This is a genomic window from Methanosarcina sp. 2.H.A.1B.4 (assembly GCF_000979385.1).
Classification (GTDB): domain Archaea; phylum Halobacteriota; class Methanosarcinia; order Methanosarcinales; family Methanosarcinaceae; genus Methanosarcina.
On the sequence record NZ_JJOV01000053.1, the window covers coordinates 1 to 57,671 of the forward strand.

Genomic DNA, 57,671 nt, shown 5'->3' on the forward strand with positions numbered 1-57,671 from the left:
AATGAATAGAATGCAAATTTAATAAAGTTGAAAAGTTCCAGTTTAACAACAGACGATTATTATATTATTACTACCAGTAATTGTAGGACAGCCTGTAAAGTAACGGGAATCCTGCTTAAGGCTCTTGAATACTCCACTACGATTAGCCCACTACTTGCTCAAAAAAATTATATACAATTGACACCGTATATCGTATACATTACACAAAAACAATAGAGGTATAACTTTGTTGCTTATACATTTATTGTTGACAGTAGATAATTGGGGCAAACTTATGAATATAAGTAATTCAGAGACATTAACGGTAAGGACAGTTACCCGGAATGAAAGCAAGAAAACGGCTGGAGTCGATGGTGAAATATGGTCTACAGCACAAACCAAAATAAGAAGCTCACATGATGCTTGTGAACAGATGTTTACCTGTCTCTGCAATAAACACTCTGCACAATGGATCCTGAAAGGGAACATCAAAGGTTGTTTCGACAAAATCAACCATCAATGGCTAATAAACAATATTTTGAGAGAAGGATCTGTTAGGAATCAATTTCTTAAGGCAGTTTTTGTTTCTAAAGATCATCTGAACCCAAAAAAAATTGGAACTCTGCGAGAAGGAATCATATCGCCCATTATGAGGAATATAGCTTTAGACAGCATCGAACACTTGTTGTTTACTAAATACAATACAGGTAAAAGTGAGAAAGACAACTCTATAGTGAGATGTCAAAACGAGGTAAACTTTGTCAGATACGCTGATGATTTTGTGGTCACTGCCAGCTCTGAAGAGTTAGTCCGAGAAATTAAGGAACTGATCAGCGCCTTTCTTAAAAAAAGAAGTCTGGAATTATCGGAAGAAAAGACTCTTATTACTCATATTGATTATGGTTTTGACTTCCTTGGATGGAATTTCAGAAAACATGAAGGGAAACTTCAAATCAAAATTGCACGGGAACATCCTGCAGAAAGCTGTAGGGTATTAGACTGAAATAAATGACCAGTTTCCTGCAAAGAGAGTTGAACCCACCAATAAACGATTATATCTTCATCGTTAAATAAATAAAACGGTGGAAAGGATGAAGAGTTTACTTTTTATCGATGCGGGAATTTTTATTATTGCAGCTGTCACAGCATTCCTGAAGGGAGACTTTGCCTTATTATAGACATCATAGGCTTTGCCGGTTTGATTTTCGTTGCTACAGCGGGAGTTTTGACAGGATCTGTTGTGAACGGGGACCGGGTAAGAGCAAATTATGATACTGAAGATGAAGAGCGCAAGGAGAAAAATAGATTGTCAAAAAATTTATTTTTGTTGGCTCTTTCAATATCGCCATATCAATACTTACTTATGAATTCACACTACAGTGATTTACCATCATGAATTGAAGATCTCAAAATCTAAAAAAAACAGAAAAGAAGCTATATGAATATTCGAGCCTCTATCTACTGAATTCCCTTTTAAATTAAACTTTACTGCTCAGCCTGTCCTCCATTTGTAAAGAACATTTTGTCCCCTTCGTTTCCAGGATACAGGACAAGCTGTCCATTCTCCAGAGCTACTGACCCCACACTGGGTAAAAGCGACAGATATTCGCCGTCCATCGACTCGGGTCCGCATGCCATAAGCGTAATGGCAGCCGGACCAAGGGTTAAGTTGTTTCCTTCCAGAGTATAGGTTCCACTTCCGCTGTTGCAGTCGGCTTTGATATGATATGTGCCGTCAGGGGAGAAGGCAAGCGTATAGTTCTCAGAGTCAGGAACCATTATCTGGTTTTCAGGGCTATCAGAGTCCTGGAAACTGGCCCACTGCCATTTGATACCGGTAATAGCATCGGCAGAAATTGGTTCGAGTTCCGGGATAGTGGTTTCTGCAGGTTCAACAGAAGTGTTCTCTGCAGGTTTAGCAGGAGCTTCTTCCTGCTCAGTACAGCCAAGCGAGAAGGAGACCACGGTTATAACCCCTATGGTAAGGAGTAAAACCATGCCTATAGATGCAATTTTCATTTTCATTATATGCCTCGTAAACTGATTACATGGGAAGATGCGTCATTTAAATATATCTTTTGTTTAAGCTGCAGTTTGACTCGCAGTCATCTGAATATTTTTTTAATAATTTTGCAGAATATGATATGCCGATATGTTCTATTTTGTATATTTCCATTTTTCAGCAGAGGGAATTTTTCGGGGATATGCATTCTTTGCACGGGTGAAAAGACCAAATCCGTAACTATAGAAATGAAGTCTTAGGATTCAGTAACTAAGTTCAGGAAACCAGATTCCTATGCTTCTTTAATTCACAAGACTAACCATATTGATTAATAAATAAAAACCTGAATCGGAGGATAGGAATGAAAATAAGCGCACGCAATGTCCTTAAAGGTAAAGTCAAAAGCATAACACACGGATCAGTTAACTCGGAAATCGTAGTCGAACTTCCGGGTGGCACCGAGATCACTTCCATTATCACAAAAAGTTCCGCTGAAAAGCTGGGTTTGAAAGAAGGGCATGAGGTCTACGCAGTAATTAAAGCCACAAGCGTCATGTTAGCCTCTGATTAAACTATGAGTCCGGGACTGCATGGTTCCTGCATACGGCATGGTTCTGGTATTGTATGGTTCTTACTTCATAATAGAAAGAACTTAGCAAAACAGTTATTACCAATTTTAAATAGGTTCTTAAGAGCTTATTCTTAACAAGAAAAATTAAGCAATGTGAATTCATAAAGACGCAAATATAACAAAGCAAACCACCAGGAAAATAAATTGTTCAGAAAGTAGTGTTATTGATAGAGGGGGAGTTATTTTTGGGAAAAGAAGATAAAAAACCATCTTTACAGCCGGAGCCGATACCTTATCCGGAACCGCAGCCGGTTCCTTCACCCGAACCGATACCTGAACCTGAACCGGAGACCGAACATAAACCCGGAAAAACCAGATAATAACAGGTCAAGTACAGCAGGCATGATCACAAAGGTTTACATTTCTCATTGCGAACAGGACGAACCGCTTGCCCAGGAACTGGCACGGACTCTCTGGACAGTGGAACTGGAGAGCTTTTCGTCCCTGTACAGGAAAGCTCGAATTCTTTCCCTGGCTGAAAGAATACGTTTTGGCATCCGGCAGTCAGACTGCGTTATCCCGATCATCACACAGGAAGGAATGTTATCTCCGGAGGTGAATCAGGAGATCGGGCTGGCTGTAGGAGCCGACCAGTTAATAATTCCGCTGGCAGAGGCAGGAGTTGAACTGCCTATCCTTATACACCATCTCCAGCCGATTAATTTTTACCCTGAAAACTATGAGGATGCTCTGGGAAAGCTCATACAGAATATAAGGCAGCTTACGAAACTGGACTGGCTGAAGATAAAATGCCCTTACTGCGGAGAGGAAATGACCCAGTATATCACCCCGGAAGAAGAGGTGGAGAGAGCTCTTCTTGCAGGAAAACACCTTGAGACTATCTGCAGCTACTGCCAGAGAAATATTTACCTTGACCCAAGGACCTTCAGGCCCACGCCCTGAGCATTTTAACACAGGCAGGGAGGTGAATTCATGGAAAAAAGAATCAAAGACGAATCTGGAGAAAACATGGCAGTTCAATCCAAAATGGGGAAGACTACAGTGAAAGAGTCTGAAATAAGGGGTATTGAAGATCTTACTCCTGCAGAAAAGAAACACTTGCTGTTACAGCTTTCCCGAGACAGAGTAAAAGACAGTTCTGCCGGCCCCTGGGAAATTGTTGAAATCCGCAGGGAAGAATGGGAAACAATTAAAGCTACACTGACTCAATCCGTAGAAATTGACATAAGGGACACAGAAAAAGACGAACTTTTCAGAGTATGGTTCGATATAACAAAGTTAGAAAGAGAACTTGAGTAAATAACTTGAGTAAATAACTTGAGTAAATAACTTGAGTAAATAACTTGAATAAATAACTTGAGTAAATAACTTGAGTAAATAACTTGAGTAAATAACTTGAGTAAATAACTTGAGAAAAATATTAGAGTTAGAATAAAGGAGGACCGGAAGTAGGGTCAAAAAATGATAGAATAGAGTCTAAGAATGATAAGGAACATGGTTGAGGAGTACCGTAGATAAGGAAAAGATGGTAAAAATTAAAAATACAGATGAAGATCTCAGAAGTAAGTTAGAAGTCATCTGTAAGAAGCGTATCTGTTAAAAGTATACTATCAGATAACCCATGTTTAGAATTATCTGCTCTTTCTTTTTGCATAGCACTCCCTGCAGTAGACTGGTCTGTCAGGGTCCGGTTCAAAGGGCACCTCTGTTTCTTGATCACAATCAGAACATTTTGCTCTGTACATCTTCTGCGGCCCTCTACCGGAATCCCGATCCCTGCTCTGGTAATCTTTTCGCTCCATAGATTTCCCCCTTATACGTTATATTATGGCTTTAGATCAAATAATTCAAAAGAGCCGCACTTATGAATGTGCCATTCTTTGGTGTGTCTCAATGAACTAATTGAATGATTAATATCTTGCACGGTGAGATTTATTGTTGTTGCATCAGGTTTGAGCTGTTTTAAGTCTCTAGAAGTGTATTTTAAGTTCTTAAACCAGATGTTTTTACAACCTTTCCTGTCAGTTAATGACCCCATTTCGACTGAATCTAACTTTCCGGAAAAGTAGTTCCTGTCGTGTTCCAGATCCGTTAGGCTTCACCGAAGAATCGCTGGCAAAAGGCTAACCTTTTTATCCCTGCTTTATCCTGAATCCAGGGGTTTCAGCGTTAAAAGGTAGTGAGAAGAGGAAACCGTAGATATAACACCTGATTCATAGCTTCCTGAATCTCAACCGAATTCATGTTTTATAGTCAGCCCAGGAAATATTAATACATATAAACAAGAACCCAGACAGTGAGTAATATAGTAAAAAGTGCAGTTAATTGTTGAGTTGAATATAAGTTGCCTCCCACTTGAGTGCGGGTTCACTCTGAGCAAAGTTACTTTCCTGAAAACGCCTTGCTGACGTCGGCAGCGTTGGTATACTCCTTCTCTGGAAGTTCTTCGAGGACCTCCATTACCTTACTGCTGGCTTTGTGCTTTTTAGCGTGTTCAATAAGTTTCTTCTTCTCTGCAGGATAACCCATATCTTTTAAAGCTTTCTGGACTTCTATAGGACTTGTTTGCACAAAATTCCCCCATGTGGTTTATTTTTTATCGAACGCATTAATGCCTTCGAACATCTTCTGAACCTTTACTGGATTTGTTCTCGTAAATTATCTTGTTAACTACCCATTAAATCTAAAGATTTAACGAGCGTCCGGGTTCATGTCCCTGGTTCATGTCCCTGGTTCATTCCCCCAACCAATTACCAGTAAGTCCCCAAGCTCGTCCCCGCATCCCGTATGTATTGATTTAGAGCTGCCTTTCAGCATCCGGTTTACCAGTGCAACCCCTAACCCTTCGGGTACCGGTTTAACTGGTTGCTTTCCGTTGGCCTGGTTATCACAGTAGGAAAGCAATATACAATTGGTTGGAAATTATATTAATGCAGCGAATAGAAAAACGAAAGTGGGAGAAGTTGACGCTTATAATCCCTGGGCTAAACCCAGGGATTTTACGCTTCTACCTATAAAGATGGACAACAAAAAAGAGAACTGAAAAATATGGCTGAACAAGGAAGGAAAAGCCCTCGTATAATTGATATACCATCGTGACAATCCTTACAGCTATGAATAGCAGCAAATCCGAAGATTCCGTTTTACCTTCACACCTTTCTGACCGTGCAGCTCGTGAAAACCATGAAAGGTCGCCTGCCGTGCATTCCACTTCTACTGATGGATCTTCTACTTTTTCAAGCCCTGCCCTTGACCAGCTCAATGGCCTTTTACCTGACTTTAACAACCGGCTCTCTCCGACGCGAGATCTCGGGCTTTCTCCCCTCGGGCAGCTCCGCCTGAGTTCCGAAGCCCACCCGAGGCTGGTTTCCGACTCTGACCTTGGACTTGTATCCGGTGCTCTTTCCAGCCCTCTTTCCGGGCTCAAAACCGAATACCCTGAAACGCCTGTCGGAAAAGAGCTTGAGGTCATGCCTGACCTGCCCGGGAGGACTCTTGCAGGAAATAAAGTCGGCTCGCTCACCCTTGGCGCAGACCTTCCGATTGGGCTTGTTGAAAGCAAATTGATTACTCTCAGCAGCACCGAAGAGAAGCTGAAGAATGCTGAAAAAGACAGGAAGTAAAAAAAGGTCTGTAAAAGAATTTACTACTTTTTTATACTACTTTTTGATGTGGGGCAGTTAAACTGCTCTTTTCTTTTAAAAAGTTATGTAACTGCGGAAAAAACACGGAAATAGAAGACCTTAGATAGTTTTCCGTGTATCCCGTAGTTCATCTCTTCTTATGAGACTGACTAAGAGATTTTCTTACGGATTTCTAATTTACTGACGTAATGAAAAAAATAGCCGTTTTTTAGATATAACTGCAGAAAATGGGTTACTTCAGTTACGGGTCATAAGGGAGAAAGCTCCGATGCTTTAGCCAGGAGTAGTTCACCTTATAGACACCATTAGGAGTAGTTCACCTTATAGACACCATTATTCCTAGAAGGCTGACTGCAATTGCAATTATAGTTATAAAAACAATCAAAGCTGAACTATCGTTCTCAACCCGTTCATTGCTCTCATAATCCATAATACTAAATATGCGGTCATCAATTAAAAAACTTTTGCCAGTTTTAGAGAGGCGATTATTTGAAAATCGCATTCATGAGCCGTTACTTTATCATAATATACAATAAAAGTCATTTATACAGTTATTTTTTTTTAAATTAGTCGCGGCCTTTTTTAACTTCTCTTTTTTTCAGCGGAGCCCATGCCACACACTGTAATAAAAAAACAGAAATTCGAGGATTAAAAAGATATCTGAAAACTTAAAAAGGATGTTTTCGGCTGTCTTATGACGAATACAATCGTCAGGCTTTGATATTTTTTCATGGTTACTACATTGAGCAGGTTGGATTTGTGAGAAAAACAGACGTGTTTCCTGCTGAACTCAGGCCTTTTATTCTCATCTTTTACTACTTCTTTTCGGAAAAGCCCGTGCTATGCACGGTGACGGAAAGACCGGAGACAGCTATTAAGTTTGCTCCGGCCTATTCTTATCAGAACTTCTTCCAACGATGCGGATTAAATGAAAGTCATATGTTGCACTTTTATTCTGCCTTTACCTCGCCGCTTTTCTCAGAGATTTTTCGAATTTATCGAGCCCGAGGTCAGCCTCTTCGTCGGTCATGACGAGAGGTGGAGAGAAGCGGATTACGGAGTCTCCGCAGGGGAGGAGAATAACTCCTTCTTTAAACGCTTCTCTGATAATCCTGTCCCTTCTGATAGGGTCTATGGATTTGTCGGATTTTACGATTTCTGCACCTATCATAAGGCCAAGGCCGCGAACATCTCCTATGCAGGGGAAATTCTCCTGAAGCTCCCTGAGACGCTGCCGGATATGCGCTCCCATTTCTCTGACATGGTTTTCTATATTTTCCTTTTCCAGAAATTCAAGGGAAGCGAGAGATGCAGCTGAAGAAAGGAGATTTCCGCCGAAGGTGTTAGAGTGGACACCAGGAGGCCAGTCCATAAGGTTGCGATCTGCAAGCATTGCGCCCATAGGGAGGCCTCCGCCAAGGGCTTTTGCAAGGCAGGTAATATCAGCCCTTACCTCAAAGTTTTCCATGGCAAGGAAGGGACCTGTCCTGAAACAGCCTGTCTGGACTTCATCAGCTACAAGGAGAACGTCATTATCCGTGCAGATTTTTCTTACTTCCTTGTGGAACTCCGGAGGAGGGACTATATAGCCTCCCTCTCCCTGGATGGGCTCAGTGAAAACGGCAGCAGTGTCTTCGGGGCTCAGTTCTTTTCGGAAAATAAGGTTTTCAATCTGCTTTGCGCATTCGATTCCGCAGGAGGGGTATTCGAGTTTCATGGGGCAGCGGTAACAGTAGGCATAGTGGGTGTGCACTGTCCGAAGGGTAGGGAAATACTCCTTTTGCCGGACTTTAGAGCAGGTCAGGGAAAGAGCGCCCAGGGTTCGGCCGTGGAAAGCATTATAAAAAGAGATAAAGTTCTGGCGCTTTGTCTTCCATAGAGCAAGTTTCATTGCAGCTTCTACAGCTTCGGTCCCGCTGTTGCAGTAAAAGACCTTTGAGTAGCCTGCAAGCTCTCTTAGTTTTTTTGCAAGCTTTAATGGAGGCTCGGCAAAAAAGTCCCCGTATCCGCAGTGAAACATTTTATCCAGCTGGGCTGAGATGGCGGCTTTAACCTCCGGGTTTGAGTAGCCTGCATTCATGACAGCAATCCCTGCAACGAAATCGATGTACTCTTTTCCGTCTATGTCTTTGACTATGGAACCATTTGCCCTGTCAACAACCAGAGGATAGGGACGGGCTACACATGCAGATATTACATTGCAGTCCTGCCCTATGATCTCCCTGGCTTTTGGGCCAACCATATCAAGCAACCCTATGTCCTGTTCGAAAAAACCAGGATCAGTTTCCAGCGTCCTCATTGCGTCCTCTGATTGTTCTGTTTTTTCAAAGTTTTTCCTTTTTTCAAGCCTTTCCGGCTTCGTGTAATCCAGAATGATTCACCCTCTTCCCATATTTCATTCCGTATCTATCTGGGCTTTCTGCAGCCTGCCGCTGTAGTCTATGTACACGGCTTTTACCTCTGTGAATTCTTTGATTGCTTCTGTCCCGGCTTCCCTGAACCCATTTCCGGTTCCTTTTACGCCCCCGAAGGGAAGATGGACTTCAGCACCTATTGTAGGGGCATTAACATATGTGATCCCGGCTTCTATCTTTTTAATCGCCCTGAAGGCGTTTCCAACATTTTCAGTGTAAATTGCCGAGGAAAGCCCGTATCTGGTGTTATTGGCAACTTCAATTGCTTCATCAAGCCCTGAAACCGTAATGATGCTGAGCACAGGCCCGAAAATCTCTTCCTGTGCAATCCTCATATCCGGCCTGACATCCGTAAAGATAGTCGGTTCAAAAAAATAGCCCGGAAGCCCGGGATCTATGGTATTTCCCCCGAGCAGAAGAGTTGCACCTTCTTCTTTTCCTATCCTGACGTACCTCTCTATTTTTTCAAGCTGGGCTTTATTGATTACAGGCCCGATGTCCGTTTCAGGCAGAAGTCCGTTTCCTATCCTGAGAGATTTTGTTTTTGCAAGCAGCCTTGTTATAAACTCGTCCTTTATTTTTTCGTGCAGGATCAGCCTGCTCGTAGCCGTGCAGCGCTGGCCTGTTGTCCCGAAAGCCCCCCAGAGCACGCCTTCAAGAGCAAGTTCAAGGTCGGCATCATCCATGACAATTACCGGATTTTTGCCCCCCAGTTCCAGAGAGACCCGCTTTATCGTTTTTGCACATTCTCCCATGATCCATTTCCCGGTTTCAAGGCTTCCTGTAAATGAAATGGCTTTTATTCGGGGATGCTGGACTATGGCTTTCCCAACGCTTCCTCCGGGTCCGGGCACAATGTTTACCACTCCGGGAGGCAGGCCTGCTTCCATCAGGATTTCGACGAGTTTAATTGCAAGCAGGGGTGTGTCACTTGAAGGTTTGAACACGATTGCGTTTCCTGCTATAAGGGCTGGCATGATCTTCCAGCTGGGAATTGCAATAGGAAAGTTCCAGGGTGTTATCATGCCCACAACTCCTATCGGCCTGAGCACGGTCATGCAGAACTTGTCCTTGAGTTCGGAAGTTGTTGTCTCCCCCAACATCCGCCTGCCTTCCCCTGCGGCATAATTGGTAATGTCTATTGCTTCCTGTACATCTCCCCTTGTTTCGGGCAGCACCTTCCCCATCTCTTCTGTCATGAGTATGGCAAGATCTTCCTTTCTCTCCTGCAAGATGCGAGCAGCCCTGAAGAGCACTTCAGCCCTTCTGGGAGCCGGAACTTCGCTCCATACCCTGAATCCCTCCTCGGCAGCCTCAACTGCCCTGTCCACATCCTCGTTCCCGGCTACCTGTATCGTAGCAAGGTTTTCAAGAGTAGCCGGATTGATATCATCAAAAGTTTCTCCTGTTGACGAGTCTCTCGACTCTCCACCTATAAGCAATTTGTACTCCAGAACCACAAAATCCCTCTAAAAGCAATGAATATAATACCACATAAATATATCCAGAAAAAGGATTCGGCTGAACCGAAATAATTTCAGAGTCTTCGACTGTTATTTATGGAAACCTTTTCGCAGTAATAGCAGAGATGAATAAAAAGACAGCCTGACAGTCTTACCTTTACATGGTTGTTTTTTCGAGCATCGCCAGAAAACTCAGTGGATAGATAAAAAAAGTGATTCAGATAAACATAGAAAAGAAAGGAAAGCGTTACATAAATAATATTTATGAATAGTTAATTAAAAAAGGTTAACTAAAAAAAGGTTAACTAAAAAAAGGTTAACTAAAAAAATGGTTGATTAAATGTGGTTACTATCCTATACCTGACAGAAACTAAAGCTGCTTCTTTCAGAGATTCAAATTATTTTTTACAATAATCAGTAACCTGACTTACTGCTAACAATCTGCCAGATCCGCTTTGAAAGTTCGGAGTACTGAGCTTTAGGATCTCCTCTTTTCTGAATAAAGGAATCTGCACCGTTTTCGATAGCTCGGCTCATAACTTCTTCTTTGCCCACTCCTGTAAAAAGAATGAAAGGTATATTAATTCTCTTATCACGGATAGTTCTCAAAAATGAAATGCCATCCATATAAGGCATATCATAATCCGAAACTACTACATCATACGAGAGTTCATTTAACTTCTCGAGAGCCTGTCCTGCAGATTCCACTGTATCGGAGTTTATGTCGTGGAACACTTCTAAGAACGTTTTTGATAGCTCCAGGAATACTGGGTCGTCGTCTACAAGCAGTACTTTCATGGGGTTTTCTCCTTAGCGTTATGATTTTGCAGTGTTAAATAAGGAACTTTCGCGCCCCTCATTTACTGGTAAGAGATTTTATATTAAGGTGGCATTTTTGGTGGTTTCTATATGAAGCTGAGATATGCTGAGCTAAGGTATAATTTCATACTTCTATCCCCCTTTTGCAAGCTCAACCCCGACAGAAAGGAATTAAGTCTTATGATATCGTATGGTTTTGAAATACCATTAGAGCATACTTACCAACTAAATTTTTATGCTGTAAGTAAGAAGATCTTTTAGTTAATATAAAAAGTTAACTTACGTAAATATCCTCTTCTATAAGCTGCCAGGATTTTATGACTATTTTATTTGTTTTCTACAAAGAATATTTTTTGCTTTTGAAAATAATTCGTGAAGATGCAAAACAAATAAGATAGATTAAGTAGGAACGAAATGGCAAGTAAAAACAACTGAAAAAACAGATCCAAAAGATATAAGGAAAAAGTAGTGGAAAAGTAGAACCAGAAGATAAGGGGAAATGGAAATAATAAAAGCGAAAAAGTAGAGATAAAAGAATAACGGGAAAAGAAATAAAAGGAAAAGCAGATGCAGAAAAAAAACCAGGGATTTTATCCCTGATTAATAAAGTTATCTATCTCTTTTTTCAGCATATGGCTCAGGACTTTTCCGTCAACCGTGCCTCTGTACTCCTTCATGACAATGCCCATGAGAGGGCCGAGGGCAGCAGGGCCTTTGTCTTTGATGAAATCTCCTCTTTCCCGGACCATCTTTTTAATGAAGTTTTCGATTTCCTCGGGATCAAAGGCGCTCAGGCCGAGCTTTGAAATTGCTTGCTGAGCTGTCAGTTCAGGCTCTTTTGCAAGGGCGGCAAGAAGGTCCTGAATGGCTTCTTTTGCAATTTCCTGGTTAGAAATGGCTGCAAAAAGCTCAATGAAATGTTCATCTGTGAGGTTGTCCGTCTCAACACCATTTCTCCTGATCTCAGGGACGATTCCTAAAATGGTTCTGGCAATCAGGGTTGAGTTAACATTTGCGTCCTTCCTGTAGGTTTTCAGGAGGGTCTCAAAGAGAGGCAGATGCTTTGAGTAAGCCATTTTTTCGGCAAGCTCTTTATTCAGGCCACTTTCGGAGACAAAACGTTTTGCCCTTTCTGTCAGGAGTTCCGGAGGCTCTATGGAATCAAAATATTCCTGTGAGATTTCGATCTGGGGAACATCGGTTTCAGGGTACATCCTTGCCGCGCCGGGAAGAGGGCGCATATAAGCAGAATTTCCTTCCGGAAGAGCCTTTCTGGTCTCTTCAGGGATTCCCTCAAAGGCTTCTTTTGCCCTTTTAATTACTGCCTCAATTGCAAGCCTGGATTTTTCAGGTTCGTCTGCAACCATGATGACAGCATCTTCAGGGTTTGCGCCGATAGCGTCCCTGACAGCCTGGACTTCCTTTTCAGTTATCCCGTAGTTAGGAAGTTCATCCGTGTGGAAAATTCCTCCCACACCTGCGGTCTTTGCCCTGTCAGAAAACTCAGTCCCGAGCCTTCTCCCTGGCTGGACTTCCTTGCCTACAAGCCCATTGAATTTCCTGAGGAGGGCGGCAAGGATTGCGCCTTTTTTTACGCCTTTTTGCAGGACCTTGGACTTCGTGTCCATGAAAAGCCCTGTTATATCATAGATCTCCTCGCAAACAAAGGCTTTTCTTTCAAGGAGTTCCTGCCTGATAAAAAGCAGGTTCAATTGCCTTTCGACTTCCCTGCGGACGATGTCTTCTATGAGGTCAAGGGCCTGTACTCCTTTGATTTCGACTCTCGCGCCTCTGGCAATTGAGATGTTGACGTCCTGCCTGATCGTGCCAAGCCCTCTCTTCACCTTCCCTGTCGACCTGAGAACCATCCCGATATACTCTGCAACCTCACGGGCTTGCCTCGGGGATTTGATATCAGGCGCAGTTGCAATTTCGACAAGTGGAATCCCGAGCCTGTCCAGGGAATAGACTATTGAGTCTCCTATTTCCTCTATTTTCTGGGCAGCTTCCTCTTCCACACAAAGGCTGTCAATCCCACAGTGGCCTTCCGAGGTTTCAATGTACCCATCGCTTGCAAGAAAAGCAGTCCTCTGAAAGCCGCTGGTATTTGACCCGTCCACAACGATCTTTCTCATTACATGCATCTGGTCGACAGGTTTCATGTTGAAGAGCTTTGCAACCCCGAGGGAAATGTTCAGGGCTTCCTTATTGAGTTCCCTTGGTGGCTCTTCATCATTTTCGATAAGGCAGGTCGTATCATATGCCTTATAGATATACTTCCTCCTGATCTTTGTCTGCTCCACCGCAGCCCTGTCCTTTTCTCCCATCTCACTTTCCGTAGCCCTGAGATACCTGAAAAATTCGAAGTCCGAATCCCCGATGTCCCGGATCAGGGTAGGACACCTGCAGAAAAGCTTCTCCTTAGAATCCAGCTGCTGGTGAATTTCAAGCCCGGCTTTCAGCCCAAGTTCACTGTAATCGTATTTATCCATATTTTCACCCAAATATAAGCAGGAAGCGCCTTAATCCTTTTTAATTCACTATAAATAATTCACTATAAATTTTCCTTCAGTTTTCCTTTAGCTGTCCTTTAATTATTCCTTCAAATCTAACTCTTTTTGCTCTTCCTTCACTTTTAAGCCCATCGGCTCGCTATTTTTTCCTCTTATATTTAAACCCTCTTTCTGCGCTTGTTTCCTCTCTTAGCTCTTTTAGGTGCTGCGCTGGTAGTTATCGGCTATTGTCAGTAAGAAACTTAATGTAAAAGGTGTGGTAGAATGTATAAAGGTATCTCTGTATATAAGATTGAAGTAATTATTGACTCTTTTTACATTATAAAATGAGTTAGTAGAGCTTGATTGCTCTTAGTAGAGAGAATCGTAAAACACAGCCATCTCTATTCCTTCTTTTGCATACGAAAAAGATCCGGCTCTTAAAAACCCGCTCATAAAACAATGCTATAAATCGACGAAGGACAATCTTTAAATTCTTTTACTGTTATTCTGCCTTAGCTAATTATTTTGAGGAAAAAATACATGAAAGCAGATAGTGTGACCGAAAAAGCAGTTAAGGATGTTCTGGATAAATTTACAGAGAGTTACGCCAGACGCGACCTGAAAAGCGCAATGTCCCTTATTGCTCCGGATGCCGATGTTGTAATGTACGGCACCGGCGCAGACGAGAAACGTGTCGGGTTTGAGGAAATAAGAGCTCAGTTTGAGCGCGATTGGTCTCAAATCGAGGAACCGGCTCTCGAATACAACTGGACTTCAATTTCAGCAGCCGGCAACGTAGCCTGGGTGGCGATTGATGCTGTTTTAAAGGCAAAAGTAGATGGGCAAAAACTTAGATTTTCGTCCCGGGTCACAGAGGTACTTGAGAAACGCGGGGACAGATGGCTCATTGTGCAGGGGCATTTTTCTTTCCCTGATCAAAGTCAATTTTTTGATTAAATGATCCTTTAAGGGAATAAAAATAATAATTAATTCTTATTTTTTATTTTTTACCTGTTTCAGATTCCATTCTCAAGCTCTCAATATATCTCTTTTCATACTTACTCTAATAATCAGATCCAGTAATTATGGACGTAAGATTTTGTCTGCTGGATATATGGAGTGATGTACTTGAGGCAAAATGGTACAATAACCAGTGTAGTAATAACATTGCCAACGAACCATCCTTCGAATGTCACAAAAAATTCAGTCCATGGGACCATACCTTCCCTGACGATCATTAAGGCACCCCACATCGCACCGATAAAGTTGTTAAGCAGACACCCGAACAAAAGGAAAATCCCCATGTCACGTTTTGTTCTTAGCCTTATGTTAACCCTGAAGTACGCAAAAGCCATCAGGGGTATAAGGACCTGCCAGAGATCGGCAAGTGACCATACAACATTTAATGAAAGGGGCATATCCGCAAGGATTCCTGCTCCTATCATACAGCCAAGATAAGCAGAAATCCCTCCCCATATTCCATACCAGAGAGTGAAAACGATCATAAAAGCGACTGCAAAATACATACTGGATACGCCGGGTGCAGGTGAGATAGGAGAGGTTACAACTGCAAATCTTGACAAAAGTGAATTTACCAGTATCAAGAAAAGAAAAATATTCAGATGAGTTGATACTGACTCTATATCGGGAATTATAGACTCTCCTTTAATTTTACGACATAATTGATATATAGCTAGTCCTCTGAAAAGGGCACCGATAATGGCATAAACATATATAACATTTTTAGTATATAACACAACTGCAGCAAAATATAATAAATTTGTATCAGCACGGCGGAGATTCATTATTTTTCGTAAATTGCATTACCGGGAGTTATGGCAATGAAAAGCGATCAAGAGGACATGGACCCACTCCGGCTAAAGGAATGGTTCGCAAAACCATATTCTGTAGCTGTGACAACAATTTTGCTTTTTTTTCTAGTCCTTTATCGTACCTGGTTGTATATTGCAAATTGGCTTGAAAGTGTCCTTGTAAATGGACTCACTCCCGGTGATGTAACTTTTATTAAGGCACTCACATTTATTCTGGTTCTTCTGATTGCCAATATCGTATATATGGTTCTCAACAGGCAGGTAGGCCTATTGAGAACTGTTAAATCTCAGGAGAAAAAACTTTACCTATGTGAACTAAAATTTCAGAATTTTATTGACAATGTACCGGAGGTTGCAGTCCAGGGCTTTGATCCGGATTGTACCGTAATTTACTGGAATATTGCAAGCGAAAAAATGTATGGGTATCCCAAAAATGAAGCCATGGGGAAGAAACTGACTGAACTTATAGTCCCCTGTGAAAATAAAAATGATTTTTTAAAGATCATCGGTTCCATGCAAAAAGATAGGACTTATGTCAGTGCATCGGAAAATACTTTTTTAACGAAGAAGGAGGAAAAAATCCCTGTATTTTCCAGCTATTCGGCTGTCCAGGTACCTGAAGACCAGTTTGAGATATTCTCCATGGAAATAGACCTTACCGAGAGGAAAAGAATGGAGCATACTCTTCTGGAAGCAAAGGAACTTGCTGAGGCTTCAAACACTGCTAAAAGCAAATTCCTGGCAGGTATGAGCCATGAAATCCGAACACCTCTTAATGCTATCATTGGATTTTCCGATCTGCTTATTGAGAATTTCGCAGGACCCTTAAATGAAAAACAGATGAAGTATGCAAAAAACATATCCGTAAGCGGCAAGCATCTGCTCGGCCTCATCAATGACATACTTGACTTATCAAAAGCAGAAGCAGGAAAAATGGAACTCCAGTATGAGAAGGTCTCGGTCCCCCTGATAGTTAAGGAGATCGCAGAAGTTATGAGGCCGGCTGCAAGCGGCAGGGGAATAACTATCAGCACCGACATAGAACATGATGTTGGAATTGTGGAAGCGGACAGTGGTAAGTTAAAGCAGATACTGTACAACCTTATAGGGAATGCAAACAAATTCTCCATTGAGGGGGGAAACATTACCATAAGAGTCAGAGTAGCTGAAGAGTTTATGCAATTCGAGGTTGAAGATGAAGGCATAGGAATAAAGGAAGAAGACCTGCCAAAACTTTTCAAACCATTTTCCCAGGTTTTGGGGTCCACTGAAAGGTACACTGAAAAGAAGCCTGAAGGCACAGGACTGGGCCTATCCCTTGTCAAGAAACTGGTTGAACTCCATGGAGGAGATGTTTGGGTCAAAAGTGAATACGGAAAATACAGTATCTTCGGTTTCCGCCTCCCACTTCAAAGCCCTACCGAGCTGTAACTCGGCTGACACCACCGGTGAGAACCCTGGTGCCTGAAAGCCAATAGAAACCCCGGCACCCCTTATCTACCGAAGCAAAAATGGAAACGCCGGATTCGGGATTTTCCCTTTAAGTCCAGCAAAATCAACGCCTAAGGCACCGGAGCCGCAAAATCCATCAGAAACTTTTAAAGTTGCGCCCCCAATTTTTCAAGCGCCTTGTCCATCATCAACCCGGACGCCATGAGACACGGCCTGCGGAAGGAGACTGGAGGCAGACCTTTTCTGAATCTCGCCGGTACAGTTTCATAAACCCTCAGCAGGAAAACCCTGAGTCTTTAGCTCAGGGAAAATTTACTTAGTGAATTAACAGGAACTGTTTTGCTAACAGGTATAGTAAAATTATCAGGCAAAGAATAAGGAATAAATGCATCAATACTCCAATCAATATATCAGGATTTACTTCACGATCTTTCAAAAATAGAACATTTTGTTTCCAGGTGGAGGGGGAATTCTTGGGTGAGTCTTCCATAAATTATACAATAATTTCCTCCCATATATAGAAGTATAGTTTTGTCGTTAATCAAAACTTCCTGTAATAATTAATTTCGTTCCCTCTTCCCAGTCTTCTGTTCCTCCACACTTTTCTTTTTTTATTTCATTCTTTCGTTCTTTATTTCTTTCTTTCTTTTATTTTTTCATCCTTTATTTCGTTAGTTATTTCTTTATTTCATTATTTATTTCATTATTTCAGTATTTATTTCTTTATTTCATTATTTCGTTCTTTTTTCGTTAATCAAACGCCCTCTCCTGCAAAAAAGGCGGAATGAGAGTTATGGTATTGGGCCGAAACCCCGGAAAAAGAGGCAGAATACCTTGAAAGACCTGATTTCCCCTTTCAATCCAGCAAAACCAGCGTATAAGGCGCCGGGCTCGTATCATCCATCGGAAACTTATGAAGGGGCGTTCCCAGTTTTTCAAGCGCCTTGTCCATCTTCACTCCAAGCCTCCTGAAACCACCTGCGGAGAGTATTATCTCTGGAAAACAGAAAAAAAAACCAGATTTTTGAATTCCTTTCATCCTCTAAACCCCGATGCAATTATATTTCTTACAGGCACATAGTGTAATTGGGTGTTGTTTGATGGGAGTCGCTAGTTTCAAGAAAATAATGATTGCAACCGACGGTTCGGTCTGTTCCAGGATGGCTGCTAACAATGCGATAGAGCTTGCCCGTTTGAACAGGGGGACTGTTTATGCTGTATATGTGGTGTCCACGGATTATTTCTCTTCGATGGCTGTGGATTTTGACTGGGAAAGGATGAATGAAGCCCTGAAAAAAGAAGGACATGCGGCCGTTAGTTATGTAAAAAGAGCAGGAGAGATGGAAGGGGTCGATGTGAAGCCCATCCTGCTTGAAGGGCATCCGGCTACCGAATTGATCCGTTATGCCGAAGAGAATGAGATGGATATTGTTGTTATGGGAACTCTCGGCAAGACAGGGCTGGACAGGCTACTGCTCGGCAGTGTGGCAGAAAATGTTGTCCGGCACTGCAAGGTACCGGTAATGATTATAAGTGAAAAGTGCAGGGCCTGAGGCTGAGATCCCGAAAAATACCATTCAGCCTCAGGTTTTTGTCTTCTGCATCTGCATCAATCGGTTTTTCTTCAGCCGCCCTTCTTTTGTATTCCTTCTGTTAGCCTGGCAGGCGATTGCCTTTTAACTTCATTCTGCTTTCAATTCAGCTTTCAATTCAGCTTTCAATTCAGCTTTCCATTTTCTTTTTCACGGCTGCAGAGGCGTTTTCCGGAGAGTCGGTTTCCCAGAGTTTCCTGACCTTTGCACTCTTAAGGGCAGGCATGAGTGAATCGATTTTTGCCTGAACGGCTGCAAGTGTTTCCTCATCGGTGCATGGGAACTCTATGCCCATAAACTTCTGGGCTTTGAGGGTTTCAGTCTCTCTGAAGACGGCCCGGTCAACTCCTTTCCTGATTCCTGTCTTCAGGGACTCGATTGCATCCCTCCACTGGGCAGCCCAGGGTGTATCCGGGATCTCTGTGTGGTGGACATCAGATCTTTCTACTTTTATGGCTGCAAGGTGGCAGGCTTTCACGCAGGCCCCGCAATACATGCAGAAATCTTCGGCAAAAGCAATCTTTCGCGGGTCTTCAGGGTCTGTCGGCACGTACCAGAGTTCCGAGGGGCAGACGTTAAAACAGCCGCGACAGCCCTGGGGATCGCACTCTTTCAGGTTAAGCTCAATAAGGCTCAATTTCCCTTCCATGGGCTTTTGCAGGTCAACAGCTTCGTAGGGGCAGACAGCCTGGCAGCGGGCACACTGCGTGCATTTCAGCTCGTCAACCTTAACTTTGCCTTCCACCTTCGGGGCTTCGCAGGGGCGCTCCCCTTTAACCTTTATTGCCTCTTCCGGGCAGATGTCCTGGCAGAGCACACAGTAGTCACATTTGTCCGTATCAACTAGGAGCTGCTCAAAAGGTACAGGGTTCTCAGGGGTAGGTTCGCGCTCAAGCAGGAGAAAGGCGTCACAGAACCGGGCACAGATTCCGCAGAAGTTGCATTTTTCAGTATCGATTTCAATTTCACCCTCTACCCCTTCCTTAAAGGGAGCGATCTCTTCTTTTGTCGGGAAGGTGAACTCGACCTCTATTGCATCCTGCGGGCAGGCTCCCTCACAGAGGAGGCAGGGGAGACATTTCTCATTGATATTTACATACGTATCATATTTTGGATACTGCTTTTCATCAGGGACCTCTCCCACGGCTTCGAAGGAAATGGCGTGCACGGGACAGAGATTTGCACACATCCTGCAGAAGGTGCATTTATCAAGGTCCATCATCACAGGAGGGGCATCAAGCCCGGTTGCAATCTCATGCATGGGTCCCAGTTCAAGGGCTTTTGTGGGGCAGATCTCCACACAGATCCCACAGCCGTTGCAGCGCTTGTAGTCGTAATCGAGGGTCTTGAGGGACTTCTCAGTCGCCTGCGTATAGAGGAAATGGGTCCCCTGCAGGTCCATGCTGGTTGTAACCGTGATCTTTTCCTGGTTTTCACCTTCACCTTCTCCGGACACTGCTACTTCCTTTTCCTCTAATTCGAATTCCTCTGATCCGGATTCTTCAGACTCAAATTTCCCTGATTCATTTTCACCGGTGTCGGGCTTTTCGTTTTCTCCGGCTCCGCAGCAGCACCCACCGCATACGTGAGTTTCCTGTTCTGGGCACTCTTCGGGGCACTCTTCGGGATGTTTCTCGCTCACTGTACCACCTCCTCCTGTCCGGTTCCCGTACATTCCCGCTTGAGTTCGGTCCCTATGGGCCCTATTTCTTTGAGTTCCTTTACAAACTCGGTGATCGTGTTCGAGAAACGTTCTCCTTCGGCAGCCGAGATCCAGAGGGTCCTGAGCCTTTTCGGGTCAAGCCCTATTTCCTTTATGATTTCTTTTAAGACATCCATGCGTTTTTTCGCATCAAAGTTTCCGTGAATGTAGTGGCATTCATCCATCCTGCACCCCGCAACAAGCACCCCATCAGCTCCGCCTTTTAAGGCTTCAAGCACGAATTCCGGGTTTACCCTTGCAGAACACATGGTACGGATGACCCTGATGTTTGTCGGGTAATGGATCCTCGACATCCCTGTCAGGTCTGCACAGGCATAACTGCACCAGTTACAGAGGAAAGCCACAACAAAGGGGCTCTGGGACTTATGGGCGGTTGCAGCCCGGACCTGCGCAAGGATCTGCTCGTTTTCAAAGTTCCTCATCTGAATTGCCCCTACAGGGCATGCTGCACTGCAGTCCCCGCAACCGTAACAGGATACCTCGTCCACAACAGCTTTTTTGTCGACAATGCTGATCTTTCCGAACTTGCAGACTTCCACACAGGTCTTGCAACCTATGCACTTTTCCGTGTCAACATGAGCGCCCATGGGGTCGGCTTCAAGTTCGCCCGTGCCAAGGAGCTGCATAACTTTGGAAGCACAGGCACTGCCCTGGGCTATGGAGACCTGGATTTCTTTGGGACCCGAGGCGCAGCCTGCAAGGAAAACCCCGCTTACCGGTGCATCTACAGGGCGCATTTTCGGGTGGGCACTTGCAAAGAAGCGGTCAGGCCGCCTCGAAAGATTAAGCATTCTGCCAATTCCCTCTGCGGCCTTGCTGGGCTCGTAGCCCGTGGAAAGCACAACAAGGTCATGGGCTTCTTCTTCAACCCTGGACTCAAGGGTATTTTCGTAACGTACAACCGGTCTTCCGTCTTCGCCGGCATAGACCTCGGCAACCTTTCCGCGGATGAAGTCAACGCCCATTCCCTGGGTTCTGTTGTAATATTCTTCGTACATCTCCCCTGCAGCCCGGATATCTATGTAGTGGATCGTAATATCGGTATCAGGGTAACGCTCCTTGATCATCTGGGAATTCTTGAGAGCTGCCATGCAGCAGACCCTTGAACAGTGTTCGTTGCCTACGGTTTTGTCCCTTGACCCCACACACTGGATAAATGCAACACTCTTTGGGGGCTTGCCGGTAGAAGGTACAGGGACTCTTCCGCCTGTGGGTCCTGCTGAGTTCAGCATCCTTTCAAGCTGCATATTCGTTATGACATCGGGGTATTTCCCAAACCCGTACTCCTTTTTCCTGGAGGCGTCAAAGAGCTGGTAGCCTGTAGAAACGATTACGGCTCCTGCTTCGAATTCAATTTCCTCGGGCTTCTGTTCATAATCCACAGCTTCTGCAGGACATGCCTGCTGGCAGAGCCCGCAGCCCACACAGTGGTCAGGGTCAATGAGTACTACCTGCGGGACGGACTGGGGGATTGGCATATAGATAGCCCGGGTCTTTCCAATCCCGTAATTCATGGGGTTTTCGATTTCTACGGGACAAACCCCGGCACAGAGGTCAACGCAGCCCTTGCATTTGTCTTCAATCACGAATCTTGGTTTGCGTTTGACTTTAACGTGGAATTTTCCGACCGAACCTGAAATATCGGTAATCTCGGAATATGTGTAAAGAGTAATATTCGGGTGGTTCTGGACTTCCGTCATTTTGGGAGCAAGCACACAGATAGAGCAGTCGTTTGTCGGGAATACTTCATTCATCAGGGCCATTTTGCCCCCGATTGTAGACTCCCTCTCTACCATGGTTACGGGAAAACCGGCTTCTGCAAGGTTTAAGGCTGCTTCGATTCCTGCAACCCCTCCACCTATGACAAGGACATTTCTGCTGGCTTTTGAGCTTGTTGCACTCAGTTCCCTGAGGAACCGGGCTTTTGCAACCCCCATCCTTATCAGGTCAAAAGCTTTCTGGGTCGCCATCTGCGGGTCGTCTGCATGCACCCAGGAGCACTGCTCCCTTATGTTTACCATTTCCATAAGGTAAGGGTTAAGGTCGGCCTTTTCCATGACATGCCTGAAGGTTTTTTCGTGCAGCCTGGGGGAACAGGCAGCTACCACAACCCTGTCGATCTTGTAATCTTTTATATCCTTAATGATGCCTTCCTGTCCGGAATCGGAACATAAAAACTGTACATCCCGGGAAAGCACCACATCTTCCAGTTTATTCGCCATTTCCTCAAGGGCTGAAACATCAATTACTCCCGCAATATTCAGTCCGCAATGGCAAATGTAGACTCCGATTCGCATGCTTTTTAACTCCTTATATCTATGAATATTCTTAGGGATCGAGTTCTGATATATTTTTTGATGTGTATTAGTATATAAGTTATAAGTTAAAATATAAGAATTATAATTCCGGAAAGCTTTCCTGCACATGATTTCCTTCCATGCAGAAAAAGTAAGGTCCTGTGTAGCCCTGGTTCAGCGAATTTTTTGCAAGAACCTGGAAAGGCTTTTCTTTAAGCTTTACGGGCATTTGTGGACTTTGTGTTTTATAAATCTCAATATAAATTTTCCCTCAAACAGGATAAAAATGTAGTCGTTTTGTACAAAATCAAAACCTTTATTTTGTAAAAGTTTTCTGAGCCTCTGACCAGCAACCCTATGAGAAAGAATTCAGACTCAATAGCCTTTTTAGTGTTATTTTGCCAGTGGCTTTCCGGGTTTGCCTTCCTTCAGCCTCATTGCAGGCAAGAGCAGAAATATTTCAAGGCAACTGTAATCTCATTATAAGGTAACCCCAGTCCTGCGCCCGGATAAGCAGAATAGTTTTACACCACATCATTTTTTACACTACATCATTTAATACTGTATGCTGAGCTATTTAACCTGAGTACAATCTGTTTAATCCGTGTTATTTTGAAGGCATATTTACGACCTTAAAAATATACTGCACTTAATATTTATATCCTGATATAATAGTTATATCTATATTAACTTATAGATTCCTGTTAAAGCCTGTGTTTAAGTTCCCGGGAAAGAATCCGGTTAATTTAATCGGGTAACCTAAGACTGGCTTAGCGAAGATTATGATGCTCACCAATTGATTTTATAGTTTGAGAACTTAATCCGTAATCTATCAGTCAGTGCCGAATTGTTACTTAATAATTTATTATATATGCGGGAATTTCCTGTGAGCAGGTGTTTAAAATAATTCTTAAGAAACCTGTATGTGAGACATATCTACGGTAATTGTGCAAGAACAGGAATGCACCTGACTCTCTAATAATATTTCCGTGTATGACCTTCTCACAAATAACCAGTATCACTCTTACAAAAACAGGAGGGAACTCTACATGAGTGAACATGATGAAGTAAAAGATAAGATGTATGAATGGACAGAAAAATACGCAAGCAAAGCAGGCTACAGGCTTAACCCGGATAAAGAAGCTCTTGATTACGTTCTTGACGGACTTGCTTCAAGGGTTGAAAAGTTCGGGAGGCGCTATTGTCCTTGCAGGATAGTAACCGGGGACGAGACCGAGGATAAAAAGATAGTTTGTCCCTGTATCTATCATAAAGATGAAATTGAAAGAGACGGGAACTGCCACTGTGAACTTTTCTTTAAGCCTTCCTGATCTGACTTTGTTCTGCCAGACCTGCTCCTAAAACGAGCTTTAAATACTATTAGCGAAGGCGGGAGGGGACAATTTATATAAATACTTTTTGTCCTCTTCCAGCCCCACTCTAATCTTTTCACTTAAGTTGAAATGCCTGTCTTTCAGCCTGCAAAATGCAAGAACCTTATTTGAGGGCCTGGAGTCTCTGAAGGCTGTTAACACTGAAAATTAAAATTAATATTGAGAATTTAAAAATTAACATTGAGAATTAAAAAGCAATAGTTTAAGGTGGATTACATTCATCTCTTTAACTGAATCTATTGACATTGTACTTCAATGCTCTTAGACACTCAAGATTCCTGGACAGCGTTTCTTTCAAACCGGATATTCTTCAAGAAGAAATTTCCGGTTCACACTATTGGCCTGTACATAACACTATTGACCTGGTGTGGTATTGACCTGCTATCTCTTTAATAAATTAACAATAGGATAAATTTGACTCAAGGGTGACCTGGAATGACAAATGCAATGGAACTCTATCAGATGCTTCCAAAGACTAACTGCAAAAAATGTGGAAAAACCTCCTGTATGGCGTTTGCAGTTGCCCTTATGGCCCGCGAGCTGACCCCTGAGGACTGCCCGCCCCTGAAAGAGGAACCTAAATACAAAGAAAGCTACGAAAAGATCAGCGGCCTCTTCAAGCCGTCGGAAGGAGCAACCGAAACCGGACTTATAGTGCATGAAGACCTCTGTTTTGGTTGCGGAAACTGTGTGGTTGCCTGCCCTGTCAATGTTGCAAATGACCCTTACGGAGTCGGTTCGGGCAATGCTCCAAAGAGCGCCAGTAAACTGATCCTGACCATCGAAGACGGAATTGTCAAAGCCCAGAATGTGGGGGAGTGCCGCAGATTCGGAAAGAACAAGATCCTCTGTAACGGCTGTATAGTAACCTGCCCTGTAGAGGCAATCGAGTTTGTGTGAGGTGAGAGGATGGAGAAAAATTATTACGTATGCACAGGCTGCGGAATGCTCTGCGACGATATCGAGGTCGAGTCTGAAAAGAACATAGTAAACAAGGTCTATACCGCCTGCAGGGTAGGCGTAGCCCACATGAAAGAAGGCCGGGAAAGTGCAGTTTTTCGGGTCGACGATAAGCCTGTAGATGAAGCAACTGCAATCAGTGAGGCTGCAGCTATCCTGAAGAATGCAAAAAACCCCCTGATTTTCGGGCTTGGGACTTCTACCAATGAGACCCAGAAACTTGCAATAGAGCTTGCAAGAAAAACCAGTGCAACCCTTGACGATACTTCCTCATTTTGCCAGGGACGTGTGGTTGAAGCTCTCCTTCAAAACAAGTTCAAGGTATGTACTCTTGATGATGTAAGGAATAAAGCCGATGTTACTATTTTCTGGGGGGCAGACCCGTCGGACTCTCATCCCCGTCACCTTTCGAAACATTCCTATTTCCCAAGAGGAACTGAAAAGCAGCGGGGCTGGGAAGAGGAGAGGACCGCAATTGCAATAGATGTCCGGAAGTCCCATACCGCAAAGATCTGCGGGAACTATTTCTTCCAGATCCCTCCGGGAGGAGATGCCGAGTTCATCGACGCTCTGATTGCAGGGCTTTCCGGAAAGCTTCCGAAAACATCCTACAACTTCCCCCCTAAAAGAATTCTTGAACTGGCGAATATCCTGAAAGGGGCAAAATTCGGCGTGGTCTTTGTAGGGCTTGGCCTGGTCTACTCCCTGGAAAACCTTGAGCCCCTTGTCCGGCTCATGGACGTCCTGAACGAAAAAGCAAATTTCCACCTGATACCTATGGTAGGGCACTACAACATGCGGGGCTTTAATGAAAACCTCTTTGAGGAAACAGGGCATGTGAACAGTGTAAAGTTTGAAGAAGGGATTGTGAAGCACGGACCCGAATATTCAATCGTTGAATCCCTTAAAGCAAAAACTGTGGATGCAGCCCTTATCATCGGTTCGGATCCGCTTTCAAGCCTTCCCAGGTCTGTTGCAAAGAACCTGCTTGAAATTCCCGTCATCTCAATGGACCCCTGCGAAACCCTTACTTCCAAAAGTGCAAAGGTCTATATCAACACTGCAATCAGCGGGGTGGAGTCAGGAGGGAGTGCCACGCGTATGGACGGGGTTAAGGTAAACTTTAAACCTGTTGTTGAAACAACCCGGCTTTCGGATGAAGCAGTTCTCAAAAAGATAATGGAGGCCCTCTGATGGATTTCGGATCTTTTCTTAAAGCCCCTGAAATAAAGGTAAAGGTTGTAACTTACAGGGACATCTTTCAGGACAAAGCGATGATCGAAAACCGTTTTGGGGAAGATTACAGGGACCGCTCTGCCGTAATAAAACTGGACCCTGCCGACTTCAAACAGTTGAGCATAAAAAAAGGCGACACCGTAGTCCTGAAAAACTCTTTCGGAACGATTGTGGTCAGGGCGGAAGAATCCGGATACGAGCCCTCTCACAGGGGCATTGCGTATATGCCCAACAGCCCCTGGTCCAATATGCTGGTCTCGGATGAAACAGGCGGTACAGGGATCCCAAAATTTAAAGACATCTCTGCAACCGTTACCAGTGCAAAAGGAGAAAAAGTAACCGAAATAGGTTTTTAAAATTCCTTTTTTATAAGGTTCCCCAGGGACCTTAAAAACGGAAATTTTCTTTTTACCCTGCCCTTTTAGTGCTTTCTATGATCACCATGTCAACTACCCGCTAAATCTAAAGATTTAACGGGTTTCCTGCTGAGGTTTTATGAGGTGAAAACACGGCTACTGTGATCCTGAAATTTACCCCTCATTTAAAAAACGGAATTATTTCATACTATTTTCAAGGTTTTGAAAATGTAACCCCTAAATGGGAGCTTCCATGTGAGTACCTCTCAGGCCTGCATTTCACTTCCTGGGACGGAGTCTTACTGTATTCGGATGGGAGTTTTATAAAAATCCTATCTTCCGGAAGTATGATTTCCGAAAATGAGTATAAGGAACTGATGAATATTGTTGAGCTTGGGAAAAAAAGGTTGAGAGAAATTCAGAGCAAAAGGGGTATCTGACAGCTTTTTTCCGGTTTTTAGAACCTTTCTGTTTCAACCCTTCTGTTTCAACCCTTCTGTTTCAACCCTTCTGTTTCAACCCTTCTGTTTCTTGCTGACCCTCCTCTGGAGAGTTTTCAGGCGTTCCCAAGAGTTTTTCAAGTTTAGGTTTCTCTATTTTTTTGATCCGGTTGAAAGAATGGCAAAGTCCTTGATCTCACCGTAATATTGCTGTACCAATATTTCTCGAATATATCCTGTATATTGTGCCTCGTATGAGATGCAGTCTTCTTGAAGACAAAACTCCTTGAAAGCAAAATATACTCTTTTATTTCGATTCAAATCAATAGAATAATTCAGCTAAACAGAATTGAATTAATATCAATGTTTCTTTATAAGAATTCTTAAAAAAAAAGTTATTTATTGCTACATGAATACATTGAATAGGGTTTTAGATCGTATCATTATATTTTTTAGAGGGGGTATCGAGTATGAGAGCAGGTCATAAGGCCTACGTGACAACGTTATGTTTTCTATTTTTTTTTCAGTTCATACTTTCGGGGCTTGCATCGGCAAGCCAGGTCCAGGTAGAAGGGGAGCTGCCGGCAGAAGTTGAGGAGAAGCAGGTAATAAGCGGCGTCCTGACAATTAACAGCATTCCAGCTGCTGCGGATTATATCTATTTTGATACGGACCTGATGAAATATGACGACCAGCCGATATACAATTTTACGGACCTGGACCTTCAAAGCAATGAAAGCCACTTTGTGCTTCCCATTGAAGAAGGGCAGAACAAAATCGTTGTCCAGCTAAAAGGCCAGGTCCCCGAAATTACCGAGGTCAAGCAGTATGAGAAGCTTACCCTTGTAAAATACAACCCGAAGCGTACAGGATATGCCCACTACAGGATCCGGTTGACCGATGAAGAAGGCAACTCCATAAAAGAAAGTGATACTCGCACGTTTTCGATTTCTGTTCCCGAAATCGAAGCATTCAGACAGAAATTGACGCTCATCGACGACTCTTTTTTTGCTGTGTACCTGCAGGACATGTTCGACAGGGGACTTGTCACCGAGGCAAACAAAATTGCGGACTATCTAATCAAGAAAAAAGAAAATTCTTTTAATTGGAGCTATGTGATCGCCGGACTTGGCATTGCGGCTGTGAGCTTTATACTGGGGGTAAGAACTGGAAATTCCGGAGAGGAGGAAGAGGAATGAACGCAAGGGAAAGTACTTATTCTGCACTGCAGCTCCCTACGGACCTGACAATTGTGGGGATTGGGGGCTGTGGAAAACGCCTGTGCAGGGAAATCTGCAACCACGAATGGATCCTTGGCAATTACCTTGCCTCCGGCAGGCGGCTCCGGATCTACACCATGGATACGGATGCAAATGAAAAAGTAGAAGATGAAGTGCAAAGAAGCGAGATCAAGGCTGGGATTAATGAAATTGGAGCCAGGGGAAATATTGAATACCAGTACTATTACCTTCCTGCCCTGGCAAATATAAACCAGGTCTCTGACCTGGCAAGCCGGGAGGTCGCAACAAAGATAAAGGACAGGAAATCGGATCCCGCTGTTAAGACCTGGTGGTTGAACGACGAGGGAGAATTCGGCCTGAGTTTTGAGGAACTGAGGACAATCGACCCTTTTTTGATTGATGATTTTGGTGGAGGCGTGCACCGGAGAAGGGCGATTTCAAAGGCAATTTTTTATAAAGTCCTGAGCCAGGGACAGGCAAGCGGGTTTCCTACCTTTCCGAATACCGGGACGACGGCAATCATTGTAGGGCTTGGGGGCGGCACAGGGTCAGGGATGTTTATCGACCTTGCCCGATATATCCGGGCTCTGAGAGGAGAGGCTACCCAGATCTGGCTCTTTGCGGTAATCCCCACGACAAAAGAAGGGGAAAAGGAGCAGTTAAACGCAGCAATTGCACTTACAGAACTCGAATACCTGAATTTGAACGAGAGGCTTTTCAACTATGTAATCCTGACCTCCCTTGGGCCTACAGGCTATAAAAAAGGAGAAGAGGCGCGGCTGGAAGTGCATGAATTCGACGCCATGTTCCCTCACATCCTGACAAATTTATTCCATATCGAAAAAGGGGATATTAACCTCAGCGACTCAAAAAGCCTTTATTCCTCGTTTATTTTTGCAGATGCCCATATAATTGAGTACCCGGTAGAAGAGCTCAAAATCCTGAAAAAACAATATGAAGAAATCATCCTGGAACTCGAAAATATCACTACTGCCAGAAAAGAAATAAACCGGGCTGTAAAAGCCCTGCTGGACAATTTCGATCAGTTCAAAGAAATGCCTCCCACAAAGATGGATTCCGACTTTATTAGAAAGGAATATGGAAACGTCGAAAAAATCTGGAAAAACGAAATTGGAAAACTCCTCAATTACCAGAGCCCTGAAGCTGTCGAATTTTATATACAGAACAACATCTCATCGGATGGCGGGATCGAAAAAATCACCAGCTATGACAATCTTCTGGAATTCATCTCAAAGGTAAAAGCTTTTACCAGCAGCGTAAAGGAAGACGAATTAAAAGACGAAAACGACAAAAAGCTATTTCGGCTAATTCCTGAGGCTCTTTCAGGCATAGAAGACACAGCAAAGCTTTTCAAACGGGTTGCAGGCATCGAAGAGGAAGCTGCAAGAGGTGTGCTCATCAATGTCCTCAAAGGCAAACAGGAGCTTGTATCCGTTGTCGACCGCTTAAATGCAAAAGCCAGAAGCCTCAAAGAAGAGAGCCTGGAAGCAAAAGCCGGAATTGAAAGTAAACAGGCTGAGCAGGTTTCCCTCAAACAACTGCAGTCCAGGGTTGAAAAGGCTATTGACAAGACGTTAAACGATAATGATAGAGACCTTGAACAGTACTTTGTCAAGAAAAAGAAATTAAAAAGTATTCAGGAACATGAGCAGAGCCTGAAAACAAAAATTGACTTATTTGTCAGCAATTTTAAAGCAGGAAATATTAAAAGCGGAGACAAAGACAGCTGGCTGCGTCTGTCAGGAGTCCCTGAACTCCAGAGAGAAATCGATACCTTCTCTCATGAACTCGAACTGGACCTCTCAGCCCTTTCCAGACTCGTAGAATCAATTTCCCTCTACTATTACTATGAATACAGGATTGACAGAACTAAAAAAGGCGGATTTAAAGAGAAAATGATAGGAGCCATAAAGGGCAATCAAAAAAAGGCTCTCAGAAAGTTTGAAGCGCAGAAGCGGAGCATGGAAGATTATATCAAAACATCCGGAAAGGAGTACGTCCGGATAAATGCTCCCTTCGAGCTTTTTGTCCACGAAAATTTCCTGAGTGAAAACCACAATAAAAAATCCGAAGAACTAAAAAACACGATCCTGAATTCCTTTTTCCCCGACCTTGACGAAAAAGACGTCGATATTGATGAAATCGAGCAGGTGTTTAAGTCCGGAGACAGGCCAAAACTAAGAAGCCTGTTAAGGGAGATTTTGACCCGGAAGTACCTGCAAAAAGAAGACTATTTCGGGAAGCTGAAGGGAGTTGAGGCAGATTTCCAGACGCTGGAAGAGAGCCTGGGGGAGAAAAATACCCTTTCCGCTATGTTTGAGAAGCTCGAGGACCTGACCGAAGAAACAATTGTTTACAGGAGAGACCTGAACCGTTACTATGAGAAATTTTATGAAGATTTCACAAAGATCAGTAACATTAAAAATTCGGGCAGCAAGACCTTCAGCAGCCTTTACATGACAAAATTCGGGGACGTAAACCCCAAAATCCTCTCCCTGATTGACGCAAGTTCCGATATGAAGGACCTTGACTGGGACGAGGGCGGGAAACGCGAACTTGACAAACTCATTAACGAAATACTGGTTACTTACAAAAATCTGATAGAAAACTATAAACTCGGGATCCACAACTTGATGATCCCGATAAACACCACCGAGCGCTGGAATTTAGGAAAAGCCGCCCTGGTTGTTTCTTCCAGGTCCTCATACATCTCAAGCCGGATTGCAAGCGAACCCATAGCTGATACAATCAAAGAAGAAATAAACGGAATTCTTGCCCTGAGCAACAGCAATGACGCCAGGCTTGCCACCCACAACCACACAAGGCCGTGGGACATTTCCCTGACCTTCTTTTCAGCTGCAGGGTTCCTGGACAATATCTCCCCCCTTACCGCGGGAGGAGGTTTCTGGGAGATATATGAAAACAAGAAAGATAACGTGCTGCACCACGTGCTGAAACTCCAGGAAGGAAAATACGTGACCCGAAAAGCTCTTTTTGACCTGAAGGAAGCAGGAGAACTGGCAAACCAGGAAAAGAAAGGGATAAACGTCGGGGCAAGGATCAACGAACTGTATGAGGAAAAAAGCATAAGAAAAGCCTTGAAAAATGAGGGGAGAGGCTTCGAAAAATGAGGATCCACAGCAACAGGAAACTGTTCTTTGAACTGCTGGCAATAGCTTTTGTCCTGCTTTTATCCTTCCTTTTTTTAAAGTTATCAAGGACGATCGAGTTTCCGGTAACTTCCTGGATAGGTGCGTTTTTGCTGAGTTTTTTGCCGGCATTTTTTATTACAAGCGCTTTAGGGCTGGCTTTACATGAACAGTCAAGGAAAGGAAGTTTTTTTTTATTTGCGACATTTTTGCCTTTCCTTTATGCTCTTTCTTTTTATCCGGGAGTTTTAAATACAAACGGTTTGCTTTTTGGTCTCCTGGCAGGAGGCCTGCTGGACTTTCGGGCTCTTTACAATAACAGGTTCAATACACTTACAGGATATACAAGGGCAGGGTCCCGGCTCTTCTTTTTTGCCCTGGCGGTATACCTCTTCGTCCAGCTGCTGGGACTCATGTCCCCCCTCTCTATTGAAAGGGTTCAACAGTTATTCGAAAGCGGCGCAGAAGAGCCAAAAAATCTGGGTTTTGCCCTTCTGGTAGTGCTTGCCCTGTTGATGTCAACAAAACTTATAAGCGACATCCGGATTTCAGAGGTCTTTGTATACGGGCCTTCGAGGTCAGGTAAAACCCTTCTCCTGCTTGCCCTATACAACCACTTTGTTAATTTTTACGACGGCACTCACCGGGAAATTATTATTTCATATGACATGCAGGGAAATCTCTCTAAAGTGAACGAAAACAGGCTGAGAATCGAATCAATGCTGGCAGAACTGGAAGCAGGAAACATGCCAAAGAGCACCGGCCGTGCTGATATGGCAATGTATGAGTTATCCGGGAAAAAAGGAGCGATTCCGATAGAATTCTCCTTTGTCGATTACAGTGGGGAATATACAGAAGATCTCGAACCCGAAAAATACGCCTCAGCTGTCCAAAACCTGACGGAAAAGCTTGAACGTTTTAACGCGAATACCATTTACAGGCAAATAGGGACAATCAGCTTTCTGGAACTGCTGAAGAAAAACTATGCAAAGGAACTCAGGGGAGAATTCCACAATTTAATTCTTGCCTCCATCTACAAAAAAATGGAAACAGCCGGTGAAATCATATTTCTGGTGGATGGGGATTACCTCCTTAACTACCAGCAGGAAGGGAGAAAAGAATTGACCCGACTGTTCGGGCTTTATTCGCGGCTTATTGATACCCTGGGAAGTGAGAAGTCATACGCCCTTGTGGTAACAAAAATTGATAAATTCAAGGACCTGTCCGAAATTTCAGAAGATTCGGAAGCAGCTCAGGAAATAGAACAGGAAGTCTATGACCTCATGAGCAAAATGGATACCTTTAGAGAGATCCGGCACAGGGCCCAGAAGGTCCCCGTCTATTTATATACTGTTAGTGTGGATGCAACGCTGCCCCCCCAGCTTTCAAAAGAAGGAATGACGGTTGAAGGACAGCAGAGGGTTACCCAGATTTATCCCTGGAGGGTCAGAGAAATTGCACAGTTCGGCTCCTGATTTCGGGGTATACAACTCAACCGGGAGACTGCTTGCAGGAAATAAGAACTTTGAAGAATACACCGAACTTGCCAAACAGCTGGACATTAAAAGAAGCGCCCTGTACGTTGAAACCCGAAAAGGTGAAATTCTTCTCGGCTGCAGCCTTCTTGTAAAAATAACGAGGGGGAGAGAAGAAAGGGTTGTCTTCATTGCAAGTTATGCCCCGGAGGATATCATTTCAGATATGAGCTGGATCAACAGATTCTACAGGGAGGCAAAATCCCATGTAGAAAACCTGGAAACAATAAGATATCAGGTGCTTGGCCTCTGGGAAGCAGGAGACCTTGAGGGGATCCATACAACCAGCGTCCCCACAAAAAGCATTGCATATCCGGCAGGAAAACTTCTCTCGGGACAGAGGGTTTCAGTCAGGACATCCGACCTTTCAAACGGGATTCCCTTTATGGGAGGTTTAATTTCAAAATTCAGCCCCTTAAATTTCCTGGACTTCAGCTTTGCTCTCTCCCTCTCTCCGTCTCCGGTGGACAGCTCAGTAAGTCCTGGAGAACCTGACCCCGATTTCTATCTCGAATCAGGAGAAGCCCTGCCTTACCCCGGCCAGCCTTCATACTCAGGGCGCTATTATGAACTGTTATACGGAAACTTCTCCCGGCTTGTGGAAAACCCGGACTTTCGGAAACATTTCCAAACTAATTCCGGGGGACGGGAAGAGTTTTTCGAACGAGTCCTGGAATCCCTGCTTGAAAATAATGCTCCAGAAGCTATCGACACGTTTGCTTCTTCAGGAGCAATGGACAGCTTTTTTGGAATGTACCGCAAAAACCCTAAAGCCCTGAAGATAATTGTAGAAGCGCTGCTCTCTACACACCGGGCCGACCGCTTCGTTATAATTCATGATGAAGAGCTTGCAGCGGATTTAATCATAGCGCTTGGGGAAGTGCAGCCTGCAAATAATAAAAGGCTTGAGGCTTTCCTTATGGAATTGTATAGGAGACTTAACACCCGGGAAAAGAAAATCAGGATACACCGGCACTTCCTGGAAAAGAATATTTTTTATGAAAATTTCATTGCCGAACTTATGCAGCTGCTGGAAAATGCATCTCATTTGCCGCAGGGAAGCCCGGATGATTCGGCTTTACTCCGGTTGTGTGCAGACGCCTCCTTTTCTGGAAATCGGCGCGAGAAAGAAGCTTTTGAAACCGGGGTAAAAAAAGGGCTGGCACATCTGAGCCCTTCTAATGAAATTGATTTCTTAAAGTACGTAATTAATGCCCTGGAGATGCCGGGGGAAGGAGGAATAGTTCTGCTTGAAAACCTGATCCCGGAAAGGGCCACAGGCATGAACGGCCTGAAAGGTGATGCATATTACCCTACAGGCAATGACTTTATTCTGAAATTGAGGGAAAATGAAGTCCAAAAACTGGATAAGTGGCTGGGCCGGCATTATTTGAAAGAACGAAAAATGAAAAAATCCCAACAAGTGAAAAAAACAATTAAGTATGCCTGCAGTTTTTTACTCATTGTGATAGTCGGGCTCCTGATTATATTAAAAACGGTTCCGGAGCCGAAAATCCCTTCGGTTACATTCTCTGAAAATAACAGTACAGGTATACTGCCTTTCACGATTCAGTTTGAAAATACGAATTTTAATAAGGACAAAAACGGTGTAAACGAAAGCATTTGGGAGGACCACAGTATTCCTGGCGATATTGTGAATGAGACTGGTGGCAATGCAACAGACGTTAACTCAACAGAAGTTAATTCAGCAGAAGTTAACTCAACAGAAGTAAATTCAGCAGAAGTTAACTCAACAGAAGTAAATTCGACAAAAGTTAACTCTACAGAAGGTAATTCGACAAAAGTTAATTCGACAAAAGTTAATTCGACAGAAGGTAATTCGACAGAAGGTAATTCGACAAAAGTTAACTCGACAGAAGTTAACGAGACGACGTAAAAGAGAACAGGGCTTGTGAACCCTCTCCGGACAATTATTACCTTTAACCCCGTAATACCCGGTATCTGACCATGTGAGGACCATAATTAAAAATGTTCTCCCTGAATAAAATAAGTTAAACTTGACTTAATTATATCCAACGCTACCTTAAGTAGAATTCAAAACCCGACCCGCTTGATTCTTTTTTAGTTTATTTATATATAAAACATGTGTTGAATTTATATTCTACAGGCTTTTCTTCAACTTTAGAAGGCTATTTTTTAGAGACAAATAAAAAATAATAATTATTAAATCCCTCTTTCGATTTTTCCTGAAACTGAGATTTGTTATTGAGATATGGGTTGTATCTTGTTTCTGAAAAAGACAAATAAGGAGAGATATGGGTTTTAAACCTCAATGTGGATGAGAAAGAGGTTTTCCCCCAGGAAAAATCAGGTAAAAAACTGAATACTCAGATGATGGATTAAAGGACTCTTATTATTATAAGATTTAAAATAATTTTTATAAAAATGCTGTTATTCATTATAATATAATATTAATAAGAAAATACAAATACTCTTTGTATGATATATAAGATTGGAAGTTATACCTATTCACACGAAATAAAACTTCAGCCAGACAAAAACGGGGTTCAGATCTAATAGACTAGAGTATAATAGAAGTAGGGTCTGCTGAAGGGAAAAATAGGGGGGAATTCGGATTAGATCGGAATTAACCAGTTTAGCCTATGCTTTAATTATTTTGTTTTTATTAAGTGCAGCTACCTGTACCGGTTCGGCACAGGATGAAGAAAATCCAGCTATGGAACTCTATAACGACACGGTTGTCCTCAAAGAAGGCAACTTTACCTTTGTGCCGAGCAATAACGCCTCTGCAAGCCATGAGATCTCCAACTTCACAGACCTGGGAGCACTCTACGCAACGGGGCTTGATTTTAAGGTAACGGACCTTGGGAAAATGGCCGGAGAAATGAACGGGAACATGCCCGAGAAGACCTTCGTACTTGAAAGCATAGAAGGATACCAGAACAACAATGAAACCCAGGAGAAATGGTTCATCTTAATAAATGGCGTCCAGGCTACTGCGGACATAAGCATGAACCCGGTGAGTGCAGGCGACACTGTCAGCTTCCTGTACGCCCTTGAAGAAGGAGGAGAACCGGTCCTTGGAGAAGCAAAATATCTGGTAAAGATTGGAATTTCAACAGAAGCCCAGATTCCAGACATAATTGACACTGCAACTCAGGACGGTAACTTCACGACTCTTCTTGCAGCAATTGGGGCTGCAAACCTTACTGACACTCTGAAAGGAGAAGGACCATACACCGTCTTTGCTCCGACTGATGCGGCTTTTAACGCGCTTCCAAACGGAACAGTCGAAGCTCTCCTTAACGACACAAACGCATTGACAAACGTCCTCCTCTATCACGTTGCAGGTGAGAGGCTGATGGCAGCAGATGTTGTTAACAGGACCAACATTACGACCCTTCAGGGAAGCGAACTCCCGGTCAATGTCACTGAGGAAGGAGTGTTTGTAGGAGATGCCCGGATCATCGTGCAGGATGTAAATGCCAGCAACGGAGTAATACACGTCATTGATGCTGTACTGATCCCGCCTGAACCTGAGCCAGAACCCGAGCCAGAACCTGAGCCAGGACTAAATCTTACAACGCTGTACAATGATACAGTAAACCTGACGGAAGGAAGCTTCACCTTCATGCCGGAAAACGACACCCAGACCTATACAATTGGAAATCTCACAGACTTCGGAGCTCTCAATGCAGCAGGACTCGACTTTAACGTGTCCGTAATGCAGAACATGCCTGACGGGAATATGACCGACAACGTAACTGATGGGAATATGACCGACAACATGAGTGTGTCATTTGTGCTTGAGGGCATAGAAGGAGTCGAAAACAATAACACTACCGGAGAGATGTGGTTCCTCTACCTCAACGGAATGCCTGCTGAAGGAGACTTCGGCATGAACCCGGTAAGTGATGGGGACAACCTCAGTTTCTGGTACACAACTGAAGTGGGTGGAGAAGCTGCAATCGAGAATGCAACCTACGTGGCTAACATTGCGGTTGCTATAGAAGAAGGAGAGGTTCCGTCTGAGGAGAAAGATATTATCGAAACCGCAACTCAGGCTGGAAACTTCACGACTCTTCTTGCAGCAATTGGGGCTGCAAACCTTACTGACACTCTGAAAGGAGAAGGACCATACACAGTCTTTGCTCCGACTGATGCGGCTTTTAACGCGCTTCCAAACGGAACAGTCGAAGCTCTCCTTAACGACACAAACGCATTGACAAACGTCCTCCTCTATCACGTTGCAGGTGAGAGGCTGATGGCAGGAGATGTTGTTAACAGGACAAACATTACGACCCTTCAGGGAACCGAACTCCCGGTAAATGTCACTGAGGAAGGAGTGTTTGTAGGAGACGCAAAGATTATAGTACAGGATGTAAATGCCACCAACGGAGTAATACACGTAATAGATGCTGTACTGATCCCGCCTGAACCTGAGCCGGAACCCGAGCCAGGACTAAATCTTACAACGCTGTACAATGATACAGTAAACCTGACGGAAGGAAGCTTTACCTTCATGCAGGAAAACGACACCCAGACCTATACAATTGGAAATCTCACAGACTTCGGAGCTCTCAATGCAGCAGGACTCGACTTTAACGTGTCCGTAATGCAGAACATGCCTGACGGGAATATGACCGACAACGTAACTGATGGGAATATGACCGACAACATGACCAATGTGTCATTTGTGCTTGAGGGCATAGAAGGAGTCGAAAACAATAACACTACCGGAGAGATGTGGTTCGTTTACATTAACGGAATGCCTGCTGAAGGAGACTTCGGCATGAATAACGTAAGTGACGGGGACAACCTCAGTTTCTGGTACACAACTGAAGTGGGTGGAGAAGCCGCAATAGAAAATGCAACCTACGTAGCTAACATTATGGTTGCTGTAGAAGAAGGAATGGAACCTGAGCCGGAACCCGAGCCAGAGCCTGAGCCAGGACTAAATCTGACAGTACTCTATGACGATACTGTAAACCTGACTGAAGGAAACGTCAAGTTCAGGCAGAATGCTTCCCGGAATTATACAATAAACAATCTCACAGACTTCGGAGCTCTATATGCAACAGGACTCGACTTTAACGCGTCTTTAATGCAGAACATGACCGAAAATGTGACCAACATGACCAGTGTGTCGTTCACACTTGAGAGCATAGGGGGCATAAATAACAATAATCAAACCGGGGAAATGTGGTTTGTCTACATAAATGGGGAGCCGGCTGAAAATGACTTCGGAATGAACCCGGTAAGTGATGGGGACAACCTCAGCTTCTGGTACACAACTGAAGTGGGTGGAGAAGCTGCAATCGAGAACGCAACCTACGTGGCTAACATTACGGTTGCCGAAATGATAGCAAGAGAAAACATCATAGAGGCGGCACAGAACCAGACAAGATTAACCGAATTTGTAAATGCAACGCAGGCCGCAAACCTGACACAGACCCTGAACGAAACAGGACCTTATACTGTCTGTATTCCGAGTAACGAAGCCTTCGATAAACTGCCAGCAGCAACCCGTAATGAACTCATGAGCAATACAACTCTGCTCAGGGAGGTTCTCTCCTACCACGTAATAAGTGGGAAGTTTACTCGCGAACAGCTTGCCAGCATGAATACCGTTACTAACATTCAGGGCAATGCACTTCAAATCAATATGGTAGGGGACAATATCACAATACAAAACGTAACTATCACACAGATAATCATTGTAAACAATGGAGTTATCTGTATAATCGATGAAGTGCTCATCCCTCCGGACAGCGGACTTCCTTCTGATGGAGACCAGACAGATGGGGATCAGACCAACGGCAACCAGACGGATGAAAACCAGACAAATGGAGACCAGAATGCTGACAATCAGACCGGAAACTGGTACTTCTTCTCGATGCCTTTCGAAGCCAACAATACAAGCGTTGATTATCTGCTTTCAGATGTGAACTATACCTCCCTGATTTACTACAACGCTTCAACCAAACTCTTCGAAGATGTCTCAAATATTGAGCCTTTGAAAGGATACTGGATCAATGTTCCCAACGGAACCGAGTTCAATGCTTCGGAACAGTTTGCTTCAGTTGAGAAAAAGCTGGTTACTGCTCCACCGAGCTTGCAGACCTATCCGGGCTGGAACGCACTGGGTTCACCTGTAAACGAGACTGTCTCTGCGGAAGTTGCATTCACGACCATTGACAGCTCGTATGCAAAAATTGTGGGTCCCTGGGTACCGGGCAACAACACTACAGGCTACTACCAGTATGTCGGTTACAATGACTTCAACGGGACATTAGGCGAGAACCAGCTTGGAACAGATGAACTTGAAATCGAACCATATGAGGGTTACTGGGTCTTTGTGAGAGATGAAAATCTGTATGCCTGAGGAGGTCACCCTGAAAGGTAATGTAAGAGCCCAATGAAAACCAGAAAAAACAGTCCTTAAAAGAGAAAAGAAGGAGATTTCCATTTATGGAATCTTCTTTTTACTCAAATCTTCTTTTTACTCAAATCTTCTTTTTACTCAAATCTTCTTTTTACTCAAATTTACTTTCTTGTTTTAATTAGTATCCCTTACTCAACCTGACCTGTTAACCATTCCAACTGCTTCAATCCTTTTTGCAGAACTTTATTTACTACACTCTTACAGTTCATGTATTTTTTAGTCAATATTTATATAAAGCTTCCTTCTAAAGGTTGAGGGCATGGATACCCCCGAAGCCCTAAATTCATCCCCTTCTTTTGCAGAAAATATGTCCTATTTTGACAGAATATTAGATCAATCATTCGCCTGGTTCTCGGCTAACTTCGGTACCCTCTTATTCATCATTTTCATAGGCATGGGCACCATCCTTGTCGCAAGGACTGTAAACCACCTTATGGAAAGTTACTTTACAAAAGCAAGCGGCAAGCTGCGCATGGACACCACGGCTTTCCGGATGTTCAGGCACGTTACGGTTGCATCAATCTATTTTGTAGGTCTAATTATTATAATATTCAGTATTCCTGACCTGCGCAGTCTCTCTGTAGCCCTCTTTACAGGGGCAGGGCTTGCCGGTATCGTAATCGGTTTTGCAGCCCAGAGCACACTGAGCAACATTATTGCAGGCATTTCCCTTGCTCTTTTTCAGCCTTTCAGGGTTGGAGACAGGCTGAATATTATGAACGAATACGGAAAGGTTACGGACCTCAACCTCAGGCATACGGTTATTATAACCTGGGATAACAGGCGCCTTATCATCCCTAACTCAATAATCAGCAATGAGGCAGTAATCAACTGGACAATAGAAGACCCTGCAGTTATCTGGCCAATAAACGTTGGAATCGGTTATGATTCTGATATTAGCCTGGCAAAAAAAATCATGATTGAAGAAGCCCGAAAGCATCCTCTGGTCATGCCTCCCCAGACCATGAAGCACAGCGTTGTAAAGCCCAGTTTCCTGAAACCCGAGACCTTTGCAAACGGATTCATGGACCTTTCTGTGCTCCATACTGTAGACCCGGATTTCAGGGAAAGGGGAGAGGTTAAAGTATACGTAACAGAGCTTGGGGATTTTTCCGTAAATCTCCGTCTGCTGGTCTGGTTTAAGGACAGGAGCGATGCATACAGTTCAGGGTGTGAAATAAGGGAAGCAATTAAAAGGCGCTTTGACAGTGAAGGTATCGAAATTCCGTATCCTTACAGGACTATCGTGTACAAGACAGATATTCAGAAGGAAAAGTCTCCTGAAAAATCCGCCCCAGCAAAAGGAACTAAAATGGAATATGCTCCAAGGAGCAGGCTAACTGATATTGACGATAAAACAGATATTGACGATGAAACAGGTCAATAAAAAAGGAAAATAAAAAAGAGAAATAAATAAAAGGTAATGAAACAGGTAGGTTAAATGATGAAAGGATTTTAAAGTTCCCTTTCATCGATTACTCTTTTTGTCTTTTTCATGCTTCTTGGAAGTTCCCCGAGCTTAACACCCACAATATCCACGCTCACCCCTATAAAGTCCTTGAACGCTTTTCTCAGGGCTTTTTCAGTTTGTTCTTTCTTTACAGGGTCTTCTGCCTCTTCAATTTCAACTTTGAAGGTCATACTGTCCCTGCCATTTTTGCGGGTAAGAAGGATCTGGTATTCACTGCTGACCCTGGGCACCCTGTGGATTATATCCTCGATCTGGCCGGGATAGATGTTTACTGCCTTGATCTTTATGCGGTCATCAGACCTTCCAAGGATCCGGTCAATTCTGGGGAAAGGGCAGCCGCATTTACAGAGCCCGGGGATTATGCGCGTCAGGTCCCTTGTCCTGTAGCGGATCAGAGGTGCTCCTTCCTTTGCAAGGGTGGTAATTACAAGTTCCCCGAGAGTACCTTCTGGGAGCTGTTCTCCCGTTATCGGGTCAATGATTTCAAAGAGCAGGTAGTCGGACCAGTAGTGCATTCCCTCATGGTAAGAGCAGTCAAGGGCAATTCCCGGCCCGTAGATTTCGGTCAGCCCGTAGATGTCAAAGGTCTCGATCCCGAGTTCGGTTTCAATCCTGTTGCGCATCTTTTCGCTCCAGCGTTCGGAACCCACAATCCCGACCCTGAGGTTGATCTGGTCTTTTAAGCCGCGCTTTTCAATTTCTTCAGCAAGCAAAATCGCATAGGAAGAGGTGCTTGCAAGGGCTGTGGACTTCAGGTCCGTAAGCATCTCAAGCTGTTTTTCGGTGTTTCCCGGACCTGTGGGTATTGCCATCGCTCCAAGGCGCTCAGCTCCGAGCTGGAACCCTATCCCTGCGGTCCAGAGCCCATACCCGGGTGTAATCTGAATCCTGTCCTGGTTGGTAAGGCCTGCCAGCATGTAGCAGCGCATCACCAGCTCTGCCCAGACATCAACATCTTTTCGAGTATAGGGGATAATGACAGGCTTGCCAGTTGTCCCGGAGGATGAATGGATCCTGACAATCTCTGAATCGGGCACTGTCTGCAGCCCGAGGGGATAGGCATCCCTCAGTTCCTCTTTGTGTGTAAAAGGAAGGAGTTTCAGGTCTTCAAGAGACCTGATATTCTCTATATCCACGTTTGCTTCCTTGAACTTCTTCTGGTAAAATGGGCTTCCTTCAACCACACGTTTAAGCAGTCCCTTCAGTTTTACGAAGGTATCTTCTTCCGAGAGTTTGGGGTGGTAGAGCTGGACATCCGGATCGAGCTCAGACTCCAAGGATGCTTCATACATTTAACTTCACCTTCTGTTCCCCGTCTGGTTGCCCGGGGATTAGCTTAATTCTTTCGATCGCACCTTCAAACGCAGCCCTGTTTACAGCCCTGTGTTTTTCAGGAATTTCGGTTTCAAGTACTGCCAGAATAATTTCTCTTGAAAAAGGCAGCATACCTGTGCCGGCAGCCGCTCCAAGCATTGCAACATTTGCAGCCCTGTATGTGCCTGCTTCTTCTGCAAGCTGTGTAAAATCAAGGCAAAGTATACCCTGAACATGGGCTTCCAGAAAGGCCAGCAAAGCTGCAGGATCATATTCAGGACTTCCCGGGGGCTTTGATGCAGGGGGTATAGCATGAGAGTTCACTATGATTTTCCCATCTTTTTTCAGGAAAGGCAGGTTTCTTACGGTTTCTGCAGGTTCAAGCCCTATAAGCAGGTCTGCCTGCCCTGCAGGGATAAGGGAACCCGGGATCTCATCTCCAATCCTGATATGGCTGCTTACCGATCCTTCCCTCTGGGACATGCCTATGGTTTCGGCAGTGCTCACACGGAACCCAGCTTTCATTGCAGCAAGCGCAAGCATGCGGGAAGCAAGCACGACACCCTGCCCTCCAACGCCTGCAATCAGAATATCATACTTCATTCCTTCACCCTTAGTTCCTTCACCCTTAGTTCCTTCACCCTTAGTTCCTTCACCCTTAGTTCCTTCACCCTTAGTTCCTTCGTCCTTCATTTCTTCACCCCGTCTTCCCTTATGGCTCCTGAAGGACAGATTTGCGCACAGAGCCCGCAGCCGCTGCAGCTGTCCTGGATGAGAGGCTTGTCTTCTCCTGTAGGGAGGAAAATAGCAGGACAACCGAGCTGCTTTACGCAGAACCCGCAGCCTGTACAGCTGTCAGGATCAATTGCAAAGCGTGTAAAGGATTTTGTAATCCCGACACATTTTCCTTTGAACACGACCGCGGAAGGACCCTTAAATTCCATGGCTTCCTTTGCAGCCTCCACGCAGTTTTCCAGGCTTCCTGTTTCCACGGTCCTTACAAACTCAACTCCACAGCTCCGGACCACGCCGGCAATGTCAATGGCTTTTGAGGGACTTCCAAGGGCCGTCACTCCGATTCCGGGATGCGGCTGATGCCCTGTCATGGCAGTTGTGCGGTTGTCAAGGACTGCAAGGGTAACATCAGCTCCGTTGTAGACAGCATTTACCACAGCAGGGATGCCTGAATGGAAGAAGGTAGAATCCCCGATAAAAGCCACCTGCTTTGCCTCCGGGTTAGTGCGGGAAAGCCCTCCTGCTATACTCATCCCTGCCCCCATGCAGAGGCAGGTGTCAACCATATTGAGAGGGTATGCGTTTCCAAGGGTATAACAGCCGATATCCCCGGAAAAAATAGTCTCGACCTGAGCGTCCTTTTTAAGCTGTTTTGCAGCCTGCTTGAATGCGTAAAAAACGGTCCTGTGCATGCAGCCCGCACAGAGGGTAGGAGCCCGGACTGGCAGAGGCGGAAGCGCCCCTCTCAAAATCGCAGGGGAAGCATGGGAAAGGCTGGCAGTTTCTCCAAGGGCTGCAAGCACTTTATTGACGCTGTCAATAACAATATCAACATTGTATTCTCCGCTCACCGGGAAAAAGCCGTTCTTTTTTCCATAGATATCAACAGGCAGGTGAGCCTTTCCGGTAAGCTGGAGGGCCTGTTCTTCAAGGTAGGGGTCAAGTTCTTCGACCACGATCAGTTTTTCGATGCCCTTTAAGAAGGACAGGGCTGCCTTTTCAGGGAAAGGATACACTGTCCCTACCCTGAATAGGGTGAAAACCTCTTCAAAGCCCTTTACAGCCTCCTTTACGTAGAGAGCTGAAACCCCTGAGGCTATGATCCCGATTTTTCCGCTTCCCGAAACGGAATTGTACGGAAGCCCTGAAAAGCGCTCGGAAAGCTGCACCTGTACGTTTTCAAGCCAGGGGTGCCGCTCGGCAGTAAGCCTTGGAAAAATCGTCCAGCGCCTGTCCTTTGTAAAGCCTTCACAGGAAGCTTCAACCGGGGCAGGTTCTGCGGCTGCGAGCTCAACATCCCCGCAGCTGTGAGAAACCCGTGTGGTAGTCCTGAGGATGACCGGAATTTCGAATTCATGCGAAAGTTCAAAAGCCAGTTTTGTAAGCTCGTAAGCTTCCTGCGGGTTTGCAGGGTCAAGGACAGGGATATTTGCAAAATGCCCGAAAGCCCTGGTATCCTGCTCAGTCTGAGAGGAATGAGGCCCCGGGTCATCGGCAACAAGCAGGACAAGAGCCCCTTTTACCCCTATGTAGGTAAGGCTCATCAGGGGGTCGGATGCTACATTTAACCCTACCTGTTTCATGGTCACAAGCACATTTGCCCCGGAATAAGCCGCCCCTACAGCCGTTTCAAGTGCAACCTTCTCGTTGCTCGACCATTCGGTATAAATCCCGCACCTGTCCGCATACCGGAGAATTGTCTCCAGAGCTTCGGTCGAGGGAGTTCCCGGATACCCGGTAACTACCTGTACGCCAGCTTCTATCGCTCCAAGTGCAATGGCTTCATTACCCATTAACAGTTTTTTTTCAGTCAAATAAACTCATCTCGGATCGTAGGAATACTTTAATGAACTGGATAAATTTAGACAAGCCTCAAAGTAATAAAATGAGGTTGAAAACGAACCTGAATTCTCAAAGAATCTACAAAAATTGTTTTTGAGAATTCGAGAAAATATATCTGAATATTTCGTCGCCTTTTCACGTAATTGGAATACGACGCACATCTATGTACAACACTGCGGGAAGAAGTACGTAAAATACGGATATAAAGTTTTTGTTTTATTAGGTTGTGTGTTGGTTATTGGTTTACATATAAGCAAAACCAAAAAGGCTACAAAATTAAAGTTGCGCTGGCGCACCCCGCAGCAAGCTAGCGGAGTATTCGACTGAAAATAAAATCTAAAAGAACTCCAGAAAAGTAATTGTAGGAGGTGGGGATCATGAAAGATGTTCATCCAATTTATAGAGATCCCATTACATACGAGAGTTTCCCACCACCTACGTAATATAATACAACAGTTGTATATATACCCCACTTATGAAAATTAAAAGAAGATTTGTTTTTCATATGATAGATTGGTTTTATCGAACCCTCAACTATTATTTTTACCCAGTTTTCTCCCAAACATCACTGCAAACTGATAGTACTTATATATACAGCTAACATCACAGAAACCCGCTTCTTTAAGCCAATCCATCTGCTGGCCCAGGCTTGTATCCTTATCAAGTTTAACTCTTTCATAACCAGCCAGTATTTCTTCTTCGGGCAAGCCGCTGCTTTCGATATGCTGTCTCCAGGTTGTCTTATTCAGGTTTTCTATGAAAGGAGTTTCTCCATGCACCTGATCGGCGTTAATAAAAACCCCGTTCTTTTTAAGTATGGAGTAGCTTTTTTTGTAGAGCTCCTTTTTCTCTTTGTCTTCCAGGTGATGGATAGATACGGCTGACACTACCAGATCGTATTTTTCCGAAAAATCGTACTTTGAATAATCTGCTGTAATGTATTTTACTTTTGAGTTATTTTTGAACCTGTCTTTTGCCATATCCAGCATCTTTACCGAGATATCAATAAGTGTAAATGATGCATCTGGATATCTTTCCATCAGAAAAGCCGATAGAAGTCCTGTTCCGGCACCTATGTCCAGGATATCTGGATTTTTCGCATCTACTGAAGCCACGGATACCGCGGCTCCATAAAAGTCATCGAAGCAAGGTATAAACTTCCTTCTCTGTTCATCATACTTTTTTGAAATAGCATCAAACTTTCGTTGAATTTCGCTCATTTTTTTCACCAGGTTTTAGCACCGAGGACGGTTTCTTCTTTTCCTTCTTACTGCATACGTCTTTGTACGGCATATGATTAATTCATTATTGACCTGTATTCCGTACGACATTTGTTTTCAATATCTCAAAGCTCATTTAGGCAGGTTCTCTCTAAAGCTCAAAAAAGAATCTATTTATATTTCGCAGCATTGTTAGAAGCATGTATCTCGAAGATGAAGAGGCGGCAAGCGCCGACAAGAGCCGTGAATTTGGCGTATTGGGAGATGTTCTGCGGGAACTGCAAAGGGAAGAAGTGGAACAAACTGAGACATGCCTGGTGGAAACCCCAGAAACAAACACGACACAAAAAACGATAGAGATAATGACAGAGATCAATGCAACATTAAAAGAGATCGCAGAGACTCAAAAGAAAATACTGGAAGAGATTAAAAAGAACAAGACCTGATAAACTCCAATTAACACTTTCTTTTTTCACTTTAATCCGGAAAAAAGCCCTGTTCAAGACTATTTTGGATTTACCCCTGATGCAGCTGCTTTCGGATTTGTTCCTTTCATACTCCGGTAATTTATTCTGCTTAGTCTTTCAATTTTATTCTGCTTAGTCTTTCAATTTTATTCTGCTTAGTCTTTCAATTTTATTCTGCTTATTCTTTCAATTTCATCGTTTCTCCGCAACAGTCCATATCACCGGTACAGCCTGTAGCGCAGCGGTCATCTCCGCACTCATTTACCACCTTAAGTTCGAGCCCACAGTTCTCACAAATAAGAACCTGACCCTGTTTCAAATTGTTGCAATTCATTCCATACCACCTCTATATTCTTGACAGAAAAAATATGTAATTTAGGTTAAAATTGCTTTTGAAACAATAATTCTTAAGATTAGTCTGCGAACTGAAAAATTCGACTCTTTCAGCCACTATCTTCAAGGCTTTTTCTTGCAGCACAACTTTCAAATGACGCATTAGCAACGGCTTTTGCAACCGCAGGCACGACATGCTTCTCAAGGGGGTCCGGTATAATGTGGTCTTCGGAAAGCTCACCAACGGTCACTACATTTGCAAGGGCATAAGCTGCTGCCATTTCCATTTCAGGCGTTATCCTCCTCGCACAGGTGCCAAGAGCCCCTTTGAAAAGCCCCGGGAAACTCAGGCAATTATTGAGCTGGTTTGGAAAATCCGACCTGCCGGTAGCAACAATTCTTGCCCCCGCCCGCTTTGCAGCATCGGGCATGATTTCAGGAACAGGGTTTGCCATTGCCATTACAATAGAATCTTTTGCCATCGAGCGGACCATATCCTCGGTCACGATCCCTCCGACTGAAACCCCGATAAAGAGGTCAGCCCATGGAAAAGCTTCTTTGAGACCGCCTTTTATTTTTTCAGGGTTTGTAAGCTTTGCAATTTCCTCTTTTATATGGTTCATGCCTTCTTCTCGCCCCTCGTACACAAGCCCCTTGCTGTCACAGGCAAGAATTTTTGCAGGATCTGCGCCTGCCCGGACCAGGAACCTGAAAATTGCAACTCCTGCAGCCCCTAGCCCTGAAATAACGATTTTTAGCTCATCCAGCTCCTTTTTCACAATTTTAAGGGCATTCAGGAGCCCGGCAAATACGACAATGGCTGTCCCGTGCTGGTCGTCATGGATAACAGGAAGGTCAAGCTCTTCCCGCAGCCTTGCTTCTATTTCAAAACAGCGGGGTGCACTGATATCTTCCAGGTTGATGCCTCCGAAAACCGGAGCCAGGTGTTTTACCGCTTTTATCACCTCTTCGGTGTCCTGGGTATCGAGGCAGATAGGAAAAGCGTCTATGCCGGCAAATTCCTTGAAGATAATCGCCTTTCCTTCCATAACCGGCAGAGCCGCATATGGCCCGATGTTCCCAAGCCCGAGCACTGCTGACCCGTCCGTTACAACAGCAACTGTATTTTTCTTAAGGGTGTAAAGGTAGACAAGCCCCTGGTTTTCACTAATTTTCCGGCACGGCTCAGCAACTCCGGGCGTATAGGCAATGCTGAGGTCGTGGATTGTACGGAGGCGTACCTTGCTTGCAACCTCAAGTACACCCCCCAGCCTCCTGTGCATTGCAAGCGATTCCTGATATAATGAAGCGTGAGTGTCACTATCCTTTTCCATACCCTTTCCGGAGCCCTTTTGAGAATCTCCTTCAGAGTTCTTCCCCATATTTTCTTCCGGATCTCTTTCCAAGCCTAAAACCGAATAAACGTCTTTTATTCCAAAAACCCCCTGTGCTATAGCAAACCCTGTGTCCGGAGAAGGAAACCTCCGGAAAAACTGCCTGTAAGAAATATAATGCTACATAATGATTTATCGAAATAATAGATAAACCCGATGGGGGAAAATGAACCTGATATTTTTGTATATTTTATTTCCAGTGATTGCTCAGTTTGCAGATCTCGCTCTCCAGAAAGAGATATACCATTTCAGGAGAATTACCCTGTATGCAGATTAAAGGAATTGCCAGTGATACTCTTGATTTTATCCTTGAAGCTAGCAGGTCAATGGCCCCGGAAGAGTTTGCCGGGCTTTTGCAGGAGAAAGACGGAATAATCACCGAGGTGCTTATCCTGCCTGGAACCGAATCAAGCGACTCAAATGCAGTCCTCAGGCTTTACATGATGCCGAATGTAAAAGCTGCAGGCTCGGTCCACAGCCATCCCGGACCCAACCGCAATCCCTCAAAAGCCGACTTACACCTCTTTTCAAAAACCGGAAACTTCCATATCATCGTGGGCCGTCCCTACAACAGGCAGAGCTGGACCTGTTATGACAGGGAAGGAAATGTAAGGGAACTTCCTGTCCTTGATGTAGAATTCGAAGAGGACGAAGAGTTTTGAAAAGATAACAGAAGTAAGGCGCGATAAAAAAACCTGATGTTAAATACCCCTGATGTTAAATACCCCTGATGTTAAATACCCCTGATGTTAAATACCCCTGATGTTAAATACCCGCTAAATCTAAAGATTTAACGGGTTTCCTGCTGAGAGTTTATGACTGGATATCCCTGCAACACGCAGAAATTATTGTTACAGATGTCAGGAAAACATCAAACTAATATCTCTGCTTTATTCTCCGGAATAACCTTTACTATTTTTTCACTATAAAACCTGAGAAAGCAGCAATTATCTCCCGCCTCCGTCTGCTTCTGCCTTGTTCCCTACCAAAAACATTTTATTTACAGATACACATTATTTATGGGATACACCTTGTGCCTTCATTTAAAGGGAGGCGATTTTAGCTTAAAGGTTGTATTCAGGAAACGTATCTGGGACTCAAGAACCAGATAGCCTTCACGTATCTGGAGGTAGTAATCCTAATGCCTACATGCCAAGACTGCAGATTCTATACGGTTATTGATGAGCTAAAAGGCGAATGTTTCAGCCTCGGATTTGAAGTACGCGGGAAAACCGATTCCAAGAAATGCCCGGAGCGGGCTTTCAGGCCAAATAAAGGTCCCAATTCGAAAAAAGCCGGAGCGGCAAGGTATTAAAATGGATCACAGATCGGGGACGAAAAAAATTCTGTTAAATGAGGTTGAAAATGTAAAAATACATTGATCGAGCCTCCAGCTGGACAAAAAACCGGAACGCGCAAAAAATCTATTTTCTGCTTGCCGGAATCAAATGAATTTTAAGTTAAATCTCATTCAATCTTTCCTTTTTATATCTTCTTTTTTACCTTTACGTTTCTTTACTTTTATTGCCGTTTATCGGAATTGTGAAAGCAAAGGTACTCCCCTCGCCCGGACTGCTCCTGAACCAGACATATCCTCCGTGCAGGTTTACAATCTGCTTAACTAAAGAAAGGCCAAGCCCCGTCCCCGGGAATTTTTTGGAGGAAAATGAATCGATCTGGCTGAAGGGCTTGAAGAGTTTGTGCTGGTCCTCAGCTTTAATACCGATTCCGGTATCTTTAACCGTTATTTCTACCTTGTCTCCTTTCATTTTTGCCCCTATTGTTACAGAGCTGTTTTCATGGGAGAACTTGATAGCATTATCAACGAGGTTGTACATTATCTGGGCAAACCTGGCCTCATCCGCACAGATGCTTGTAAGCTTGTTATCCATATCGATTTCAATTCGAATATTTTTCAGGTATGCGATTGGAGACAGGAGACTTATTATCGTGTTGAGCTTATTAGCAAGTTCAAACTCATTATAATCAAGCTTCAGTTTTCCGGCTTCTACTTTAGAAATATCCAGAATATCATTGATCAGATTCAGAAGGTGCTTCCCACTCCTTGAAATATTGCCTGCATACTTTAACTGCTTTTCATTCAACTCCCCGAAAACCTGTTCATACAGCAGGTCTGAGAACCCTATGATTGAGTTAAGTGGAGTTCTCAGTTCATGGCTCATATTTGCCAGGAACTCGCTCTTGGCATGGTTTGCAATTTCTGCTATTTGTTTTTCCTGATAAAGTTTTTCTACTGCTTTCCTTCCGGTAATGTCACTGCAGGTTTCCAGGACGCCTATGATCTTGCCATTATCGTCAGTTACCGGGATTGCCTGGACAAACCAGGAGTTGCCGTCCTCTTCAGTAAATTCCCCTGACTCCTTATTCCCTGATACAAAGATCTCTTCAAGCTGCAGGTGCTCACCCAGGGGACCGCTCATACCCAGAATAGGTTTAAGGCGTTTTCCTGTTGCTTTTTCAAGATCCACATGCATATATTCAAGAGCAGCTTTATTTGCCCAGATGATATTAAGCTGAGGGTTTACGAAAATAACCAGCTCGTTTAAAGAATCAAGAAGGACTTTCTTTTCCCGCTCCTGTGCCTTTAACTCCTGATCTGCCAGGTCGATATCATTCAGCATCCCGTTTATTTCTCTTGAGAGGCGATAGAGTTCATCGTTGTCTTTGAGAACCAATCTTTTGGAAAGATCTTTTTCCGACCTGACTTTTGTAACGAAATTGTCAATCTCGATCAGTCTCGAAACGAAGAAACTGTCAAGTGCAAATTTAACTCCGGCTCCTGTCACAAGCCCGGTTAGCAAAAGGAAAAAATACATATAATTCAGGGCTTTTTTTCCATTTAAATAGAGTTCTCTTGGGAAATCAGCTCTCATAATAAGGGCAGGCTGACCTGAAACGTCCTTTAACTCAAAATAACCTGCTATTTTTTCTTTGCTGATGGGTTCGACAATATTCCTGTCCGGATACTCCGAAAAGTTTTTATATTTCATTTGAATCTCAGGGGGAATCTCCTGATCAGTTCTGTACATCAAAATGGAAGAGCAGGTAGTTTGATTGAAATAATCAAGAAGCTTACTGTCAAAGTACCTCCCGAAAATCAAAGTGCCCTTCATAGGCCCCTGATACTTTGTCGTAAGGATTGGATGGCAGGCAATAAACATGGGGTCTTCGTCGAGCAAAACACAAGTGCTTATATTGTCGTTTTCTGATTTTGTGAGAAGGGTACCTTCTTCTACCAGTTTAAGAAGCTCTTCTGGGACCGGTCTTTCTTTTCCAGAATTAATGTCTACCGATTTTGCATAGACCACTTTCCCGGAATCATTCACATAAAGCATCACATTAACTTTGAGTTCTACAAGAGTCTCGTTCTGAAGGTCTGCATTTATATAATCCTGGTTTCTATCTTCGATAAAACGGTAAGTATCATCCCAGCAGGCCCAGTCCTTAACCATGTTATCAAGATAACTCTGTTCGGTAGAAACCACATTCTGTACCTTTTCAACATTATTCAATGTGTTAGCCTGTTCAAACTCCAAAAAATTAGAAAGCTGCATATTGTAGGTAAACGTAAATGTAACAGTAAGAACTGTAAAAATTAAAATTGTTATTATAAAAATTTTTTTACTAATATCTATTCCAGACACCCCAGAGACTATAGATAAAGAAAAGCTAAAGAGCAATATAATAAATACATTAAAAAGGTGAGGGAAGTATATAATAGTAGGGATACATTATAAAGAAATATATAAGATAGTAACACTTATTAGTCTAATTTAACTTATTAATTATATATAAAAAATTTGAATGAATCTAAATAAACATATATAAAAATTTAATTATATTACATGTAAAATCCACACTGTCCTCAATCATAGATTTTGTGTCCATGATTTACACACATATTTTGAGGACCCGGAGCATAAAAAGCAGTTGTAAGTATATTTCTTGTCTTTGAAGGTATATTCCTTGTCTTTGAAGGTATATTCCTTGTCTTATCCCTTTTTGTGCCTGTTATCTGGTAAATCCGAATATATGTCCTCTAGAGATGCAATTCTGGCGACTGAGCGCTGGTTGGCAGTTACGCTTCAGTTATCTTCAGATGTGACTTTAAGGACTTCCTGAGCGATCTGGATAAGCCTGAACCAGGTGTTCAGGGCAGAACGCAGAGAAACTGCATCGTCGGCTTTAACCGTAAGTACAAGGCAATTTGTACCTTCAAGGGACAGTCCTATTCTTGACCTTTCAGAGAAGTTATCATTAAGTTCTGGAAGGACAGCCTGATAGATCTTTTCAACAGTTTCGGTTTCAAATGTAAACTCTGCGGAAAGTTTCAAAGAACTCCTCCTGGAAAGAATCCGGGTCTAAAAATCTCAACTCTTAAACTGGCTATGGATTCTAACTTTATCTTTAAAAGGTTTATTCTGAAAACTGAACTCTTAAATCCGGGTAAGGAATCAGGAAAGTTGATTTTAAAATTTAGTCCTGAAAATAGACTGAAATTCCTCAGTAACCTGAAATTCCTCAGTAACCTGAAATTCCAGAAAACTCAGAAAAATGGGTTGAAAAAGGGTGTCCGGTCAGTACTTTTTGAAACCTTTGACAGTAAGCTTAAAAAGGGACTTCCCGCTGCCCATGAAATCGACCTCTTTTTCTCCTGCTACCATCAGTGTGGAGCGGGGAGGGAGCTGATCGACCTTATCACTTTCGACCCTGTTGAAATGGAAAAAAGACTCAAATGCGTCCGCAATCTCTCCCTGGCCTGCAAGCATCGGTTCAACATCTGGAAACCAATAAGAATTGATTTCCTCAGAATACCAGTCCGAAAACCTGAGGGAAAAAAGAAGCTTCCCTGCATCGTCATAAAAGCCGAGTTCCCCGGGATTTCCGTGGTACTCTCCTACAACTATGAGAGGCCCACCCTCTGCAAACTCCAGAAGTTCCTGCATGCCCATCTTGCCGCGGGAAATGCTCCTGCCAGCAATAAAGCGTGAAAGAAGCTTGCAAAGCGTCCGGGTCTTTGCAGAAGGTTTACGAGAAGAAGTAACTAACATACTTCTTACTCGGCCTTGATGCGTTTGATGGTTGTAGGACGCTCTTTAACCAGGATCCTGTGTCCGCAATACGGACACCTGATGCCTGTGTACTCGTAGTCAATTTCCACTTTCTGTTTACATCGAGTGCACTTATAACCCATACAACCTCACATCCCTGAAAATTGTTTGTTTACTTTGCCTCAGCAAGGTTCTTCATGGTGCGCAGCAGGGTCTGACCAACACTTGTGGAGGGGATATAGGTCCCGCCAGCGAAGGTGTGTCCGCACTTGCTGCATTTCCAGATCCCGGTCCCAATCCTTTTAACTGTAGGGCGGGCACATTTGGAGCATACATGCGGAGCTCGCATGCGTTCTTCCAGGTCTGCGACAAGCTTTCGGTCTTTTCTCCCGTACCTGGGACCAAACCTGCCTGCAGATCTGGAAATTCTTCCTTTCTTAGTGAATTTTTTTGCCATCGTTATAACTCCTTAAAATGTATTTAATCAAAGTGATAGAGCCCTTAACCGATCTATGGACTGTTAGCCCAGAGACCCGGGTTCTTCTATCACCTTAATACGTGCACTTAGACCGTAATACTGGCATTTAATATTTATAATTAATTAATCCGGCCTGATTTATTCACTTTTTGCAAGCCCTTTCAGGTAGAGTTCCCTGATTTCGGCTGCCTTTTCAAGTGCAAGGTCTATTGCCTCGAACAGTTCTGCCTCGGAAAGAGGGGCAGAACCCATTTTCTGCATGCCTGCTACAGATCCGTCCGAACTGGAAACTATGGTCAGTTTTGTTTCGCAAACTGCCTCCTCGTCAAGGGAGGGGTCAACCATCAGTTTTGAGCCGACCTTTGCAAGAGTTATACCAACAGGCATTTCTTTCATTGCAAGGGGCACGTTCTCGCCCAGTCCCTGTTGTTCGTTCGGGACGACTGTGGTCATAAGGGCTGCAATTGCAGCAAGACAGGATGCATCAATGATATTTCCGTCATTGTTCAGGATATGGACATCTATAAAGACAATCCATACGGATTCTCCCACCGTTATGCAAAGCTTCTTTATATCAATTGCGCCTGATTCCCGGATTCCCCTGTCAACGACCCTTGCCATTTCGATTGCTTCTTCTCTTGGAGGCCCGGGCTCATATTCGGGAGAAGCTATCGGGTTAAGCTCAAGGTTGGTAATAATCACTCCTTCATCCTGAGAGTCTGGAAATGGAGTTCCTTTCTGAAGCTTTACACCTACAAGAACCTGAGTGTTCCCAAGGGTAACCTTTGCAGAACCTTCAGCTTTGGAAATAATGTTTGTTTCGAGCTTGAGCTCCCTGAAATCTTTAAACCCGCGCCAGTCCTGACGCTTTCCTTTGACCATCAGGCTGTAAATATAGTCCTTCTTAAGTGTGGCTATGATTTCACTCATCTTTTTCACCTCTGTTTCCGGCTTCAGAGGGGTCTTTTACTACCTTCCAGGGACCTTCGGATGTTTCTTCTTCAGGCTCTTCTTCTGCCTCTACTGCTTCAGTGGAAACTTCCCCGGTTTCAACCTCGGGTTCTACCTCTGTTTCAGGCTCAATAGTTTCTTCTGAGGCAGCTTCTGTTTCCTCAACTTCGGATTCTTCTTCGAGAGAGGATTCTTCTTCGAGAGAGGATTCTTCTTCGACAAATTCCTCAGCTTCAGACCCGATTCCGATTTCCTCTTCGGCTTCTATGGAGACAGATTCTTTCTCAAGCCTGGCTTCAATTTCGTCAAACTCTTTGAGTTCAGGAGTACCTTCAAAAGAAGCTTCAAACTCAGCTTCGTCTTCAAGAGCTTCTTCTAAATCGTCCTCTAAATCGTCCTCTAAATCTTCTTCAGATTCAGCCTCAAATTCTTCCTCTTCGGCCTCATCTTCGTCTTCAAGATCCTCGTCTTCCTCTTCGGCTTCGAACTCTTCTTCCTCTTCGGCTTCGAACTCGTCTTCAATCTCTTCATCGAGCTCTTCTTCGAAGTCAGGAATTACCTCAGTGGAAAGGACATCAGCTGCAGATGGTTCTTCTGATGCCTCTGCTTCGAATTCTTCAGTTTCCTCAACAGCTTCTTCAACCACTACTGCTTCCGAAACAGCCTCGGGGGCAGGTACGGACTCTTCTTTTTCGCCTTCCTTTTCAGTTACTGCAGCTTCTTCCGCAGTATCCTCAACAGGAGTCTCAAACTTCTTTCTAAGGACTGCCTGCTGAATTTCAAGGATCTCCTTGCACCCTTTCTTTACGAGCTCCATACCTTTCTTAATCTCTTCTGGAGTAAGGTGCCCGTCCATCTGGACAAGAGTAATTTCCCCGTCCTGGGTCATTGCTACAGGGAAGTCAGCGTCTCCGTAGTTGTCCTCATCCTTATTGAGGTCAAGCACAATCTGCCCGTCAACCTTTCCGAAAGCACAGGAGGTAATAAGGCCCTTCATGGGGATTCCGGCATCTGCAAGAGCTATACTTGAAGCATTAATTGCTGCTGTCCTTGTCCCTGCATCGGCCTGAAGCACTTCCACGAAAATATCAATTGCTGTCTTCGGAAACAGCTCAGCCATAATCACAGGTTCGAAAGCTTCCCTGGAAACCTTTGAGATTTCGATGCTCCGCCTGCTGGGTCCCGGACGAGCACGGTCTTCCACGGAGAATGATGCCATATTATACCTGTAACGGATAACTGCCGAATCTGCGCGCTGGCTGCGGCGGGGATGAGCTTCCCGGGGTCCGAAAACGCCTACCAGGATCTTATTCCTGCCCCATTCAAGATAACATGAACCGTCGGCTCGTGAAAGTACGCCGATCTCAATTTTCATGGGCCTTATCTCATCCGCACGTCTCCCGTCAAGGCGCAGCCCATCGTCAGTGATTAATTTATCAGGTTTATCACTCATACTTTAATCTCCAAACAACTCCTAAACCAAAATACTCTAGAGAAGCTTACCTAAAATCCTCTTGACTACATCCGGAATTTAATTCGTCGGGTCCAGCAGTACATCGATCTTCCTGTATATATCTTCGGAATGATCGTCCTGTCCTGCAGTCGCATCTTTCGTCTCATTTTGAAAAAACGTAACAGGCTTGGACTCTTTCTGTCTAATCCGTTCATTTTTCAAAAAATTGTAGATCCGGTCTGTTAATCCGGAACGCTGGGCTTCAACTTCGATTTTCCGGAGAGCCTTACTCAAAAGCTCTACATCCTCGTCCTTTCCATCGATCCATATTCTGCCGTTCTGGCCTACGAAAATGCTGCAGTTTGTTTCTTTCTTCAGCATGGAGATCATGGAACCGCCGTGTCCTATTACACGGGGGACTTTTACAGGCTCAACTTCGACAATCTGGCCTGTTTTGAGTTTATGAAGGCTCGGGTCCCTCAGGGCAAGCTCGATTTTCATGGAGCTGTCTACATCTTTTACCCTGAGAATTGCAGAGTCGCCTACGTTCATAATTTCAGGCATTTCCCGGGATTCGACTCTTCTCGGATATTCGGATACATGGAGCAGACCGTCATAAGGAGCTCCAATATTCAGTATCCAGTTGGATGGAGTAACCACAATAACGATCCCTATCACCACATCATTCACTGAGGGGATGTAAGCTCCCGCAAGTGGGATCACTCCAACTTTATCCTCTTTGAGGTTTTCAATACCGCAAAACGAAGAATAGATCTTGTTGTTCTTGATATACGTCCCGTATCCGGCTTTTTTCATTTCCTCGGATAACAGGTCACCAGGGATCACTATTTTTTTATCCATCCAACATCCTCTTATAAAAGTTTAGTCTGAGCCTCTCCCTTCGTGAGATGATTTATAAGAGCGTAAAAATCAGTCTGGACTCCCGCAGGAATCCGCACTACTGCAACCCATGAGCCGTCACGTTGCCATTCTTCCTTCGTAATGCTTCCGGCTTTGGAAATATCTCCGTATGCTTTGGGAGCATATTCGGGAGGGATTTTCACAGCAATATTAATTTCTTCAAAGCGTATCGGGATAAGCGGGCGAATGGCTTTCATTGTAATAGCTACCAGCTGATCTACGCTTTTTAAAGGGTCTATGTGCACCTTTGCCTCTTCCATCGCTCTTTCTATTCGTGCGGGAGGATGCGGTGCTCTAGTCTGAGGGTTTATAGCATTTCTGGAAATGGTATAGATAACCTTTTTCTTTTTCTCTTCAAGAATTCGTTTTCTCTGCTCAGCGGTAAGTTGAAGCTCTCCGCTCTTCAGGATCACGGCAGCAATCTCAAAGGGGTCGGTTGTCTCAAAAGAGTTGATTATATCAGACTCTGCTGCCCGATCCCCTCTGTTTGCATCTTCGAAGATAGTTTCAACTGCCAGAATGTTTTCGAGGTTTACTTCCTCTCCTCGCTTATAGGCCAGAGCCCCTTCGGGCTCGACCAGGACTTCGAAATGTTTACTGCCTCTTTTGAGCCGAGCAGTCACTGCCTCGTCCAGGGACACCATTTTCGAATACCTTCTCTATAACGTAAGTTTGAGATTCAGAAATTCTCTGATAACTCGTTCTTAAAATATTTATAGGTTTTATTCTTTGCTTTCAGTTCCCTTGTGTTTCTCAAGGATCTGCTGAACGTAGTTCTCAACTTCCTCAGGACTCAGTTTTCGGAATTTCTGGTCCTGAAGGGATACAACACCCACTTCAAGGGTTCCGGCATCGAACTTGCCTTCAGCTGCTTTATAGAGCGCGTCCATACCAAGGAGGATAGCAGCATCAATATTCATATCTTCCCTGTAGTCTGCCTCAAAAACCTCAACAACT

At 44.0% G+C, this 57,671-nt stretch carries 51 protein-coding genes (1 of these 51 running past the window's edge); 22 read left to right on the top strand and 29 right to left on the bottom strand.

What is annotated here, in order from left to right; all coding sequences use genetic code 11:
• Positions 1 to 247 precede the first annotated feature (247 nt).
• Entirely contained in the window at positions 248 to 982 is a 735-nt protein-coding gene (locus tag EO92_RS08380; protein ID WP_162197461.1) for a reverse transcriptase domain-containing protein, read from the top strand.
• 177 nt (positions 983 to 1,159) lie between these two features.
• The gene (locus EO92_RS18950) at positions 1,160 to 1,375 is read left to right on the top strand and encodes a DUF5316 family protein (RefSeq protein ID WP_369793133.1); all 216 of its coding nucleotides are present in this window, start codon (positions 1,160 to 1,162) and stop codon (positions 1,373 to 1,375) included.
• Positions 1,376 to 1,464: 89 nt separating this feature from the next.
• Here EO92_RS18950 and EO92_RS08385 read toward each other — a convergent pair whose 3' ends face one another.
• On the bottom strand, positions 1,465 to 2,004 hold the full coding sequence (locus tag EO92_RS08385) for an META domain-containing protein (protein ID WP_048170836.1): 540 nt from the start codon (positions 2,002 to 2,004) through the stop codon (positions 1,465 to 1,467).
• A 338-nt stretch (positions 2,005 to 2,342) separates the two neighbouring features.
• Between EO92_RS08385 and EO92_RS08390 the strand changes: the two genes are divergently transcribed.
• From EO92_RS08390 to EO92_RS08400, 3 genes are all read left to right on the top strand, one after another.
• Positions 2,343 to 2,552 carry a molybdopterin-binding protein gene (locus EO92_RS08390; protein WP_048132977.1) on the top strand — a complete coding sequence of 70 codons (210 nt, stop codon included), beginning with the start codon at positions 2,343 to 2,345 and terminating at the stop codon, positions 2,550 to 2,552.
• Positions 2,553 to 2,954: 402 nt separating this feature from the next.
• Positions 2,955 to 3,515 carry a toll/interleukin-1 receptor domain-containing protein gene (locus tag EO92_RS08395; RefSeq protein WP_048132985.1) on the top strand — a complete coding sequence of 187 codons (561 nt, stop codon included), beginning with the start codon at positions 2,955 to 2,957 and terminating at the stop codon, positions 3,513 to 3,515.
• A gap of 30 nt (positions 3,516 to 3,545) precedes the next feature.
• The gene (locus tag EO92_RS08400) at positions 3,546 to 3,872 is read left to right on the top strand and encodes a hypothetical protein (RefSeq protein WP_048170837.1); all 327 of its coding nucleotides are present in this window, start codon (positions 3,546 to 3,548) and stop codon (positions 3,870 to 3,872) included.
• A 332-nt stretch (positions 3,873 to 4,204) separates the two neighbouring features.
• On the opposite strand, the gene EO92_RS17100 is transcribed toward EO92_RS08400, so the two are convergent.
• From EO92_RS17100 to EO92_RS17660, 3 genes are all read right to left on the bottom strand, one after another.
• On the bottom strand, positions 4,205 to 4,375 hold the full coding sequence (locus EO92_RS17100; RefSeq protein WP_082107988.1) for a CxxC-x17-CxxC domain-containing protein: 171 nt from the start codon (positions 4,373 to 4,375) through the stop codon (positions 4,205 to 4,207).
• Positions 4,376 to 4,955: 580 nt separating this feature from the next.
• Positions 4,956 to 5,144, bottom strand: a complete 189-nt coding sequence (locus EO92_RS08405) for a DUF2795 domain-containing protein (protein WP_048132990.1) — start codon at positions 5,142 to 5,144, stop codon at positions 4,956 to 4,958.
• A 150-nt stretch (positions 5,145 to 5,294) separates the two neighbouring features.
• Entirely contained in the window at positions 5,295 to 5,477 is a 183-nt protein-coding gene (locus EO92_RS17660) for a hypothetical protein (protein ID WP_156165768.1), read from the bottom strand.
• 191 nt (positions 5,478 to 5,668) lie between these two features.
• On the opposite strand from EO92_RS17660, the gene EO92_RS08410 reads away from it, so the two are divergent.
• The gene (locus EO92_RS08410; RefSeq protein WP_048170839.1) at positions 5,669 to 6,196 is read left to right on the top strand and encodes a hypothetical protein; all 528 of its coding nucleotides are present in this window, start codon (positions 5,669 to 5,671) and stop codon (positions 6,194 to 6,196) included.
• A 982-nt stretch (positions 6,197 to 7,178) separates the two neighbouring features.
• Here EO92_RS08410 and EO92_RS08415 read toward each other — a convergent pair.
• From EO92_RS08415 to gatE, 4 genes are all read right to left on the bottom strand, one after another.
• Positions 7,179 to 8,516, bottom strand: a complete 1,338-nt coding sequence (locus EO92_RS08415) for an aminotransferase class III-fold pyridoxal phosphate-dependent enzyme (RefSeq protein WP_235283257.1) — start codon at positions 8,514 to 8,516, stop codon at positions 7,179 to 7,181.
• 96 nt (positions 8,517 to 8,612) lie between these two features.
• A complete protein-coding gene (locus tag EO92_RS08420; RefSeq protein ID WP_048170843.1) occupies positions 8,613 to 10,091 on the bottom strand; it encodes an aldehyde dehydrogenase family protein in 1,479 nt (492 codons plus the stop codon).
• 417 nt (positions 10,092 to 10,508) lie between these two features.
• Complete coding sequence (locus EO92_RS08425; RefSeq protein ID WP_048170845.1) at positions 10,509 to 10,892, bottom strand: response regulator; 384 nt, start codon at positions 10,890 to 10,892, stop codon at positions 10,509 to 10,511.
• A 611-nt stretch (positions 10,893 to 11,503) separates the two neighbouring features.
• Positions 11,504 to 13,405, bottom strand: a complete 1,902-nt coding sequence (gatE, locus tag EO92_RS08430) for a Glu-tRNA(Gln) amidotransferase subunit GatE (RefSeq protein WP_048170847.1) — start codon at positions 13,403 to 13,405, stop codon at positions 11,504 to 11,506.
• Between the two features lie 543 nt (positions 13,406 to 13,948).
• Between gatE and EO92_RS16705 the strand changes: the two genes are divergently transcribed.
• The gene (locus EO92_RS16705; protein ID WP_052734316.1) at positions 13,949 to 14,365 is read left to right on the top strand and encodes a nuclear transport factor 2 family protein; all 417 of its coding nucleotides are present in this window, start codon (positions 13,949 to 13,951) and stop codon (positions 14,363 to 14,365) included.
• 113 nt (positions 14,366 to 14,478) lie between these two features.
• Here EO92_RS16705 and EO92_RS08440 read toward each other — a convergent pair whose 3' ends face one another.
• Entirely contained in the window at positions 14,479 to 14,991 is a 513-nt protein-coding gene (locus EO92_RS08440) for an MASE1 domain-containing protein (protein WP_162197463.1), read from the bottom strand.
• Between the two features lie 258 nt (positions 14,992 to 15,249).
• On the opposite strand from EO92_RS08440, the gene EO92_RS08445 reads away from it, so the two are divergent.
• Positions 15,250 to 16,671 carry a PAS domain-containing sensor histidine kinase gene (locus EO92_RS08445; protein ID WP_052734318.1) on the top strand — a complete coding sequence of 474 codons (1,422 nt, stop codon included), beginning with the start codon at positions 15,250 to 15,252 and terminating at the stop codon, positions 16,669 to 16,671.
• A gap of 877 nt (positions 16,672 to 17,548) precedes the next feature.
• Here the strand turns inward: EO92_RS08445 and EO92_RS18260 are convergent.
• Entirely contained in the window at positions 17,549 to 17,731 is a 183-nt protein-coding gene (locus EO92_RS18260; protein ID WP_048170849.1) for a hypothetical protein, read from the bottom strand.
• A gap of 61 nt (positions 17,732 to 17,792) precedes the next feature.
• On the opposite strand from EO92_RS18260, the gene EO92_RS08455 reads away from it, so the two are divergent.
• Positions 17,793 to 18,245, top strand: coding sequence for a universal stress protein (locus EO92_RS08455; protein WP_048131861.1), 453 nt, complete (start codon positions 17,793 to 17,795; stop codon positions 18,243 to 18,245).
• 169 nt (positions 18,246 to 18,414) lie between these two features.
• Here EO92_RS08455 and EO92_RS08460 read toward each other — a convergent pair whose 3' ends face one another.
• From EO92_RS08460 to EO92_RS18800, 3 genes are all read right to left on the bottom strand, one after another.
• Positions 18,415 to 19,926, bottom strand: coding sequence for a 4Fe-4S binding protein (locus tag EO92_RS08460; RefSeq protein WP_048170851.1), 1,512 nt, complete (start codon positions 19,924 to 19,926; stop codon positions 18,415 to 18,417).
• A complete protein-coding gene (hdrA2, locus tag EO92_RS08465; RefSeq protein ID WP_048170853.1) occupies positions 19,923 to 22,304 on the bottom strand; it encodes a CoB-CoM heterodisulfide reductase HdrA2 in 2,382 nt (793 codons plus the stop codon). Before hdrA2 ends, EO92_RS08460 begins: the two co-directional genes overlap by 4 nt.
• A 100-nt stretch (positions 22,305 to 22,404) precedes the next feature.
• Complete coding sequence (locus EO92_RS18800) at positions 22,405 to 22,533, bottom strand: hypothetical protein (protein ID WP_255350338.1); 129 nt, start codon at positions 22,531 to 22,533, stop codon at positions 22,405 to 22,407.
• An 820-nt stretch (positions 22,534 to 23,353) separates the two neighbouring features.
• Between EO92_RS18800 and EO92_RS08470 the strand changes: the two genes are divergently transcribed.
• The 10 genes from EO92_RS08470 (at position 23,354) to EO92_RS08525 (ending at position 40,450) form a co-directional block, all read left to right on the top strand.
• A complete protein-coding gene (locus EO92_RS08470; RefSeq protein ID WP_048170909.1) occupies positions 23,354 to 23,635 on the top strand; it encodes a ferredoxin-thioredoxin reductase catalytic domain-containing protein in 282 nt (93 codons plus the stop codon).
• A gap of 498 nt (positions 23,636 to 24,133) precedes the next feature.
• Complete coding sequence (locus tag EO92_RS08475; RefSeq protein ID WP_048170855.1) at positions 24,134 to 24,598, top strand: (Fe-S)-binding protein; 465 nt, start codon at positions 24,134 to 24,136, stop codon at positions 24,596 to 24,598.
• A gap of 9 nt (positions 24,599 to 24,607) precedes the next feature.
• Positions 24,608 to 25,852: a formylmethanofuran dehydrogenase subunit B gene (locus tag EO92_RS08480; RefSeq protein WP_048170858.1), complete on the top strand. Its 1,245-nt coding sequence runs from the start codon at positions 24,608 to 24,610 to the stop codon at positions 25,850 to 25,852.
• Entirely contained in the window at positions 25,852 to 26,250 is a 399-nt protein-coding gene (locus EO92_RS08485) for a molybdopterin dinucleotide binding domain-containing protein (RefSeq protein WP_048170859.1), read from the top strand. The genes EO92_RS08480 and EO92_RS08485 overlap by 1 nt, the downstream gene beginning before the upstream one ends.
• Before the next feature lie 910 nt (positions 26,251 to 27,160).
• Complete coding sequence (locus EO92_RS08495) at positions 27,161 to 27,889, top strand: hypothetical protein (protein WP_048170861.1); 729 nt, start codon at positions 27,161 to 27,163, stop codon at positions 27,887 to 27,889.
• Positions 27,886 to 31,083, top strand: coding sequence for a tubulin-like doman-containing protein (locus EO92_RS08500; RefSeq protein ID WP_048170862.1), 3,198 nt, complete (start codon positions 27,886 to 27,888; stop codon positions 31,081 to 31,083). The genes EO92_RS08495 and EO92_RS08500 overlap by 4 nt, the downstream gene beginning before the upstream one ends.
• Positions 31,080 to 32,576 carry a hypothetical protein gene (locus tag EO92_RS08505; protein ID WP_048170864.1) on the top strand — a complete coding sequence of 499 codons (1,497 nt, stop codon included), beginning with the start codon at positions 31,080 to 31,082 and terminating at the stop codon, positions 32,574 to 32,576. Before EO92_RS08500 ends, EO92_RS08505 begins: the two co-directional genes overlap by 4 nt.
• Positions 32,557 to 34,533 (top strand): hypothetical protein, encoded by a 1,977-nt coding sequence (locus EO92_RS08510; protein WP_048170868.1) that lies wholly within the window; start codon positions 32,557 to 32,559, stop codon positions 34,531 to 34,533. Before EO92_RS08505 ends, EO92_RS08510 begins: the two co-directional genes overlap by 20 nt.
• Before the next feature lie 741 nt (positions 34,534 to 35,274).
• Positions 35,275 to 39,003, top strand: a complete 3,729-nt coding sequence (locus EO92_RS18495) for a fasciclin domain-containing protein (RefSeq protein WP_235283258.1) — start codon at positions 35,275 to 35,277, stop codon at positions 39,001 to 39,003.
• A gap of 319 nt (positions 39,004 to 39,322) precedes the next feature.
• Positions 39,323 to 40,450 carry a mechanosensitive ion channel family protein gene (locus tag EO92_RS08525; RefSeq protein ID WP_048170869.1) on the top strand — a complete coding sequence of 376 codons (1,128 nt, stop codon included), beginning with the start codon at positions 39,323 to 39,325 and terminating at the stop codon, positions 40,448 to 40,450.
• Positions 40,451 to 40,518: 68 nt separating this feature from the next.
• Here EO92_RS08525 and EO92_RS08530 read toward each other — a convergent pair whose 3' ends face one another.
• From EO92_RS08530 to EO92_RS08545, 4 genes are all read right to left on the bottom strand, one after another.
• Positions 40,519 to 41,826, bottom strand: a complete 1,308-nt coding sequence (locus tag EO92_RS08530) for a phenylacetate--CoA ligase family protein (RefSeq protein ID WP_048170871.1) — start codon at positions 41,824 to 41,826, stop codon at positions 40,519 to 40,521.
• On the bottom strand, positions 41,819 to 42,541 hold the full coding sequence (locus EO92_RS08535; RefSeq protein WP_048170873.1) for an indolepyruvate oxidoreductase subunit beta: 723 nt from the start codon (positions 42,539 to 42,541) through the stop codon (positions 41,819 to 41,821). Before EO92_RS08535 ends, EO92_RS08530 begins: the two co-directional genes overlap by 8 nt.
• Positions 42,538 to 44,397: an indolepyruvate ferredoxin oxidoreductase subunit alpha gene (iorA, locus tag EO92_RS08540; RefSeq protein ID WP_048170875.1), complete on the bottom strand. Its 1,860-nt coding sequence runs from the start codon at positions 44,395 to 44,397 to the stop codon at positions 42,538 to 42,540. Before iorA ends, EO92_RS08535 begins: the two co-directional genes overlap by 4 nt.
• 558 nt (positions 44,398 to 44,955) lie before the next feature.
• Positions 44,956 to 45,645: a class I SAM-dependent methyltransferase gene (locus tag EO92_RS08545; protein WP_048170877.1), complete on the bottom strand. Its 690-nt coding sequence runs from the start codon at positions 45,643 to 45,645 to the stop codon at positions 44,956 to 44,958.
• Positions 45,646 to 45,845: 200 nt separating this feature from the next.
• Between EO92_RS08545 and EO92_RS08550 the strand changes: the two genes are divergently transcribed.
• Positions 45,846 to 46,091, top strand: coding sequence for a hypothetical protein (locus EO92_RS08550; protein ID WP_048140536.1), 246 nt, complete (start codon positions 45,846 to 45,848; stop codon positions 46,089 to 46,091).
• Positions 46,092 to 46,290: 199 nt separating this feature from the next.
• Here the strand turns inward: EO92_RS08550 and EO92_RS18265 are convergent, their stop codons facing one another.
• Positions 46,291 to 46,446, bottom strand: a complete 156-nt coding sequence (locus EO92_RS18265) for a hypothetical protein (RefSeq protein ID WP_200896755.1) — start codon at positions 46,444 to 46,446, stop codon at positions 46,291 to 46,293.
• A gap of 109 nt (positions 46,447 to 46,555) precedes the next feature.
• A complete protein-coding gene (locus EO92_RS08555; RefSeq protein WP_048170916.1) occupies positions 46,556 to 47,779 on the bottom strand; it encodes an NADP-dependent malic enzyme in 1,224 nt (407 codons plus the stop codon).
• Between the two features lie 326 nt (positions 47,780 to 48,105).
• On the opposite strand from EO92_RS08555, the gene EO92_RS08560 reads away from it, so the two are divergent.
• Both EO92_RS08560 and EO92_RS18270 read left to right on the top strand, forming a co-directional pair.
• Positions 48,106 to 48,501, top strand: coding sequence for a Mov34/MPN/PAD-1 family protein (locus EO92_RS08560; protein ID WP_048131902.1), 396 nt, complete (start codon positions 48,106 to 48,108; stop codon positions 48,499 to 48,501).
• A gap of 479 nt (positions 48,502 to 48,980) precedes the next feature.
• The gene (locus tag EO92_RS18270; protein WP_200894988.1) at positions 48,981 to 49,154 is read left to right on the top strand and encodes a hypothetical protein; all 174 of its coding nucleotides are present in this window, start codon (positions 48,981 to 48,983) and stop codon (positions 49,152 to 49,154) included.
• Positions 49,155 to 49,344: 190 nt separating this feature from the next.
• Here EO92_RS18270 and EO92_RS08565 read toward each other — a convergent pair whose 3' ends face one another.
• From EO92_RS08565 to psmA, 10 genes are all read right to left on the bottom strand, one after another.
• Positions 49,345 to 51,414 (bottom strand): CHASE4 domain-containing protein, encoded by a 2,070-nt coding sequence (locus tag EO92_RS08565; protein WP_235283259.1) that lies wholly within the window; start codon positions 51,412 to 51,414, stop codon positions 49,345 to 49,347.
• 531 nt (positions 51,415 to 51,945) lie between these two features.
• The gene (locus EO92_RS08570) at positions 51,946 to 52,194 is read right to left on the bottom strand and encodes a KEOPS complex subunit Pcc1 (RefSeq protein WP_048170881.1); all 249 of its coding nucleotides are present in this window, start codon (positions 52,192 to 52,194) and stop codon (positions 51,946 to 51,948) included.
• Positions 52,195 to 52,437: 243 nt separating this feature from the next.
• On the bottom strand, positions 52,438 to 52,911 hold the full coding sequence (locus EO92_RS08575) for an rRNA maturation protein (protein WP_048170883.1): 474 nt from the start codon (positions 52,909 to 52,911) through the stop codon (positions 52,438 to 52,440).
• A 5-nt stretch (positions 52,912 to 52,916) separates the two neighbouring features.
• The gene (locus EO92_RS17105; RefSeq protein WP_011021777.1) at positions 52,917 to 53,054 is read right to left on the bottom strand and encodes a DNA-directed RNA polymerase subunit P; all 138 of its coding nucleotides are present in this window, start codon (positions 53,052 to 53,054) and stop codon (positions 52,917 to 52,919) included.
• Positions 53,055 to 53,083: 29 nt separating this feature from the next.
• A complete protein-coding gene (locus EO92_RS08580) occupies positions 53,084 to 53,368 on the bottom strand; it encodes a 50S ribosomal protein L37ae (protein ID WP_048131910.1) in 285 nt (94 codons plus the stop codon).
• A gap of 159 nt (positions 53,369 to 53,527) precedes the next feature.
• On the bottom strand, positions 53,528 to 54,328 hold the full coding sequence (gene rrp42, locus EO92_RS08585) for an exosome complex protein Rrp42 (RefSeq protein WP_048131912.1): 801 nt from the start codon (positions 54,326 to 54,328) through the stop codon (positions 53,528 to 53,530).
• Positions 54,312 to 55,793 carry an exosome complex exonuclease Rrp41 gene (rrp41, locus tag EO92_RS08590; protein WP_048170885.1) on the bottom strand — a complete coding sequence of 494 codons (1,482 nt, stop codon included), beginning with the start codon at positions 55,791 to 55,793 and terminating at the stop codon, positions 54,312 to 54,314. The genes rrp42 and rrp41 overlap by 17 nt, the downstream gene beginning before the upstream one ends.
• Positions 55,794 to 55,871: 78 nt before the next feature.
• Positions 55,872 to 56,654, bottom strand: coding sequence for an exosome complex RNA-binding protein Rrp4 (rrp4, locus tag EO92_RS08595; protein WP_048131914.1), 783 nt, complete (start codon positions 56,652 to 56,654; stop codon positions 55,872 to 55,874).
• Between the two features lie 11 nt (positions 56,655 to 56,665).
• Complete coding sequence (locus EO92_RS08600) at positions 56,666 to 57,358, bottom strand: ribosome assembly factor SBDS (protein ID WP_048161447.1); 693 nt, start codon at positions 57,356 to 57,358, stop codon at positions 56,666 to 56,668.
• Between the two features lie 78 nt (positions 57,359 to 57,436).
• Positions 57,437 to 57,671, bottom strand: the 3' portion of a protein-coding gene (psmA, locus tag EO92_RS08605; protein WP_048161449.1) for an archaeal proteasome endopeptidase complex subunit alpha. The gene runs 515 nt beyond the window's last position; only the last 235 of its 750 coding nucleotides appear in the window; its start codon lies off the right edge, out of view; it ends in the stop codon at positions 57,437 to 57,439.

Excerpts from the sequence above, each read along its gene's own strand:
- EO92_RS08385 (WP_048170836.1), bottom strand. The coding sequence starts at position 2,004 with ATGAAAATGAAAATTGCATCTATAGGCATGGTTTTACTCCTTACCATA.
- EO92_RS08390 (WP_048132977.1), top strand. The coding sequence starts at position 2,343 with ATGAAAATAAGCGCACGCAATGTCCTTAAAGGTAAAGTCAAAAGCATA.
- EO92_RS08395 (WP_048132985.1), top strand. The coding sequence starts at position 2,955 with ATGATCACAAAGGTTTACATTTCTCATTGCGAACAGGACGAACCGCTT.
- EO92_RS08400 (WP_048170837.1), top strand. The coding sequence starts at position 3,546 with ATGGAAAAAAGAATCAAAGACGAATCTGGAGAAAACATGGCAGTTCAA.
- EO92_RS17100 (WP_082107988.1), bottom strand. The coding sequence starts at position 4,375 with ATGGAGCGAAAAGATTACCAGAGCAGGGATCGGGATTCCGGTAGAGGG.
- EO92_RS08415 (WP_235283257.1), bottom strand. The coding sequence starts at position 8,516 with ATGAGGACGCTGGAAACTGATCCTGGTTTTTTCGAACAGGACATAGGG.
- EO92_RS08425 (WP_048170845.1), bottom strand. The coding sequence starts at position 10,892 with ATGAAAGTACTGCTTGTAGACGACGACCCAGTATTCCTGGAGCTATCA.
- gatE (WP_048170847.1), bottom strand. The coding sequence starts at position 13,405 with ATGGATAAATACGATTACAGTGAACTTGGGCTGAAAGCCGGGCTTGAA.
- EO92_RS16705 (WP_052734316.1), top strand. The coding sequence starts at position 13,949 with ATGAAAGCAGATAGTGTGACCGAAAAAGCAGTTAAGGATGTTCTGGAT.
- EO92_RS08445 (WP_052734318.1), top strand. The coding sequence starts at position 15,250 with ATGAAAAGCGATCAAGAGGACATGGACCCACTCCGGCTAAAGGAATGG.
- EO92_RS18260 (WP_048170849.1), bottom strand. The coding sequence starts at position 17,731 with ATGAAAGGAATTCAAAAATCTGGTTTTTTTTTCTGTTTTCCAGAGATA.
- EO92_RS08455 (WP_048131861.1), top strand. The coding sequence starts at position 17,793 with ATGGGAGTCGCTAGTTTCAAGAAAATAATGATTGCAACCGACGGTTCG.
- hdrA2 (WP_048170853.1), bottom strand. The coding sequence starts at position 22,304 with ATGCGAATCGGAGTCTACATTTGCCATTGCGGACTGAATATTGCGGGA.
- EO92_RS18800 (WP_255350338.1), bottom strand. The coding sequence starts at position 22,533 with ATGCCCGTAAAGCTTAAAGAAAAGCCTTTCCAGGTTCTTGCAAAAAAT.
- EO92_RS08470 (WP_048170909.1), top strand. The coding sequence starts at position 23,354 with ATGAGTGAACATGATGAAGTAAAAGATAAGATGTATGAATGGACAGAA.
- EO92_RS08475 (WP_048170855.1), top strand. The coding sequence starts at position 24,134 with ATGACAAATGCAATGGAACTCTATCAGATGCTTCCAAAGACTAACTGC.
- EO92_RS08480 (WP_048170858.1), top strand. The coding sequence starts at position 24,608 with ATGGAGAAAAATTATTACGTATGCACAGGCTGCGGAATGCTCTGCGAC.
- EO92_RS08485 (WP_048170859.1), top strand. The coding sequence starts at position 25,852 with ATGGATTTCGGATCTTTTCTTAAAGCCCCTGAAATAAAGGTAAAGGTT.
- EO92_RS08495 (WP_048170861.1), top strand. The coding sequence starts at position 27,161 with ATGAGAGCAGGTCATAAGGCCTACGTGACAACGTTATGTTTTCTATTT.
- EO92_RS08500 (WP_048170862.1), top strand. The coding sequence starts at position 27,886 with ATGAACGCAAGGGAAAGTACTTATTCTGCACTGCAGCTCCCTACGGAC.
- EO92_RS08505 (WP_048170864.1), top strand. The coding sequence starts at position 31,080 with ATGAGGATCCACAGCAACAGGAAACTGTTCTTTGAACTGCTGGCAATA.
- EO92_RS08525 (WP_048170869.1), top strand. The coding sequence starts at position 39,323 with ATGGATACCCCCGAAGCCCTAAATTCATCCCCTTCTTTTGCAGAAAAT.
- EO92_RS08530 (WP_048170871.1), bottom strand. The coding sequence starts at position 41,826 with ATGTATGAAGCATCCTTGGAGTCTGAGCTCGATCCGGATGTCCAGCTC.
- EO92_RS08535 (WP_048170873.1), bottom strand. The coding sequence starts at position 42,541 with ATGAAGGACGAAGGAACTAAGGGTGAAGGAACTAAGGGTGAAGGAACT.
- EO92_RS08545 (WP_048170877.1), bottom strand. The coding sequence starts at position 45,645 with ATGAGCGAAATTCAACGAAAGTTTGATGCTATTTCAAAAAAGTATGAT.
- EO92_RS08550 (WP_048140536.1), top strand. The coding sequence starts at position 45,846 with ATGTATCTCGAAGATGAAGAGGCGGCAAGCGCCGACAAGAGCCGTGAA.
- EO92_RS18265 (WP_200896755.1), bottom strand. The coding sequence starts at position 46,446 with ATGAATTGCAACAATTTGAAACAGGGTCAGGTTCTTATTTGTGAGAAC.
- EO92_RS08555 (WP_048170916.1), bottom strand. The coding sequence starts at position 47,779 with ATGGAAAAGGATAGTGACACTCACGCTTCATTATATCAGGAATCGCTT.
- EO92_RS08560 (WP_048131902.1), top strand. The coding sequence starts at position 48,106 with ATGCAGATTAAAGGAATTGCCAGTGATACTCTTGATTTTATCCTTGAA.
- EO92_RS18270 (WP_200894988.1), top strand. The coding sequence starts at position 48,981 with ATGCCTACATGCCAAGACTGCAGATTCTATACGGTTATTGATGAGCTA.
- EO92_RS08565 (WP_235283259.1), bottom strand. The coding sequence starts at position 51,414 with ATGCAGCTTTCTAATTTTTTGGAGTTTGAACAGGCTAACACATTGAAT.
- EO92_RS08575 (WP_048170883.1), bottom strand. The coding sequence starts at position 52,911 with ATGTTAGTTACTTCTTCTCGTAAACCTTCTGCAAAGACCCGGACGCTT.
- EO92_RS17105 (WP_011021777.1), bottom strand. The coding sequence starts at position 53,054 with ATGGGTTATAAGTGCACTCGATGTAAACAGAAAGTGGAAATTGACTAC.
- EO92_RS08580 (WP_048131910.1), bottom strand. The coding sequence starts at position 53,368 with ATGGCAAAAAAATTCACTAAGAAAGGAAGAATTTCCAGATCTGCAGGC.
- rrp41 (WP_048170885.1), bottom strand. The coding sequence starts at position 55,793 with ATGAGTGATAAACCTGATAAATTAATCACTGACGATGGGCTGCGCCTT.
- rrp4 (WP_048131914.1), bottom strand. The coding sequence starts at position 56,654 with ATGGATAAAAAAATAGTGATCCCTGGTGACCTGTTATCCGAGGAAATG.
- EO92_RS08600 (WP_048161447.1), bottom strand. The coding sequence starts at position 57,358 with ATGGTGTCCCTGGACGAGGCAGTGACTGCTCGGCTCAAAAGAGGCAGT.